Raw genomic sequence first — 56280 nt, forward strand, 5'->3', positions numbered from 1 at the left:
GCCTCACCCCGGCGTTTCGTCGCCGCCCAGACGCTGGCGTTGAGTCCGTACTCGGTGTCGTTCGCCCGGGCGATGGCTTCGTCCACCGTATCGACGGGGTAGATGGCGACTAGCGGGCCGAAGGTCTCGTTGCGCGCGCAGTCCATCGCGTCGGTGACCCCGGTGAGCACGGTCGGCTCGAAGAACAGCGGGCCGAGGTCGGGTCGCGCGTTTCCTCCGGTGAGCACGGTCGCGCCTTTGGATTTCGCGTCGGCGATATCCTTCGTCACGCGTTCGAGCTGGTCGGCGGAGATCAGGCTGCCCATGGTGGTCGAGAAGTCGTACTCGGCACCCATTTTCAGATTCTGCGTCGCGGCGACGAATTTGCTGGTGAATTCCTCGGCGACCACTCGCTCGACATAGATCCGCTCGACGGACAGGCACAGCTGCCCGGCATTGTCGAAGCAGGCCCGCAGCGCGGCCGCGGCCACGGTATCCAAGTCCGCGCCCGCGGTGACGATCATCGGGTTCTTTCCGCCGAGTTCCGCGGAGTATCCGATGAGCCGGCCGGCGCAGCGCTGGGCCAGCGTGCGGCCGGTCGCCGAGGAACCGGTGAACATCAGATAGTCACAGTTGTCGACGATTGCGGTGCCGACGATCGAGCCCGGCCCCGGCACCACTGCGAGCAGATCGCGGGGGAGTCCGGCGCGATAGAGCAATTCGGCGTTGGCCAGCAACGAGAACGGCGTCTGGCTGTCCGGTTTCAGCACCGCCGCATTGCCGGCGAGCAACGCGGGCACCGCGTCGCCGATCGAGAGCAACATCGGATAATTCCACGGCGAGATGAAACCGACAACGCCTTTGGGCTGATGCTGCACCACGGTTTTGATCAGCACCGGGAACAGGCCGGCGACCTGGTACGGCCGGAGCAGGCGTGGTGCGATCCGCGCGTAGTACTGCGTGGCCAGGGCGACGCCGAGGACCTCCGCGTTCGCGGTGGCCCGGGCCTTTCCGGACTCGGCCTGCAGCAGATCCATCAGGAATTCGCGGTTGTCGAACACCAGGGTGCGGTACCGTTCGAAGACCGCCGCCCGCTCTCGAACACTGCGTGCGGACCAGGCCTTTTGCGCGACGCGGGCTTTCGTGAACGCGGCGTCCACATCGGCGGCGGTACCTACGGGAATCTCGCCGAGGAGATCTCCGGTGAACACCTCGGTGATCCGTCGCGTCGGCCGATCGGCCGGGTCGGTGATCGCGGCGAGTTCGCGCAGCCGATCGAAAATCTGAGGTTCTGGAACGGGCATCGCCGCACTCCTGACGTCGAACGAGGTACATCGATAACGTATCCCAAAAGTGTGGCTTATCGGCATAATTCGGAAACCGTCCGGTAATCGCCGAGAAATCAGCGCATAACCGCGCGGGCGGTTTGTCGGCGATTACCGGACAGTTTCCATCGAATGGCCGGAACCTATTCCCGGGCCGTATCTTTGAGGTATTCGAGCGGTCGGAGTCCGTTTATGGTGAAAAGTGAACCGGATAGTGGTAGCTGGGCGGTAATTACCGGCGCTTCGTCGGGAATCGGTGCGGCACTGGCCTATCAACTGGCCGAACGCGGCTATGCCACCGTATTGGTGGCGCGCCGAGTCGATCGGCTGGAGGCGTTGGCGGGCCGGATCCGGAACGACTTCGCCACCGAGGTCGCGGTCATCCCGTGTGACCTGGCCGACCGCGTCCAACGGGAAGGCCTGTGCGCGGATCTGGCGAGCCGCAGCGTGGCGGTGCTGTGCAACAACGCCGGGTTCGCGGTCTGCGGCGAGATAGCGGACACCGATCAGCGCGCGCAGCGGTCGGTCGTGCAGGTCAATGTTGTTGCGGTGCAGGAGCTCACCTTGGCGGTACTACCCGGGATGCTGGCTCGCCGCAGCGGCGCGATCCTGATCACCGGATCCATCTCCGGCGTGCAGCCGGTACCGACCGCCGCCACCTATGCCGCGAGCAAGGCATTCGTGAACAGCTACGCCGAGGCGCTGCACGTCGAGCTGGACGGTACCGGCGTGCACTGCACGCTGTTGTCACCCGGCCCGGTGCGCACCGAGTTCTATCGAGTCGGGGGAGTGTCGGCGGAGCGGGAGAACTCCTACGCCGCGATCTCGACCGACCGGGTAGCCCGGGCCGGTCTGACCGCCCTGTTCGGGGCGCGGCGCACCGTGACACCGGGACGCACGGCGCAACTACAGGCCTGGGGTGGCCGGACCATTCCACGCCGGCTGCTGTTCCCGGCACTGCGGCGCCTGGTGCTGCCGTGGCTGCGCGCGGGACTTGTCGATTCGAATACCAGGAGGAGCGCGAATGTCCAATACCGAAGCGCGGCGACTGTTGCGCGCCGCGGAAGCGATGGCGGGCGGTCCCTTGCACGCGCGACTACGCCTGTGGGACAACAGCACCGCGGGCACCGACGGGCCGGTCGTAGTGGTGCGGGACCCGAAAGCGCTGCGGCGGATGATGTTCCGGCCGAGTGATCTCGGCGTCGCACGGGCCTACATCGCGGGCGATCTGGAGGTCGAAGGCAGTCTCGTCGATTTCATGCGGGAGTACATGCTCGCCGCCGATCGCGCGTTCGACGACCTCCTGGCCGCGCGGATCCGCCCGCTCGCCGCCCGGTTCCTCGCCGTCGCCGACATCGGGCAGTGGTTGCTCCGCAAGGGATTACTGGGCCAGCCGGTGCCGCCGCCCGCGGCCGAGGTGCCCCGGGCTTCCGCGCGCGGTGCCGCCGCCGTCCGGCACCACTACGACCTGAGCGACGATTTCTATCGCTTGATGCTGGGCCCGAGCATGGTGTACTCCTGCGCGGTGTGGAAGAGCCCGGCCCAGCCGATCGATCTCGAGGCGGCCCAGCTCGCCAAGCTGGACCGGATCTGTCAGCGTCTCGAATTGCGGCCGGGCATGCGGCTGCTCGACATCGGCTGCGGTTGGGGGGCGCTGGCCGTGCACGCGGCCGCGCACTACGGCGTCGACGTGGTCGGCGTAACCCTGGCCCGCAATCAGGTGGCCTATGGCCAGGAGTTGGCCGAACGGGCCGGGGTCGCGGATCGAGTCGAGTTCCGCCTCAGTGATTTTCGGGACGTCACCGATGGTCCGTTCGACGCGGTCTCCAGCATCGAGATGACCTTCCACCTGGACGTTCGCGGGCGCGAGCACCATGCCCGCGCGGTCTACGATCTGGTCCGGCCCGGTGGTCGGCTGTTCTGCCACGAGATCACCGCCTCGCCCAGAGGGCGCGTGTTCCAACGCTTCTCCGGCTTCATCCCGGCCTACATCTTCCCGGAAATCGATGTCCCCACCCGCGACGCGGCCATCGGCTGCCTGGAATCCGCGGGCTTCGAGATCGCGAGCATCGAGAACCTCCGCACGCACTTCGCCGCGAGCCACCGGGCGTGGTTACGCAATATCGAGGAGAACTGGGCGGCGATCGTCGCCGCTGTCGGGGAACAGCGGGCCCGCGCCTGGCGGTTGTTCGCCGCCATGTCCGTGGTCAGTTGCGATATCGACAACATCGGGGTGATCCATACCGTCGCGCACCGCCGCGCTTGACCCCCGGTTCCGCTCCCGGTCAGTTCGGTGTCGCCTCCGGTGGTGTCCACTCGGCGACCAGGTCCAGCAGGCCCGGGAATCGGGTTTGCAGGTCGTCGATGCGGACGTGACTGCGGCGCTCGAGGCCGTATTGGCGCTGCCGGATGACACCCGCTTCGCGCAACGCCTTGAAATGGTGGGTCAAGGAGGACTTGGGGCGGTCGATGCCGAACCATCCGCACGTGTGGTCGAACTCCTCGGAGTGCAGCAGAAGTTCGCGCACGATATGCAGGCGCAAGGGGTCGCTGAGCATGCTCAACACCGCTTCCAGGCGCAGATCCGCCACGGCCGGCTCGGGGAGCGGGTCGGGCGCGGTGGCCGGTCGCGGGTGCACCGCGTACTTCCGGCGGGTGGTGGCTGGCATCGGCGCTCCTCCGATCACATCGTAGTACGAGTTTTTTCGTACTACTGCTATGTTCGACTCCAATCGTACTAGTTCGAGTCAACTCGTACTGTCAGTCGTGGAGGTCGTTAGAACATGGCATCACTGCATACGCCGATCCGGAGCACATCGACGGCCGTCGCACCCACATGGTGGGTGTGGCTGGCGGCCTGGCCGGTCACCGCGATCTTCGTGCTGTCCAACGCGGCAACGCCGCTGTATGTCCTGTGGCAGCAGGGGATCGGCTTCTCCAAGGGCGTCATGACTGTCGTGTTCGCGTCCTACATCCTCGGGTTGCTCGGATCGCTGCTGGTCTCGGGTGCGGCCTCGGACCGGTTGGGGCGCAAAGCGGTTCTCTTACCCGCACTGGCATTGGCCGTCCTCGCCTGCGTGGTGTTCGCGAGGGCGACGAGCGTGCCCGCGCTGATGGCCGCACGGCTGTTCACCGGAATCGCCGTGGGCGCCGCGGTGTCCGCCGGTATGGCGGCGGTCACCGACGTGGCCGGGCCCGACCGTAAGCCACTCGGCGCGCTATTGGCTTCGTGCGCAATGGTGTTCGGTGCCGGAACGGGGCCACTACTGGCCGGCGTCCTGTCCGAGATTGCCCCGGCACCGACAGTGACGGTTTTTCTGGTCGAGATCGTCCTGCTGATCAGCGCGATGATAGCGGTGGCTCGTATGCCCATCCCGCGACCGGAGCGGACCGCGGCGGGTCGTTGGGTGCGCATCCCCAGCGTGCCGCACGCACAGCGACGTCAACTGGTCATGGGTGTCGCGGTGTTCGCGCCCGGCATCACCGCCACGTCGTTCGTGCTGTCGCTCGGCCCGGCTCTGCTGTCGAATCTGCTCGGCACGACAAGCCGAATCACGGCCGGCGCCATGGCCTTCGCCATGTTCCTCACGGCCACCGGCGTGCAGTTCGCGGTCCGCTCACTCGATCGACGAGCCACCATGATCATCGCCGCCGCCGCCACCACCTCGGCGATGATCGCCCTCATCCTGGCCGTGCACACAGCCTCGGTCCCCGCATTGCTCGCCGTCGCCCTCCTCGCCGGCATGGGCCAAGGACTCGGCCAACTGGGCGGCCTGTCCCTCCTGAACGTAAACGTCCCCACCCACCGCCTGGCCGAAGCCAACGCCGCCCTCAACGTCGCCGCCTACATTCCCGCGGGCCTCCTGCCCGTCAGCGCGGGCTACCTCAGCGACGCCCTCGGCCTCCCCACCGGAGCAACCCTCTTCGGCATGGTCCTGCTGACATTCGCGATCATCGGCGGCCTAGCGGTCGCCCGGCTCACCCACGAACGCCCACACTGACAGGTAGTCCGATCGTGCCGTACTTCCGGTTCGACTCCGGTCCACCGTCGCGCGGTGTAGTAGCCTACGTGCCAAAGCTCGAGGTTGGAGTGCGGCGGTGGGGTGTCGCGTGTCGAGAGGGGGATGGTGGCTGAATCCACAGGTCTCGGTCATTTCGAGGTAATTCCGGAGGATCTGCAAGGTCTCGGGCGAGCCGCGTATCAGATCGCAGCGGAGATCCGGTCGGCGTCAGCGAGTCTGGACACCGAGGTGCAAGGGCTGATGAGCACCTGGAAGGGTGCCGCAGCGGACTCGTATGTGGCTGGTTGGAACGAGATGCACAGCGGTGCGATTGACGTGTGGGACACATTGTTCGCACTGGCGGAGCGGCTCGGGATCACCGCCGAAAACTTTCGGCAGGTCGATGCCGACTCCTCGGCGGCTTTATCTTCCCTGGACCTGCCATGAGTGCCGCAGGAGAGGGGTTCTCGGTCGATCTGGATCACCTCGACGACGTGACAATCCGGATGCGCCAATTGAAGGCTTACATCATCGACCAGCTGGCCGCGCTGGACGAGAAGGCGAAGGCGGTGCTACCGACCTGGATCGGTGACGCGTCGATCGCCTACCAAGTGGCGCACCAGGAATGGGCCGATGGTGCTACCGACGTGCAAGAAGGACTCGCTGTGCTCGAGAAGGCCGCGCAGACCGCACATGGCAACTACACCGGCGCGATGGCGGCTAATTTGAAACGCCTCGGGATGTAAGAAATCGGCTGCGAAAGCCATCGGGGGTCTCATAGATGAAAATAGAATTCGGCGCTTACTACTCCGTCGGAAACGCCTGTTTCGGTCTGGCTGATGATTTGCATTCGGCTTTTACGACGGAGACCGCCACTCTGAACACCTGCGATGGCATGGCGGGGGTGGATGAAGAGGGGATTGCATGGGCAGCCGATTACGACACCCGTGTCAGCGAATTGCTTTCTCTGGTTGCCGATCTCGGAGAGGGAGTGCAGAAACTGGGCCGGGTGACCGTCCAGTGCGGGTACGAAAGTTATCTGGCCGACTACTACAGCATGGTCAATCCCACCGGTCCGCCAAGCGCGATACCGGCTATGCCTACCGCAGAGCGCAGATCGTACGGTGCTCCCTGTAAAGCCGGGGCGGAGTCGAAGGGTGGCCTGCGCGACAGCGTGGACGATGTCATCGGCTTGGCGAACAAGGTCGGGATCGCGATTCCGGATGGGGACACAGATCAACTCCAGGTCGCCGCGGAGGCGTGGAATCGGCTGCAGAACAATTACACTGCCAACTTCGCCTCGGTGCTGAGCACCGCCGCGACAGTGATGGATGGTTGCGACGCAGCCGACGCTGTGGTGATCGCGGAGAAGCTACGCGGGCTGCAAACTGTCGTAGACGATGTCCTCGCGGCCTGCGGGGAACTGTCGGCGATGTGTACCGAATTCAAGGATGCTCTCTGGGCGCTTCGCCGGCAGATGCTGTGGAGCATTCTCGAAGAACTCGGTTGGAAAATCGCCGAGCGAGTTGTCCTGGCGGCGGCGAGTTCCTTCCTCACCTTCGGTGCCTCCGTCGTTATCGGAGGCGTAGCGATCGCGGACACTGTGCTCGACTACGCCCGCAAGATCGCCGAGAAGGTCAAGGACTGGCGGAGGCTGCGGGCACAGGCTAAAGCTGCTCGCAAGCAGCGTGATCTCGGGACCTCTAAGCAGAAGGTCAGCGATGCCAAAAACCTCGACGATGGGCAGGGACCGAGCAGTGTGCCCAGCGTATCCGGCTTAGACTGGGCGAAGATCACTGACATCTTGCAGGAAGCTAAAAAGAACAAGGGTAACTTCGGCCTCGGCGAGGGAACTATGGAAGAGGCTGAAGCCGCTGGAAAGGCCTGGGTCGGACCGAATGCGAAACTAGCATCGGATGGAAAGACCTGGGTGAGCGAAGACGGCCTCAGACAATACCGGCCACCGAGCTACAAGCCGAACCTAGGCTTGACTCAGGCGAATTTCGAATGGCGAACACTACCGTCGACCACCAAGGAATGGCAGGGCAATGGGCACCTCTACATTACGGACGCACCGTGAAAGCTGAATTGAAGGGGCTGCACAGTCCAGATGCGGACTTGACGAGTGACGTCCTGCCCGACAATGCGCTGTTCGTGCAATTGATGATCGGTCCGCTGGGTGGGCGAGGCGAGGAATCCTTCGACGTGACAGTGTGCACGCCCGCCTGGCGCGACCAGGTAATTTCCAAGGATCCGGATGCCGGGAGATTCCTTCTGGTACTGGATCGAATCGAGTTCGAGTCGATCGAGAAGTTCGTAACGGACTTCTTGGCGCCATTGGAGCGGCCGACCTGGCAAGAACTCGCGGCCGAAATCGGGAAACTTGGAAAGTGGGAATTCCTCGACTACCGCCCGTAGTGATATCGCATGGCGTGACGGGGGTTCGACGATGGACACACGGTTTTTCGAGGTAGCCGGTCAGTAAGGCGGCTGACCCGGGTTCTCGTCCTGTAGCGGAAGGGTAGAGATCAATGCTTGTCCAGCAGGGATGGGACGGCATCTACGCGTCCCTGCCGGACGGGGGGCATCCGGCTCCAGCTCACGCCCAACTGATCGTCAGCGTCGACATAACCATCCAGTTACAGATCGGCGACCATGTGGCAGGTTCGTTGAATGCCCTTTCGCGTACCTGCGACTGTTGGTCCAGTTTGCGATCTTTTCGACCCTCGCGTCTCGACCCACACGGTGAGGAACGTCAAAATGACCAACGGACGGGCTGGATCGAGAGCAACCGGTGATCGTGCAGTGGGGACACGGTAGTGGCTGTCGGCAGCGCGACGGAGCCGCCGCCCACGGCAGGCGGCACGGTGACGATGGTTGAGGCCGGCACCTTCTGCCTGTCCGATCAGCTCGGCGATATCCACTCCGGGCAGGCCCACGGCTTCTTCTACCGGGACGCCCGCATGCTCAACCGCTGGGAACTGCGCCTGGACGGCCACCTGCCCGAACAGCTCGCGGTCCTGCCCGCCGAGGCCTTCCGGACCACCTTCATCGCTCGCATGCCACCCCGGCAGGGCGTCGCCGACTCCACCGTCCTGGTGATGCGCCGCCGGATCATCGGTGAGGGCATGCACGAGAACATCGTGATCCGCAATCTGGGTGACGAGGACACCGCGGTGAAAGTGACGCTGAGCCTCGACTCCGACTTCGCCGACCTGTTCTCGGTCAAAGACGGCCGGTTGAACACCACCGGTTGCGAGATCTCCGTCACCGACGGCGCGCTCCGGCTGTCCGACCGTGAGGACACCGGCCGCGGGCTGCTGGTCACGGCGACCGGTTCCCCGACCATCCATCCCGGCACGCTGAGCTGGCAGGTCGTGGTGCCGAGCCAGGGCAGTTGGCAGAGCACGGTCGAATGCCAGCCGCTGGTCGGGCACCAGGCCGTGCCGGTGAACCTCAACGACGACGACGAGACCAGCCCGTCCGGCAAAATCCGGCAGTGGCGCGCCAATGCCACCAGCCTGACCGCCGACGGCCCCGGCCTGAACACCATTCTGCAGCGCACCGAAAGCGATCTCGGCGCCTTGCGCATGACCGACGCCGAGGACGGCTCGGATTACGTGGCCGCGGGCGCGCCGTGGTTCATGGCCCTGTTCGGTCGCGACAGCTTGATCACCTCGTGGATGGCGCTGCTGCTGGACTCCGATCTGGCCCTGGGCACCTTGCGAAGGCTGACGAAACTGCAAGGGCGTAAACATGATCCGCTCACCGAGGAGGAACCGGGGCGCATCATGCACGAGATGCGCTACGGGCCGAAAGGTGACCAGGTACTCGGCGGCGGCGTCTACTACGGCACCGTCGACGCGACCCCGTTGTTCGTCATGCTGCTGACCGAATGCTGGCGCTGGGGTGTCGAGGAGAGTTCCATCAAGGAGCTCCTTCCCGCCGCGGACGCCGCGCTCACCTGGATCGACCACTTCGGCGACACCGACGGTGACGGTTTCGTCGAGTATCGACGCAAGACCGACCGGGGCCTGGCCAACCAGGGCTGGAAAGACAGTTGGGACGCAATCAGTTTCGCGGACGGGCGGCTGGCGGATCCGCCGATCGCCCTGTGCGAGGTGCAGGGGTACGTCTACGCGGCGCGGCTCGGCCGGGCCGCACTGGCCGAGGCCTTCGGTGACAGCGCCGCCGCTGCCCGCCTCCGCAAGCAGGCCCAGGACTTGCGAGCCCGCTTCGACGAGGCGTTCTGGATGCCCGAATCCGGTTGCTACGCAATCGCATTGGATCGGAACAAGGACCAGGTCGACGCCATCACCAGCAATGTCGCGCACTGCCTGTGGACCGGAATCGTGCCCGACGAGCGAGCCGCGGAGATCATCGAGCGCCTGGCCGCGCCGGACATGAACAGCGGTTTCGGGCTGCGCACCCTGTCCTCGAAAATGGGACGGTACAACCCGATGGGCTATCACACCGGCTCGATCTGGCCGCACGATACCGCGATCGCGGTGGCCGGGCTGCTGCGCTACCAGCACATTCCGGGTGCGGTGGAGTTGGCGCAACAGCTGTCCGCCGGACTCATCGAAGCCATTCTGGCCTTCGGCGGGCGACCGCCGGAATTGTTCTGCGGATTCGCCCGCGACGATATCTGGACGCCGGTGCCATACCCCACGTCGTGTTCGCCGCAGGCCTGGGCGAGCGCGGCACCCTTGCTGATCATGCGCTCGTTCCTGGGACTGGCGCCCGCCGCGCCGCAGCGCGAACTCGCCGTCACGCCGCGGTTGCCCGCGCGTGCGGGGCGAATGCGGTTGGCCGATCTCCGGCTCGGGTCGGCGACGCTCACCCTGCTTGCCGAGGGGTCCGCGGTGAAAGTGGAAGGGCTGCCCGCTGATTGGCAGTTGCAGCAGTATTAGCCGAGGCGGGTTCGGTGCCTATGTGTCGATGCGGAATTCGGCCCAGAGTGGGTAGTGGTCGGAGATGCGGAACGAGGTCTGGGTGCGGGTGAGGCCGGGGTAGCAGTGCGGCAGGAAGTCGAAGTGTCCGGCTTGCTGGGTGTAGGTGAGGTCGGTGAGCAGGCTGTGGTTGTCGGGGGTGGAGAACCAGGCGATCTGGTCGTAGTAGTTGGTGGTGTTGTCGTTGCCGAAGATGGTGCGGTCGACGGTGTCGAGTTGGGTGGGTGCCCACAGGCCGGTGGAGACGAAGGCGTCGAAGAGCGGGTCGCCGAGTCGGTCGAGGTTGAAATCGCCAAGGACGAGCAGGTTGTCGTTCCAGTCGTTGGGGCGGTCGTTCCAGTCGCGCATCCAGTGCGCGAAGGCGGTGATCTCGGGGAGCCGGTCGCGGGGGTTGGCGCCCCAGAGGATGTGGACGGTGGTGAGGATGAATTCGATTCCGGCGCGGGTGAAGCTCGACGCGTAGGGGGTGCGGACGAATTGGCGGCCGGGGTCGCCGGCGGCGGGTGGGAGCACGATTTCGCCGACGAGGCCGGAGGGTTGGACTCGGGTGGTGTCGTAGAGGTAGGCGAGTCGTTCGCCGTTGCCGTCGTTGTCGCCTTCCGAGACGTCGGAGACGATCGCGCGCCAGTCCGGGCCGAGTTGGGTGAGCAGGAAGCGCAGCGCGGTGGTGTTGCGTTGGACTTCCTGCAGGGCGCAGACGTCGAACGCGGCGATGATCGCGGCGATGAATGTGGTTGCGCGCCAGTCGCGTTTGGGGGAGGCGGTGCCGCCGGCGTTCCAGGAGGGGGTGAGGTTGCCGAACTCGCGCAGGTTCCAGGTGCCGATGATCAGGTTGGAGTCGGTGCGGGCGGGCACGACGGTGGCGACCGCGGTGCGGAGCCGGGCGGCTTGCTCGCTGACGTCGTCCGGGATTGCCACACCGTAAGTGCATCACGGAGGCTCGGCGTGCCCATGTCGAATCGAGGAACCTCGTACCTCCGCCCGGGTCCGTAGAACCCGAGGCTTGCTAACGCGCAAATACTGTTACAGACTGTCTCAGTAACTTGTGTGTGTCGTCGCGTCTCGCTAACCGGTGGAACGCGGCTTCCGAATCGGGAGGACATCGGTGTCCCAAGCCTTCGAAATCGGCCCCGAGGAGCTCGAACTCGCCTACGACGTTCGAGGTCACGGCCCTACTCTGATCCTGCTGCACGGCCTCGTGCATCGGCGTCACGCCTGGGATCCGGTGGCCGACAGGCTGGCCCGCCATCGTCGCGTCGTCACCGTGGACCTGCCCGGACATGGTGATTCGCCCGATCTGCCGGACGACGCCGACGTCCTCGAAGCTTCGATAGAACGTCTGAGCCGGTTCGTCCGAGCCATCACCCCCGCCGGTGAGAAGCCGCATCTCGCCGGCAACTCGCTGGGCGGGTACCTCGCGCTCGAGCTGGCCTGCCGTGGCCTGGCCCAGTCGGTGACGGCGCTGTCACCCGCGGGCTTCGCCCTCGGCGCCCTCGATCATCGGCGCTCGGTCGCGATGTTCACCGGCCTGCGCGCCGCCGTTCGCCTGCTGACCGCGGACCGCGTGAGCGCCGCCCTGCTGCGCGCACCCCTGCGGGCGGCTCTGCTCGCGGCGTTCTACGCCCGCGGCTGGAAGGCCGACCCGGTCACGGCGGCCATCGATGTCCGGTCCCTGCTCGACAACGCGGTCATCGATCGGGCAACGAGCGCACCGGCGCCGATGTTCACCGATCCCGCCGGTGTGGATTGCCCGATCACCATCGCGTGGGGGCGCCGCGATCTCATCCTGCCGGCCTACCAGGCGCGCCGGGCGCGGAAGCTGTTCCCGGAAGCCACCATGCTCACCCTGCCCGGGCTCGGCCACGTGCCGATGCCCGACGACCCCGCCCTGATCGGCGCCATTCTGCTCGCCGGCAGCGCCTGATGGGCGCCACACACTTCGGCCGCGTCCTTCGGAGGCTTGAAACTTCATGACTGACAATCACTTCGACGTTCTGATCATCGGCGCCGGCGTCTCGGGCATCGGCACCGCGTGTCATTTGACCCGCGAACTTCCCGATGCCACCTACGCGGTCCTGGAGCGTCGCACCCAACTCGGCGGGACCTGGGATCTGTTCCGCTACCCGGGGATTCGCTCGGACTCCGACATGTACACCTTCGGCTTCCATTTCCGGCCGTGGCGCGGCACCGAGGTGCTGGCCGACGGGCCCAGCATCCGCGCCTACCTGGCGGAGACGGCCGCCGAATACGGTGTGACCGAACGAATCCGGTTCGGTCGCAAGGTGGTCGAGGCGGACTTCAGCAGCGCGACCGACCTGTGGACGGTGCGGACGATCGACGAAAGCACCGGCGAGACCAAGGAATACACGAGCCGATTCCTCGTCGGCTGCACCGGGTACTACGACTACGACAACGGGTACCGCCCGGAATTTCCGGGCGCGGAGTCGTTCTCGGGCGACATCGTGCACCCGCAGCAGTGGCCGGACCAGCTCGACTTCCAGGGCAAACGAGTCGTGGTGATCGGCAGCGGGGCCACCGCGATCACGCTGGTGCCCGCCATGGTCGAGGCCGCGGCCCACGTGACCATGCTGCAACGCTCGCCGACCTACGTCCTGCCGATCCCGGCGCGCGACCCCGTCGCCGTCGTGCTGCAACGCCTGCGGGTACCGGAGCAACTGATCTACCGCACCGGGCGCGCCCGCAATATCGTCTTGCAGCGCGCGGTTTTCCAGCTGTCGCGGTCCCGGCCGGCACTGGCGCGGCGCCTGCTGCTCGGTGTCGTGCGCGCGCAGACGCGCGGCGCGGTCGACATGCGGCATTTCTCGCCGAGCTACGCGCCCTGGGACGAACGCCTGTGCGTGGTGCCCAATGGAGACCTGTTCCGCGCCTTGCGATCCGGGAAGGCCTCGGTGGTCACCGACCACATCGATCGCTTCACTCCGGATGGCATCCGGCTCGCCTCCGGCGAGGAGTTGCCGGCCGACCTGATCGTCACCGCGACGGGCCTGGTCGTCCAGATCGCCGGGGGAGCGCGCCTCAGCGTCGACGGCGAACCGGTCAGCACCCGCGACCGCGTCATCTACAAGGGCGTGATGATGGACGGCGTCCCCAACGCCATGTTCGTCCTCGGCTACACCAACGCGTCCTGGACGCTAAAAGCCGATCTCGCCGCCGAGCATTTCTGCCGGCTACTGCGCTTGATGACCGAGCACGGCCACACGCGCATGGTCGCGCGCGCCGACGACAGCGACCGCGATATCGAATCGGCGTTCGGCACGGCCCTGAAATCCGGCTATGTCGCCCGCGCGGATCAGGTCGTGCCGCGGCAGGGCACCGGCAAACCCTGGACGATCCTGAACAACTATTTCATCGATGCCATGCAACTGCGCTACGGCCGGCTCCGCGACAGCCATCTGCACTTCTCCAGTGTTCGCACGCGGGTCGCACCGTAGACGGCGGTTTTCGCAGGTCATCGGTTTCGATCGGGCCGGGCCGGGAATGGCGTCGGGGAGCCGATTCGAAGGAGGTGCTGGTCGTGCCCGATGGCAAAGCCGCAAGTCCGGAACGGGTGGTGATCGTCGGTAGCGGATTCGCCGGGTTCACGTGTGCCCGGAAGCTGTGCCGAATTCTGGCGAGCGCGGAGCGCGACACCGAGGTCGTGCTCGTCAGTCCCGAGGACTACATGCTGTACACGCCGCTGCTGCCCGATGTGGCGGGCGGTCTGATCGACCCGCGGTTCGTCACCATCTCGCTGGCCGACGCGCTGCCGCGCGTTCGGCTGATGGTGGGCCGGGCCGAATCGATCGACCTGGCGAACAAGACGCTCGAGGTGACGAGCAACCATGGCCCGGAACGCGAATTGTCCTGGGCGCGACTGGTTCTCACCCCGGGTTCGGTAACTCGACTGTTCGATGTGCCCGGGCTCGCCGAACACGCCCGCGGCCTCAAGACCGTCGCCGAGGCCCTCTACCTGCGCGAGCAACTGTTGCGTCAGCTCGAACTCTCCGAGTACGAGGATGACCCGGAGGTGCGGCGCGCCCGGCGCACCGTCGTTGTCGTCGGCGCCTCCTATGCGGGCACCGAGCTGATCGCGCAATTACGAGCCCTCGCCGACGACTACGCCGATCGGCGCGGTCTCGACCGGTCCGAGATCAAGTTCCTGCTGTTGGACACCGCTGAGCGGGTGATGCCCGAGGTCGGCGATCAGCTCAGCGACAAAGTCCTCGAGGTGCTGCGTGAACGCGGGATCGACATCCGGCTCGAGACCTCGCTGAAGGAACTGACCGACCGTCAGGTGGTGCTCACCGACGACTCGGTCGTCCCGGCCTACACCGTCGCCTGGGTGACGGGTGTGACCGGTGCGCCGGTGCTGAGCACCCTGAACCTGCCGATGGAGAAGGGGCGCCTGGTCGTCGACGAGCAACTCCAGGTCGCGAAGCATCCGGAGGTCTTCGCCGGTGGCGACGCGGCAGCCGTCCCCGACCTCACCAAGCCGGGCACCATCACCCCGCCGACCGCCCAGCACGCGACCCGCCAGGGCAAGGTCCTCGCCCGGAACGTCGCGGCCAGCCTCGGGATCGGACGTGCGGTCCCGTACAAGCACCGGGACATGGGCTTGGTCGTGGATTTGGGCCCGGGTTTCGCGGTGGCCAACCCGATGGGGCTGCGGCTGTCCGGCTTTCCCGCCAAGGTGGTGACCCGCGCTTATCACACGTTCGCGGTGCCGCGAGCGGTCAACCGCTGGGCGATCTCGCTGGCCTACGCGACCAACGCGGTCACCCCGCGGCCACTTTCGCTACTCGGGCTCGTCAGTCCCGAGGAAGCCAGCTTCGACCGTAGCGAACGGATTCCGAAGAAAGAATAGTTATGCGGTCAGGCGCCTTGGAGTCGAACTTCGGTGTTCAGCAGATCCGCTTGTTCGGCCAGCTGGGTCGCGTCCGGATCCGTGCCGACGCGCTCCAGCAACTCCTTGCGGCTGACGAGGACCAGACCGCCGGATCCCGGCGTGATCTGCACTCGGCCGCCCTCGAGCACGAGATTCGCCTCGGCGAATTCGGTGCCGAGCAGTTCACGCAGTATTTCGGCAGTGACTTGGCTGCCGAAGGCATGGGTTCGATCATCGGTATCCATGTCGATCGGTTGCCCGCCCGGACGCGAGCGAAACCCCAGTTACCTGCGCTGCTCCAGGCCTGTGACAATGGCGGGATAGCCCTGCGGAGGAGCACTCTTTTTCCCAGCGGCGATCCATCGGCCCGTGGAGGGCAGCGCGGCGAGAATTACGATGGCGACGCACAGCAGGAACGTGGCGAACCGGCCCACATCTTCCAGATTGCGAACGCTCAAATCTTGGCCGAAGGCGAAGACATTCGCGGCCAGCGCGGGAACGGTTGCCATTATCACGAGGACCCGGCCGGCGGTCTTGCGGAGAAACAGCAGCAGGGCGCCGAGTAGGTATAGAAGCGCCAATACGCCTGAAACAACGCCGAGTAGGAAAAAGCCCACTAGGACTATCCCGCTGAGATCGGGAAGATCGTCGGCGTGCGACCGGCCCTGCGGAGTCCTGGCGATATCGACGACCACATAAATCGAAAAGACGGTGATTCCCGCCGCGATCAGACCGGCGATTGCGGCGAAAATCGCGGCGGCGATCGCGGTGACCTTGCTGGGCTCGGAGGCGGCTGGATATGCGGGTTGGGGGTTATACGGGTAGCGAATTGCCTTGCACGTCAGCACTGTACAGGTTCGAAAAGCCCGGGAATTTCTCCCCGCACGAGGTAGGGCGCGGCCTATCGCTCCGCGGAGCAGGCGGGAGAGCCGGTGTCGCCGATCGACAGGCAAACCCAATCGTTGGCTATACGCCAGGTCCCGTCTCGGGGAACGAAGGGGATCGTTTGCGGGATGCGGCGGGAACCCGCGGTCATCGTGGCGGTGGCCATCAGGGTGCCGTGCTCGAGCATCGTCAATTTGTCGATGTGGAGGACAGCCGCGGCGTCGGCGAAGGACCGGGCGACCTCGGTGATCAGCTCGGGATCGGCCTCGTCCTCGCTGATGCGCAAAACCTTCTGGGTTGCAGGGAGATTCGGGTCCAGTGCCTGCTGTAGCCGGGCGTCGAGTTCGGCTACGGTCGGCACCGCGGGTAACGGCGATTCGACGGCTACGGCTGGGTGCGGTGCGTGTTCCGGGTAGAGCTCGGCCACGATGGCGTTCCAGATGTCGCCCGCGCTGATTCGCAGCGGGTCCATGGGCTCGGTGTTGCGGTTGGCCAGAACCACCACGCTGACCTCACGCTCGGGCAGGTACATCATTTTCGTGGTGTAGCCCGACACCGCGCCCGTGTGGCCGAGCCATGAACCGATCTTCTGAAGGCCGAAGCCGTATTCCCCGGCGCGCTCGACGTCGGTGAATTGTGTTCGTAAAGCGTGCGTTCCGGGCTTCAGGAGGTCGCCCCGGGCCAGCAGGGGCGCGTAGCGCAGCAAGTCGGTGACGGTGGAGTACATCGAACCCGCCGCGCCGAACAACGCGGGTGGTGTGCGGGTCGTGACATCGGTCAGCGTTCCGTTGTCGTAGGCGTAGCCGCGACTGTCGGGGGCAGGCAGCGTGGCATCGGTGGGGTAGCCGGTGTCGTGCAGCCCGTGCTGGTCGGCGATCTCGGTGAGGATCTGATGCACCGGCCGCCCGGTGACCTTTTCCAGGACCGATCCCAGCAGGTAGTACCCGCCGTTCGAATAGGCGGGCGTCGTGCGCGGCGGCGTGGCGGACTCGGGGTGATCGAGGATGGCTCGCAGGGTGTCGCCCTCCTGCCACTGCCGTTGCGGTGGCGCCGGCAGCAGCTGGGCGAGGAAGGCGTCGTCCGCCACGTCCGGGCTGATGACTCCGGCGTGCATGCCGAGCAGGTCGCCGATGGTGATATCGGCGCCGTAGGGCAGGCCCGGCACGAACTGCTCCATGGGAGTGTCCAGGGCCAGTCTGCCCTCGTCCGCCAGTCGCAGGATGGCTGTCGCGGTGAACGTCTTTGTGACGCTGGCGATTCGAACGTGATCGTCGACCGAGGCCGGGCGGCCGGAGGCGACGTCGGCGACGCCGTAGGCCTTGGTGAATGTTCCATAGCGCGGATCGCTGATCCCCACGAGTACGCCCGGTATCAGCCCGGCGTCCATCCGGGCGGTGATCATCCTGTCGAGCTCGACCGGCGGGAATGACGGCGCGGGGGCAGCGTCGTGGCGACACCCCGCCAGTAGCGCCGTGAGGGCGATCAGGACCCCGGCGACCGAACTGGAAATACGAATTCGGTTCTCGCACAACATCTATCGATTCCCCTCGATCGAACTGCGCTATGGGCGGGACCGCGTCGGAACAATCAATGGTGCCGGGTGCTGGGAGGTCGGAGTCTAGTGCGGGTCCGAGTGGCGAGACCTGCGCCACGCATCAGCCATCGGAAGGCCGTTGTCGACGGGCCGGGAACGAGTCCGGCCAGCTGCACGCCGTCGAGCAGGTCGTAAAGCGTTTCTCCCTCGTACATCAGGTGTTCGGCGTTGAAGTGATATCGGTCCACGGCGGTGCACTGGATGAACGCGCCATTGCCCGGGATAGCGGGCGCGTCGGCTCCGTAGGGATGCAGCTTCAGCGGCCCGACCAGGTGACCACTTCCGTAGTAGCGCACGACCATCCTGACCTCACCGTCCGGTGTCAGGTCGAGATAGCACTGCCCGGGTATCGGGTCGTAGCGCCAGTCGGGGATGGCATCGAAGAACGCGAAGTTGTAGGCCACGAATTCGTCGAGGCCGACCATGGTCGCGCCGAGCGTGGTCACGTCCTTGTAGCGCAGGTCGCGGGTGTAGAGCTCGTGATTGTGGCTCATGTCCCGGGTTTGCCAGCTCCACCAGTACTTCTTCGCCCAGTCGAGGGTCCAGGCGATATCGAAGCCGTGGCCGGCGTAGAACTCGATCTTCTTCTCGTATTCCTCGAACCACGTCCGCGTCATCGCGGTCAGCGCGACCTCGTCGAGAACCGTGACCGGCTCGGCGCGGTTCGCCAGGACTGCCGGGATCGGTTGTGCCAGGCGGGGTTTGCGCAGTGACGCTTGGAACTGCTCGTCGGTGAACATATCGTTCCCTCCATCCGGAAGCAGCTGCTTCCTGATGGAAGATGGTTCTTGTAAAGTGGTGCCGTGTCAAGGAGTTACGGCGGGCAGACCGCTGCGGGCCGCGCTGCCGAACGGCGGGCGCGTCTGATCGATGTCGGTATGGAACTGGTTGGCACGCAAGGCGTTTCCGCGCTCGGGATGCGCTCGGTCTGCCGTGCTGCCGGGTTGAGTCAGAAATTCTTCTACGAGGGTTTCGCCGATACCGACGCGCTGCTGCACGCGGTGTACCGGGCGGCGCTGTCCCGCTTGGAGAACGCCGTCGCGCCCGCGGTGGCATCCGGTGATCTGCACGCGGTGTTCGAGGCCGCCGCCCGCCTCATGGAGGCCGATCCGCGTATCTGCCGCATCCTGTTGGTCGAGCCGGTGGCGGACGCACGCCTGCGCGGCTATGTGCGAGAGACGATTCCGGCCATCGCGCTGGCCGCGCTCGGCGATCGTTTCGCCGGATCGCCGGACGATCCCGGTGTCCGCATGCGCTTTTCCGCACTCTTCGGCGCCATGATCTCGCTTTTCGTCGAGTGGACGGAAGGCGGTCTCGGCACCGATCGGGACGCCTTCGTCCGCCATGTGACAGCAGTCGCGACACAGCTGTTGTAGGTGAGCTGCGACACAGCGCAGGCCGCTACTTTACCTTCCGGATGGTAAAGTAACTGTGTGGTTACCGACTCGCGGAACAAGATCCTCGACGGCGCACTGGACCTGTTGCGCGCCGACGGTGGCGGCACCGTCACGCTGGATGCCGCCGCCAAACAGGCAGGGCTCACCAAGCCCGGTCTGATGTATCACTTCCCGACCAAGGAGGCGTTGATGCTCGCGGTCGTCGACCACGTCGCGGCCCGCTGGGAACAACGGCTACTCGACCACCTGGGCAAACCTGCACACGAAGCCACCGCGGCACAGCGCATTCGCAGCTATGTCGAGGTCGCCTTGACCGGCTCGTTCGACCGCGCCGATTTCGCGATCTTCGCCGATGCCGTCTACCGCACCGCACTCACCACGGCCTGGATCGCCCGTTTCGAACCCTGGCTCACGCTGCCACCCGAGCTCTCCGGCACCGAACGCGCCCGGCTCACCGCCGCCCGCCTGCTGGCCGACGGCTACTGGACCGCCGCCGCCACCGACGTCTTCCCGGTTCCACACCACGAACACGCGGCCCTGCTCGCCATTGTCGACGACCTCCTGAAAGGCACGGACTCCTGATGCGGAAATGGTTGCTGCTGATCGCGGCCATCGGCCTCGAAGTCACCGGAACACTCGCCTTGCGCGCCGCCCTCGACCACCCGGGCTGGTACGCGCTCGTTGCCGCCGGATACATCGGCGCCTTCGTCGCGCTGAGTCTCGTCCTGCGGGCCGGCCTGTCCCTCGGGGTCGCCTACGGCATCTGGGGTGCCAGCGGCGTCGCCCTGACCGCCGTGCTGGCCACCTTCTTCTTCGACGACCCCCTCACCCTGGTGATGGGCGCGGGTATCGCCCTGATCATCGCCGGTGTCCTGTGTGTCGAACTGGGCTCCCGCAGCACTCCCACCGAGCAGGAAGGCGCGCACTGATGAGCTGGCTGTTCCTGGTCGCGGCGATCCTCGCGGAAGTCGCGGCCACTCTTTCCTTACGGATGGCCGCCCAGGCCGGTGCGAACAAATCCTGGTACCTCGCCGTCGCCGCGGGCTACCTCACGGCCTTCGCCTTCCTCACCCTCGCCCTCGGACAGGGCATGGGAATCAGTGTGGCCTACGGCATCTGGGCCGCGAGCGGCGTCGCGCTCACGGCACTGGCCTCGCGAGTGCTGTTCGCCGAACCGCTCACCAAGGTCATGACCGCGGGCATCGCCTTGATCGTCGCCGGAGTGCTCCTGATCGAACTCAGCACCGCGCATTAGTCGCACGGCGGTACCTTGATCGGCCAGGCAAGAATCGCTACGCCACGAGGAGTGCAGTCCTATGAGCGAGACCGATCGCGAGGCCATCCAGGTTCCGGCGCGCACTTCTGCCGGTGTGTTGCTGATCGTCACGGCGATGCTGTGGTTCTGCCTGGAGGCCATCGCCGCGTCGCGGTTCCGCCCGCCGTACAGCTACGCGCACAACTACATCAGCGATCTCGGGGTCCCCGAGCCCGGCACCTTCGAGGGCCGTGCGATGGACTCGCCCCTGTCGGCGCTCGCGAACTTCATGTTCTTCTCGCAGGGCATCTTGTTCCTGGTGGCCGCCATCCTGCTCACGCGGGCCGTCGCCCCCAGCCCGGCCCGCCGGGCGTTCCTGCTGCTCGCGGTCGGTTACGCGATCGGATTCACCTTGATCGCCACCTTCCACGGCTCCGAGCAGGCCGCCGCCGACGGGACCGGCAAGCTGCACGTCCTCGGGGGCGCCATCGCGGCGCTCAGCGGGAACGCCGCGCTGATCGTCGCGGGCTCGTACCTGCGCAAGCTGCGCAGGTATCGCGCCTACGGCGTGTTCACTGTGATCGCCGGCGTCGTGGGCATCCTGTCGCTGGTGTTGCTCATGATCGATCGCTCGAGCACCTCCATCAACCTGCTGCCGGACGGCACCTGGGAGCGCGGCGGCTGCTACCCGATCCTGATCTGGGAGTTCCTCACGGGCGTGCTGCTGCTCCTGGCCGCGCGGCGGCGCACCGCGGCGTAGCCCCGTCCAGCCCGAACTGCAGCCGCATCGGCGCGGCAACGAGGAGAATCGGGAGCTGTGCCCGATTTCGTTGCCTCGACCGATGACGTCGAATCCGCTGAGCGGGAAGACTATTGGCATTACGTGCTGGGCGAGACGTTCGCGCCGGTGAACCTGCACGACTGGGATCGTTCCCCGCGTCCCAAGGCACAACTGGAGGGAACCGTCCGCGGGCGGATGCTGTTCGCCGAGCTGACCGCCGGCCCGCACAGTCATCGGCGAACCCCGCGTTGCATCCAGCAGTCGGACGCGGCGTTCTTCCAGATCGCGGTCCTCACTCGCGGCGCGGCATCCCTCGAGCAGGACGGCCGGATCGCCGAACTCGCCTCGGGCGATCTGGTCGTCTACGAGAACGCGCGGCCGTTCACCTGGACCTTCAGTCGCCCGTGGTCGGTCTCGGTGCTCTCGGTGCCTTCGGACGCGGTGCCGCTCAGCGATCGAGAGCGTCGCGTGGTGAGCGCGAGAGCGCTGTCGGGACAGCAGGGATTGTCCGGAGTCGTCGCCAGATTCGTGCTGGACCTGATTCGCCATGGCGCGGAGGTGCGGGAATCCCAGTCCGAGGAGATTCTGGCTCGCACCACCGATCTGGCGGTGTGCCTGCTCGGCGAACCCGGCCACGCCGACGCCGCGCAGCGGAGCCTGATGACGCGCATCAAGGACTATATCGAACAGCACCTTCGGGATCCGGCGTTGACGCCGGCCGAAGTAGCTGCGGCAGTGAGCATTTCGACCCGATACCTGCACAAGCTGTTCCAGGCCGAGCACGAGACGGTCGCCCTGTACATCCGCCGCCGTCGTCTGGTGCGGGTCCGCGCGGAACTACTCGATCACCGACTCGCCGAGCTGAGCATCGCGACATTGGCGCACCGCAACGGATTCGGCGACCTCAGCGGCTTCACCCGGGCCTTCCGCGCGACCTACGGAGTCAGTCCCGGCGAGATGCGAGGAAGCCACCCCGAGCATCGCTGACCCACACGATCGACGGATGATGCGCTCTCGTCCGCACCGTGTGCACGGTCGTCCTCGTCAGAGCGGTCCGGGGTCGCCGACGATGTGACCGGCAGTTCCGGGTGCGCCATCTACGTCTCCCGGCCCGAAGTCGTCGCCGACCTCATCCGCGCGGCCGTCGACACGGTCTGACCGCTCCGCGAAAGCGGCGCGTCGAATCCGAGCACGCCGGAACAGGTTTGACCCGGTCGTCTCGGCGTATACGGCATTGGACGGACCGGTTTCCGGGGCGTCCGATGTGGCAGTTGCCCGCCCCGTGTGCCCGGGGCGGGCAACATCACCGCTCAGTGATTTCCGCTCAGCGCGACACTCGCGCCGACCCCGATGATCATCAACCCGCCGGTGCTCCCGACCGCCTCGAGCCGCCGCGGTGAACGCGTGAACCAGGTACGGGCAGTGCCTGCGAGCAAGGCCCAGCTGGTATCGGACAGGACCTGGATGCCCAGGCAGATCGCGCCGAGCAGCAGGAGTTGCCACGGCAGGTTGCCGGCCTCGGGCGCCGCGAACTGGGGCAAGACCGCGCCGAAGAACACGATCGTCTTGGGGTTGGTCGCTCCGACAACGAACCCTTGCCGCACCATGCGACCCGTGCCGGACGCGCCGGGACCCGATTGCAGCGCGCCGACCAGCTGCTTTCGATGCCGAATCGCCATGACGCCCAGATACATCAGGTAGGCGGCCCCGGCGATCTTGACGACGGTGAACAAGATCGCCGACGCGGCCAGGATCGCGCCGAGACCGAACACGACAGCCACCAACGGCACCGCCGATCCCAGCGTGGCGCCGAGCACCGACAGCAACGCCGCGCGGCGGCCATGCGCCAGCGCCCTTCCGATCGCGAACAACACGTTCGGACCGGGAATCACGATGAGAACGAACGCGGCGAGAGTGAAGGCCACGAGATGGGAAGCGGGGACCATCTACGCAGCCTAGGTCGACCGTGCCCGGTGCGGGCTCCGACTGCTAGCGTTGAGCGCGTGTCCCTCGCTGTCCACCTTGCTCCCGGTTGCCGCCCGCGTGGCTGCCGGGCTCCCGCGCGGCGGGTGCACGGGCGGCGGGTGCGATGGGTGATCGGCTCCGAGCCGGGCCAGGTCAATGGGATGCGATGGCTTTGCGCGTCGCGCGTCGAGCGAGGTAACTGAGGGCTTTCCGGGTCGATCACGACCGGGTTCCTCGCTGCGCGGATACGCGTTCTCGTGACCTTCCCCTGTCATCGCATCGGAACGTAGGTTCCGGCTCAGGAGCACGTCGACCATGACCAGCGAGTACTTCATCCCTGCCCAAGAACGGCAGAACCCCAGCGCCGAAGGGTATTTCGGCGACTTCGGCGGCAAGTTCATCCCGGAGGCGCTCGTCGCCACCGTGGAGGACGTGGCCGCGGAATATCGAAAGGCAATCCGCGATCCGGAATTCGTGGCCGAGCTCGAGCAGTTGCTCGTGCACTACGCGGGACGGCCCACCGCCTTGACCGAGGTGCCCCGGTTCGCCGAAAACGCGGGCGGGGCAAGGATTTTCCTCAAGCGGGAGGATCTGAACCACACCGGCTCGCACAAGATCAACAATGTGCTCGGGCAGGCACTGCTCACCAAGCGGATGGGCAAACCGCGGGTCATCGCGGAGACCGGCGCGGGCTCACACGGGGTGGCGACAGCCACCGCCTGCGCGCTGTTCGGGCTCGAATGCGCCGTCTACATGGGCGAAGTCGACATGCGGCGGCAAGCGCTCAATGTGGCCCGGATGACAATGCTGGGAGCGCGGGTCATTCCGGTCACGTCCGGGTCGCGCACCCTCAAGGACGCCATCAACGAGACGTTCCGGGACTGGGTGGCGAACGTGGACAACACGCACTACATCTTCGGGACGGTCGCCGGGCCGCATCCGTTCCCGGCGATGATCCGCGATTTCCAGCGGGTCATCGGCGTCGAAGCTCGCCGCCAGATCCTGGAACGCACCGGGCGACTGCCGGACGCGGCCGTCGCCTGCGTCGGCGGCGGGTCGAACGCGATCGGATTGTTCCACGCGTTCCTGGACGACGAGGAAGTGCGGCTGCTCGGGTGCGAAGCCGCCGGGCACGGGATCGATACCGGGCGGCACGCGGCGTCGCTCTCGGCCGGTGAGCCCGGCATTCTGCACGGGTCCCGGTCCTACGTCCTGCAAGACGACGAAGGGCAGATCACCGAGGCGTGCTCCATCTCGGCCGGACTGGACTATCCGGGGACCGGCCCCGAACACGCGTTCCTGCACGACAGCGGCCGCGGTGAGTACCGCCCGATCACCGATGCGGCCGCGATGCGGGCCTTCCGGCTGCTGTCCGCGACCGAGGGCATCATTCCCGCGATCGAAAGCGCCCATGCCCTGGCCGGAGCGCTCGAGCTCGGCCGGGAGCTCGGCCCCGACGGACTGATACTGGTCAACCTGTCCGGTCGTGGCGACAAGGACATGGACACCGCGATCAGCTACTTCGGCGCGGACGAGGACGCGACCGTTTCGGAGGGAAACAAGTGAGCGGGAACATCGAACTGCTGAACGAAACCCTGGCCGCGACGAAACGCGCGGGCCGTTCCGCGCTCATCGCCTATCTGCCCGCCGGATTCCCCACTGTCGAGACGGGCATCTCGGCCATGCGCGCGGTCCTCGACGCCGGAGCCGATATTCTCGAAGTCGGCCTCCCGCACAGTGATCCGATCCTGGACGGCCCGGTCATCCAGACCGCCGCCGACATCGCCCTGCGCGGCGGCACCCGGATCAAGGATGTGCTGCGCACCGTCGCCGAAGTGCACCGGGCCACCGGAAAACCCGTCCTGGTGATGACCTACTGGAACCCGTTCTCGCGCTACGGGATCCAGCGATTCGCCCGCGAGCTCGCCGAGGCGGGCGCGGCCGGTTGCGTCCTGCCCGACCTGCCGGTCCAGGAATCCGCCCAGTGGCGGGAACAGGCGGCGGCGCACGGTTTGGCTTCCGTTTTCGTGGTCGCGCCCAGCACCGGCACCGAGCGACTCCATGAGATCACCGCCGCCGCTACCGGATTCGTGTACGCCGCCGCGCTGATGGGCGTGACGGGTGCTGGCGGATCGATCGGCGAGGCCGCCGGAATCCTCGTCGAACGCACGCGCGCGACAACCGATCTACCGGTCTGCGTGGGCATCGGGATCTCCAGCGGAGCCCAAGCGGCCGCCGTCGCGGGTTTCGCCGACGGGGTCATCGTCGGCTCGGCGCTGGTGCAGGCCGTCCTCGACGCTCCGGACGAGCCGGGCGCTCGCGCGGCAGTGCAGGCCTTGACGAGCTCGCTCGCGACCGCAGTGCGGAGGTGACCGTCGAGCGGCACAGGCCGGCCGGAATCCGAGGCGATTTCCGCACATCCTGTGCCGCTCGACCCGCGTAATTTCTACAGTCGGTGGGATTGGTTGTCGGTGCGGTCGCGGTCTTGCAGAGCCGCGGGGTTGTCGGGGCTGTACACCTCGGTATGCGGGCCCTTGTTGCGCCGGTTGCCGATCGCGAACGCACAACCAGCCGCGGCGAATACGGCCACGGTAACGATCCCCGCAATCCAGCTCCAGCCGTTGAAGCCGCCCGCGAGGGCGGCGATCGTCGCGGCCGCGGTGACGCAGCCCAGCAGCAGTAGCGAGACCGGAATGATGCCGAGCTGCCAGGCCCAGCTGGCGGGCTGCTTCTCGACATAGTTCGTGGAGTCGTCGTCGGAGACGGTTACTTTCTTTCGGATCATGAGTCCAACCATTCTCGGCCACCTCCTGCCGCTGGTGAGAAAAGCTGAGGTAATGACCCGGCTACCCGGTTCCGGGCGTCCGAACCCCGGTCTTCGAATCACATGGGCAGGTTCTGCTCGTCGAGCACCGTGCGGGCAGTGATCGCGCCGGTGACCAGCAGCCGGGAGACATCGGAAAGCCGCGCGCTACGGCGCCGCCCGAAGGACCGCAGGACCTGGAACGCATCGTCCATATCGAGGTTGTCGGCGTGTGCGAGTACGCCTTTTGCCTGCTCGATGATGATGCGGTTGCTCAGCGCGACCTGAAGTTGCTCGGTCAGCACTTCCCCGCGATGGATGGCCCGCTCCTGCAGGATCCCGATGGTCGCGGTATCGGCGAGCGCCCGCGCGACCCGCAGGTCGTTCTCGGGCATGGGACCCGGTTCACGACTGAACAGGTTCAGCGCACCGATGGTCTCGCGGCGCAGTCGCATCGGTATCGCGTGCACCGCGGCGAAACCATCATCCAGGGCGCGGCCGGCGAACAGCGGCCAGCGTTCCACCTCGGTGCCGAGGTCGGCGACCGAAACCGGCTCACCGGTATGCACGCAATCCCAGCACGGGTCTTCGCTGGTCTGGAGCTGATAGAGCTCGAGCATCCGGGTCTGTTCGGTCGAGGTGGCCAGCACCTGCAGATTTCCACGCTGATCGGACAGGACGATGCCGGCGGCGGCGGCGTCGAGGAGCCGTACACAGTGGGAAACGAGCTCGTGCAGCACATCGACCATGTCGTAGTCGTCGACCAGGGTGTCTGCCAGCTGGACAAAGGCATCCAGCAGTCGGTCTTCTCGTTCTCCGGTCGAGAGCGGCGCGTTGGACATGGCGTTTGTCTCCTTCCTTGCGCATCGGGCGGTCGTTCGGGTGGTCAGTGCCTCACGATTGATCGAGGTCAGCGGGGAGCAGACGGCGGGCGACGAGATCGTCGGCGACGTCATCGACCAGACGTCCCGCGGCGAAGGCGTGGCCGCGTAGTCGCGCGAGTGCGTGCTCGGGTGCGACGCCGAGTTCCGCGATGAGCATGCCGGTCGCCTGGTGCACCTGGGCGCGATTGGTCGGCACGTCGGTCCATCGGGACACGTCCCACGCGTTCATCTGCATCTCCACCAACGCGAGGGTCACGATATCCACGACCTGCAAGGCGATCGCGACATCGACGGTGGACAGCCAACCGGCCCGCTCGCTGTACATATCCATCGCGCCGAGGCTGCCGGCGCCGGCGAGCAAGGGAAACGCGAAGATCGCACCGACCGGTTCACCGATCATCTCGGCGGCGAACACCGGCCAGGTGCGGCGAGTCGCGGTTTGCAGGTCCGCGACCAGCACGGGGCGATGCGTGGTGAAGGTCTCGAAACACGGTCCTTCGCCGAGACTGAACTGCACCGCTTCGATCCTCGCAACCACTTCGTCACTGGCATACAGTGTTTCGCGATTGTTGGTATCAATGATCAGCGAGATCGAGGCGCCGTCGATGGGCAGCAACTCCACACACATCCTGCCTAGTCGGGCCATCGCGTCCATGCCATCGCGGCTGTGGCCCAACGCGGACAACAAGGCCGCGCGAGCTCGGCTTATCGAATCGTTTCTACTCATCTGCCAGCGCCGCCCGAGGCGGAGACTGGCCGGCGCGTACTGCCGTTTCAGAGATGTACATCGGTTCCCCCGCGATCTCTCCGCTTGGACGAGAAGGGCGGTCACGCGCCGGCGCTGTGACGGTGACGAACTCCGAGACGGCGCGTACTGCCCGACGCGGTGATACCCCCGGCGGACGACTTGAATCCGGTGCTGTCCGCGACAGTGCCTGTTACCCTTGGTTCAACTATTGCTGTCCTTGACCCTGGCAGTCGACCGCGACTTCGCGCCGACCAAAGGTGTCACCATGGGCAGCACATCGAGTTTTCCGCTCCTTGTCGAGCAACGAAACACCAGCGCCTCCCCGATTTCTGTGCGGGAGTTGCCCTCGCCACCTCCGGTCCGCCGGACTCGGCCCGGCCCCAACCGATCGCCGCGCAAGTATCGCAACGGCGACAGCTACGACGGCATCGAACCGATGCTCGACCAGCTGGCAGCCCTCGAATCACGAGATCCGCGCCGGCCCGTGTTGCGCGAGCACATCATCGGGCTGTGCCTGCCCCTGGCCGAGCACATCGCCAGGAAGTTCGCCGGTCGCGGGGAAACCTTCGACGACCTCCTGCAGGTTGCCCGCCTCGGGCTGCTGCACTCGATCGACCGCTTCGACCCCAACTACGGGACCAACTTCCTCGCCTTCGCGGTGCCGACCATCATGGGGGAGGTGCGCCGCCACTTCCGCGACCACACCTGGGCGGTGCGAGTGCCGCGGCGCACCAAGGACCTGCAGCAGTTGCTCGGCCCGGCGACCGAGGCCTTGACACATCGACTCGGCCGCGCGCCCCGAGCCCGGGAAATCGCCGCGGAACTCGAGGTGGATCTGGTCGAGATCACCAACGCGCTGATCGCCCGCAACGCCTATCAGGCGTCGCCGATCGAAGCGGGCACCAGCAGCGAAAGTGACTGGGCGCCGCAATCATTGATCGATCTTCTCGGTGCCGAAGATACGCGCTTCGGCTTGGTAGAGGATTTTCTGGCGGTAAAGCCCCTGATTGCCGCCTTGCCCGATCGGGACCGCCTCGTGCTGAACCTGCGGTTCTTCGAATTCCGGACCCAATCGGAGATCGCCGAACAAATCGGTATTTCCCAGATGCAGGTCTCACGCATCCTGTCCAGAACTCTGAATACGTTGCGCGAGCAAGTTTCCTGCGACTGATCGTTGCTCGAAGAATTCGAAACTCGTTGTGGCGCAACGTTTCGAACCCTCGAGCGGGGTAGTCGAACAGTGGTGCAGCGTTGCGCCGACCTGATATCGAGATCGAAGGAAAAGGTTTCATGAGCACACGCAACACCACCATCACCTTGATTGCGCAGCTACGCACGATCCGCGATTTGACCAATACCGAAATCCGGATCGCCGAAACGCGCATAGCGCAGGCCCGCACCGAAGCGGTGCGCCGAGAGCTGGCCGAGAACGCCGAGAACGCGCGCGGCCGAGTCGAGGCCATCGGGACCGCAATTCGCGAACTGGGCGGCGTTCCGGGATGGATCGGGCCCTTCTTCGGGCGGGCAGCCGCCGCGGTCAAGGCGGTCGGCGAGCAAGCCCAGTCCTTCGACGAAGCCTTGCTCGGCGACCTCGCCCTGGAAAACCAGATTCTCGACCGCGCCCGCTACATCAAGGCCCTCGCGACCACGGTGCAGAACGCCGATGTCGTGGCGGTCGCCGAGCGGTTGATCACCGCGCACACGGCAACCGTGGAGTGGTTGACCACCGTCCTGGCCGAGGACGCACTCGGCGGGCCGGCGGCGCTGCGCCGCACCCCATTCCAGGCGGCGACCGGGACCGCGGTGAAGCTGGCCAATATCCCCGTGACCTGGTCCACGCGCGGCATCGACCGGGCGCTGGACACCGTCCGTTCCGCCCCGCCCGCGCTCGGCGCGCTGCTCGCCCGGGGCGCCCACGCCGGCGACGTGGCCGCGAAAACCCTCTCGGCCTCGCGCGACTCCGCACTCGAGACCGCGGAGCGAGTCACCCGCCGCGAAGGCGCCGACTCCACCGCCGAGGCGTTGCATTCGCGGCGCACCGCGACCGGAGTTCTCGACCCGGGTGAGCTGCCCATCGGCGGCTACGAGGACCTGAACGTCACCCAGGCGGTCGCGGCGATCAAGGAACTCACCGAATCCGCGGACGTCCGCGCCGTTCTCGCTTATGAGGAAGCGCACAAGAGCCGGCCCGGTGTCGTGTCGGCCGCGCAGACCCGAGTGGCGGCGATCGCCCGAGAAATCATCGGCCTGAACTGACCGTCCCCGACTGCGAAAGAGATGACATCACAATGACTTACAACCAGCAACCCACCGCCCGCCCGGGCGCGCGATCGCTCACCCGCGTGCAGATCGCGGCGCTGATCGTCGGTGCGGTCTTCTTACTGGTCGGCGTGCTGGGGTTCATCCCCGGCATCACGACCGGATTCGACACCCTGACCGTCGCGGGGCACCACACCGACGCGAAACTGCTGGGCCTGTTCCAGGTTTCGGTACTGCACAACCTGGTGCATCTGCTCTTCGGCGCGGCCGGCATCGCCGCGTCCCGCCGGGCCGATGCCTCGCGGCTCTTCCTGATCGGCGGCGGCGCGGTCTATCTGATCCTCTGGCTGTACGGGTTGGTCATCGACCAGAGCAGCGGCGCGAACTTCATCCCCGTCAACACCGCCGACAACTGGCTGCACTTCGGACTCGGCGTTGGCATGGTCGCACTCGGTGTGATTCTGTCGCGCGTCGCGACGAACCGAGGCTCCGAGTCCGCGGTGGCCGGACCGTCGCACCGCATCGACCCCCGCTGACCCGAGCGGGCAACCCCACGCCGCGGCGGAGCAACGGCCGCCGCGGCGTCGGCACCCTCTTTCGACCCGAATATCAAGGGGAAGCACCGTACTGATGACCAGAACCGCTCAACCGCGTCCCACCCTTCCCGAAAGCATGGGCGAGCTCGATCGCCGCGCGATCGACACCGCGCGTGTCCTGGCGATGGACGCGGTGCAGCAGGCCGGCAACGGCCACCCGGGCACCGCGATGAGCATGGCTCCCACCGCCTACCTGCTGTTCCAGAAGTGGCTGCGCCACGATCCGGGCGATCCGAACTGGGTCGGCCGCGACCGCTTCGTGCTGTCGATGGGACATTCGAGTCTCACTCTTTACATCCAGCTCTTCCTCTCCGGCTACGGGCTGGAGCTCGCCGACCTGAAAGCGTTGCGCACCTGGGGCTCTCGCACTCCGGGGCACCCCGAGGTCAACCACACCCCGGGCGTCGAAACGACCACCGGCCCCCTGGGGCAGGGCGTCGGCAATGCCGTCGGCATGGCGATGGCGGCCCGCCGCGAGCGCGGACTGCTGGATCCCGGCGCCGCCGTGGGAGCGAGCGTGTTCGACCACACGATCTGGGCGTTCGCTTCCGACGGTGACCTCGAGGAGGGGGTCAGCGGTGAGGCGTCATCGCTGGCCGGAACCCAGCAGCTGGGGAATCTGGTCCTGATCTACGACGCCAACCAGATCTCGATCGAGGACGACACCGACATCGCCTTCACCGAGGACGTCGGCCGGCGGTACGAGGCCTACGGCTGGCACGTGCAGCACGTCGAGGACGGGGAGGATCTCGTCGCGGTCGACCGCGCGCTGGCCGCCGCGCGAGCCGAGACCGCCGTTCCGTCACTGATCGTGCTGCGAACGATCATCGGCTGGCCCGCGCCGAACAAGCAGAACACCGGCGCGGCCCACGGATCGGCACTCGGCGAGGACGAAGTCCGAGCGACCAAGTCGCTCCTCGGATTCGACCCGGACAAGACCTTCGACATCGCCCCGGACGTCCTCGCCCACGCCCGAACGATAACCAAGCGGGGCAACAAGATTCACGAGTTGTGGCAGCAGCATTTCGACGCCTGGCGGGCCGGAAGCCCGGATGGCGCCGAGCTGCTGGAGCGGATGTCGACTCGCACGCTGCCGAAAGGCTGGGCCGAGCACCTGCCGAGCTGGGGCGCCGACCCGAAGGGTATGGCCACCCGCAAGGCCTCCGGCGAGGTCCTCGCCGGTCTCTACCCGGTTCTGCCGGAACTGTGGGGCGGGTCGGCCGACCTGGCCGAGAGCAACAACACCGCGGTCGAGGGAGCGCCCTCGTTCCTGCCCGCGGACCGCCAGACCAAGAGGTGGTCGGGCGGCCCGTACGGGCGCACGCTGCATTTCGGCGTCCGCGAGCACGCCATGGGCGCGATCATGAACGGCATCGCGCAGCACGGCGGCACTCGCGTGTACGGCGGCACGTTTCTCACCTTCTCCGACTACATGCGCGGGGCGGTGCGACTGGCCGCGCTCATGCAGCTACCGGTCACCTACGTGTGGACCCACGATTCCATCGGCCTGGGCGAGGACGGTCCCACCCACCAGCCGATCGAGCATCACGCCGCGCTGCGGGCCATTCCCGGTCTGGACTTCGTCCGCCCGGCCGACGCCAACGAGACCGCCGTCGCGTGGCGCACCATCCTCGAACACAGCGACCGCCCGGCCGGACTCGCGCTGTCCCGGCAGCACCTGCCGATCTTCGACCGCTCGGAGTTCGGATCCGCCGAGGGGACCGCCCGGGGCGGTTACGTGCTGGCCGAAGCCACCGGCGGCGCCCCCGAGGTCATCCTGATCGGCACCGGCTCCGAGGTGCAGATCGCCGTCGCCGCCCGAGAAGTGTTGCAGGCCGACGGAATTCCGACCCGGGTCGTGTCCCTGCCGTGCTGGGAATGGTTCGCCGACCAGGATCGCGCCTACCGCGAGCGGGTACTGCCGCCCACGGTGCGTGCCCGGGTGAGCGTCGAAGCCGGAATCTCCATGGGCTGGCGCGAATTCGTCGGCGATGCCGGCCGGATCGTCGGGCTGGATCACTTCGGCGCGAGCGCTGCCTACACCGTGCTCTACGAGCAATTCGGGCTCACCGCCGCCGCGGTCGTCGACGCGGCCCGCGACAGCCTGGCCGCGGCCGGGGCGCCGCCGCTCGCTCCCGACCGGCCCGGACAGCGTCGGCGCCCTGCACGCACCGACCGGCGACCGCTGACACTCGATCTCGAAAGGTATTGCTATGACACAGAATGAGAAGCTGGCCGAACTGTCGGCCGCCGGGGTCGCCGTCTGGCTCGACGACCTCTCACGCGACCGCATCCGCAGTGGGAATCTGCAGCCCCTGATCGACGAGCACTCCGTCGTCGGCGTCACCACGAATCCGACCATCTTCGCCGCGGCGATCAGCGGCTCGGACGCCTACGACGACCAGGTGCACGCGATGGCCATCCGCGCGATCAGCGTGGGGGAGGCGCTGCGGACGATCACCGCCGCCGACGTCCGTGACGCCTGCGACCTGCTCGCCCCGGTGGCACAGCGCACCGGCCGCGACGGCCGGGTCTCGCTGGAAGTGTCGCCCGGGGTGGCGCGCGACACCGACGCCACCGCCGCCGAGGCGGCGCATCTGTGGTGGCTGGTCGACCGGCCCAACCTGTTCATCAAGATCCCGGCGACGCGCGAAGGCCTGGCAGCGATCACCACTCCATCGCCCGCGGCATCAGCGTCAACGTCACCCTCATCTTCAGCCCGCAGCGGTACCGGGCAGTCATCGACGCCTATCTGTCCGGACTCGAACAGCGCGTGCGCGACGGCGGAGCCCTGGCCGGGATCGAGTCGGTGGCCTCGTTCTTCATCTCCCGCGTGGACACCGAAATCGACAAGCGCCTCGAAGCGGCCGGCGCGGACCCCGCCCTCCAGGGCAAGGCCGCGGTGGCGAATGCCCAACTGGCATACCAGGTGTACGAGGAGGTCTTCTCCTCCAGCCGGTGGCGCGAGCTGGAAGCGCACGGCGCACAGACACAACGCCCGCTGTGGGCCTCGACCGGTGTGAAGAACCAGAACTACCCCGACACGCTCTACATCGGCGAGCTCATCGCACCGGACACGGTCAACACCATGCCCGAGAAGACCCTGAAGGCCTATGCCGAGCACGGCAACCCGGGCAAACCCATCCAGCGGAGCTACGACGAGGCGGCCCACATCATGAAGGCGGTGGCCGCCGCCGGGGTCGACCTGGACGATGTCTTCGAAGTCCTCGAGGAGGAGGGCATCCAGAAGTTCGTCGACTCGTGGGACGAGCTCACCGACTCGGTTCGCTCGGAGCTGGCGGACAAGAAATGAGCTGACTGGTCGGGATGGTCTTGCGGTCGCGTCAACCGGGGTGGTGGCGGGTCATCCACGCCGTCGCGTCGGTGCGGAAGTCGGGATGATCGAGCAGTTCGGTCTGGGCGTGGGCTTCGATGTCTCGGATGACGACATCGAGGTCGGCCTTCGATGATGAGGCGAGGGTTCGCTTGAGGGACCGGATCGCGCGGGTGGGAACTTCGGCGATGGTGGTCGCTAGTTCGAGTGCCGCGATGAGCGGGTCCGGGGCGATCGCGCAGATCATGCCGAGGCGAGATGCGGTGTCGGCGTTGATGGTTCGCCCGGTGGCGAGGAGTTCGAGGGCGTGTTCGCGGCCGATGGCTCGGGGCAGGGTGTAGGAGAGGCCGAAATCGGGCCCGAGTGCCATTCGGACGAACGTCGCGGCGAATTTCGCTCGGGGCCCGGCGATTCTGAGGTCGCATGCCATTGCCAATCCCCAGCCCGCGCCGATGGCCGGCCCGTCGACGGCCGCGACTGTCAGTTGAGGCATCCGTGCCAGGGGGAGTAGTGCCGCCGCGGCTTGCGCCATGATCTGTGATCCAGAGTGATCGGTGAGACCCCCGGCGCTGGAAAGGTCCGCACCGGAACAGAATCCGCGCCCGGCGCCCGTCACGATGACAACCGAGAGCTGTTCGTTCGACGCGAGTTCGGTGAACGCGGCGCCCATCTGCTCGGCCATCCCGGCGTCTATCGCGTTGAGTGATTCGGGGCGATCGAGAGTGACGGTAGCGATGGCCCGGGTGGGGTACTGGACGCGGATCGAGGGCATGAAGTCAGCGTAACTAAAGTTACGTTAGTAACGCAATGTATATTACGTGTGTATTGTTTGTGTGATGAGTGAGGTGTCGGCGGGCCGCGCACAGCGGCGCACGCAGCAGCAGCGCCGGGACGAAACGAGAGCCGCGTTGCTGGATGCGACGATCGAGTGCCTGGTCGAATCCGGCTATGCCCGATTGACTTTGGCTCAGGTCACCGAACGTGCCGGCTTGTCGGTCGGCGCACATCTGCATCATTTCAAGACGCGCACGGTACTGGTCGCCGCGGCGATCGAACGTCTTGCCGATCTACGCGTCGACGATGTCCGCACGCGCACGGGCGGGGAGATCGAGCTGACGGCGTTGCTCGATGTGGTGTGGGAGTTGCATTCGGGCCCGCTGTATCACGCGGCCTTGGATTTGTGGGTCGCCGCGCGGACCGATCCGGAGTTGTGCGAGCTGCTTGTCGGTGTCGAACAGCGGATCGATCACGAGCTGGCACAGGTGGTCCGCCGGCTTCCCGCGCGATACTCCGATCGTGCCGATGTGGCTGACCTGGTGAAGATGGCGTTCGCGACGATTCGTGGTCTCGCGATGCGGGATTGCCTGCAGCCGGGTCGCGATCGCGATCGGGAATGGAAGGCCTGCCGCGAATACGTGCTGGCGGCTTTCGCTCTGCCGAACGGGTACTCGCTTACGCCGAAGTGAGTGCGCAATGGGTCTTCACCACAGCAGAAAGATCGCCTCCAGGCCCACGATGTAGCCGATGACCGCCGCGGCCGCACCACCGAGCACCACCACGAGCCAGGACTTGCCGCGGCGCCGAAGGACTATCACCACGAGGGTGGTGAGCACGAGAACCCCGATCAGCAACGCTATGGCAGGTGTGTGATCGGCGTACATGACGTACTCACGGCGGTGCTTGGACTCCATGGTGGGCGAATCGGCTCATCGGTAGTTGATGTTTCATCGAACAGGCTGCCAGAGATCATAATCACTGGCTGTGCCCAGCCGAGGTACGTCGCCGGCGGCGGTTGCGGTGCGAACGGGGAATGGAGCCATGCCCAACCAACGCGTCCGGCGAGTGGGATCGCCCGATCAGTCTCACCTGGTAATACGCTCTCCTGTGTGACCTCATCGCATCCGCGCTTGATCTCGCCGAACGGTGAAATTTTCTACCCGGTCACGGAGCCGTTGACGAAAGCTCGGGCCGCCGAACTGGTCGCGGCCGGCGCGCTGATCGCCATCGACCCGTGCGGTGACGGATGCACAGACGTCACCTGGTTAACGGACCGCGAACGTAAAAGCGCGCTCGCCCGGGGCATGACCCTGTCGCGTCGTGCGCTCGGTCGGTTCCAGCAATGGCAATCACCGACCGGCACTGTCGTAGTCCTTGTCGACGGCGGGGATCTTCGCCGCTGAACGTCCACCTGGCTCACGATTTTCGCAACGCTTGGGCATCGCCCGCCAGGAACAACGCGTTGGCGGACTCGCCGGGCGCCGCCCGAAAGCGCCTACTCGAGTGCGCGACAATGCCGCTGTGTGCGCTGACAGCAGCGGTCACGCCGCGGCACCAGGCGGGTCGGCAAGATCGTACTGACGCGAGTCAGTGGAAAGCTTTGCGCCACAGCAGAATCGCAGCGCCGAGGGCGATCAGGATCAGGTAGCCGAGAAGCCGCGCCCAGTCCGGGAGGTCGAGATAGTTCAGTGCGAACCAACTCCGCGAGCCCCCGGCGAAGTTGTTGATCAGCCCGCCGACGCCCTGAATGAGCAGCAGCAACCCCAGTGTTTCGAGCATCAACTCTCCCCTTATCGATACAATCGTATTGATTTGATGGTGCCAGAGTAGCCTTGCTGTTGACTGGAGTCAAACCAATACGATCGACATGGAGAGGTGGGGCGGTGAGCGGTAGGGGCGCGGTAGTGCGCGGTGTGGGTGTTGCGCACGACGAGCGACGGCAGTCAATCCTGGAGGCGGTGTTCACGATCGTGGATACCGAAGGCGTCGAAGGGATGAGCATCCGGAACGTCGCCCAGCAGGCCGGCGTGTCCCTCGGCCGAGTCCAGCACTACTTTCCCACCAAGGACGATCTGCTCGCGGCAGCGTTCACCAGCATCGCCGAGGTCGGCGGCAGCCGAGTGCGAGCGCAAGTCGCGGCAGCGGGCACCGACGACCCGATCTCGGTGCTGCGCGCGATACTTGCCGAGACAATTCCGCGAACAGCCGAAGACCGCCGCCTGTTCCGAATCATGCAGGCGTTCGAGACACACGCGCTGCCGCGCCCGAGTCTGGCCGTCGAGGTGACCCAGGGCTACGACGGGCTGATCGACCTGATCGCACTTCTTCTGGGCCGCGGGGTCGCAACCGATCTCGACGTTGCCGTGGCTGCGCGCGAACTCCTCGCGCTGTCCACGGGCCTGGCCGGACTGACCCTGACCGGCAACATCGCAGCGGATCAAGCCGAACACATAGTTTTCACTAGGCTGGATTCATTTGTGAGCGGTTGATGCCCGGGGGCAGGGCTGCCCGGGGTCTCGCGGTGGAGGGACCACGCGTCAGCGAAGACGCTCGGAATCACGCTCGCCTCAGCTGATTTCAGTAGGGCGAGTGAGCGACTATGCCGCTGAGGCGCACCGGCGAACGCGCGGTATTTCCGCATGCCGGAGATCGTGGATCCGACCGAGCGCCGGAAGGCGTTGGCCGAGCTCAATCGGCGCATCACCGACTGCTTCGGGAACGTCCCCATCTGCCACAGAGCGCGCGATCTCGCGGGTCGCGGCGCCGGCCGACGTACGCACCCCGATGAGCCTGCGCACAAGGCGCTACGTCCGCGACCTTGATCGGAACGGGTCTCCGGCAGGGTCGATAACCCCGCTATGCCCCGTCGTCGAGGGCCTGCTGCAGATGCTCGCTCAACAGCGACTGGCGGTAGGAACCGTCGATCAGCCCCACCTCACGCGCCTCATCCTCGGTGATCAGCCGCAACTCACCCTGCGCCGACTCGGCCGCCCCGAACTCACCGAGATCAACGTCCGGCCATCGGAGATCGGTCCCGTGATAGATCTCCGATGGACAGGGAAACAGCTCCCGCAGACTCTCGTCGTGGCCGACGATCTTCCAGACGCCCGCGGCGACTTGCTCGTCGTCGGTGTGGAAACAGTGCCGCCGCAGCACTACTGGCGTTTCGCCGCCGAGCGTCGGGAAGACGGCTGTGCCGCGCAGCAGCCCGAGCGCTGTCCCGAAATGGTTGCGGTCCACGACCGACGCCAGGTGATATCCGCCCGCAGCGGCCGGAATGGCCAGTACGTCACCTGGCCGCACCTTCGGTTTGCGTTGGGGCGCATCGGCTTCGAGGCCGACCACCTCGTCGGCCGCGATATCGGCAAGGCGGATTCCCGAGGTCTCGAGCGCTGCGGCAATACCGGCGACGAGCATGGTCGGGGAGACCGGCTCGCCGGTCCGGGCGGCCGCTTGCTCGGCCAGCAGGAGCAGGAAGGCCGAGGCGTCCACGAACGCCGAGTCGTTGAGCTCGCAGGTCCGGGAGGGTCGTTCGCTTTCGTACCGCCGACTGCCCTGCACCTTCGCCCTCAACTTCAGCGGCACCGGGAAACTGCCCGTCCCGATATTGTCATCGGGGGGTATCGACCAACCCAGGACCTCCAGCAATTCGGCGAGCGAGGGCTGCCCTCCCAACTGCTCGGCGAGGTCGGTGACAAGCCGGGTCAGTGCTTCGTCGGCGTCATCGGGTGCGGCGGTGGGACTTGACGCCTCGTTCATGGGCAACCGTGCCCTTCCTCTGGTTTCTTTCGGCGTGATCGCATAGCGCCCTGAACATTTGAAGCTGAGATCCAACAGAGCTCACCGTGTAGAACTGGGTTCACCTCAAGGGATCAGCATGGTGTCCAACGTATCTGGCCGATGTTTCGCGGCGGGCCCGAAGCGCGAACGTATCCATATGCTGCTGCAGGAAGGTGGGGAGATCGCATGTCTGGTCTTGCCGTGCGCGGTGCAGGGGAGTAGTTGTATGTTGTTGCGGCCCTTGGCTTCTTTGTAGATGGAGCGTGCCGTTCGATCAGCTCGCTGGGGTACCGTACGGGGCTTCTCCTCTAGCATGAACGGGTGAAGTTCAAGATTATGTTCACGTCGGTGCTGTTGCTGGCGGCCCTGTTATGGGGAGTGACATGGTTGTTCGAGCATCCGGAAGTATTGGATTCCTGCGACCAGGTGCCGTGCCCTCCGGACGTGTTCACACAACCCACGCCCACACCGTCGGCGCCGGGCGAGCCGTACACGATCACCTCGAGCGCCTACCAGTGCTGTAAGTGAAGGCAAAGCCCAGCCAGTGCAGAGCTATTCTTTGTCTCGGACGCGGTCAACTGACGCTAGACCGGCGGCCGGAGGGCTTGTCGCTGAGCCGCGAGTGTGTCTGCTCAGGTGAGATAGACAGCCACTCCGGCTGCTGCCAGACACGCCACGGCTAACAACTGCGAGCGTCTGCTCGCGGCCATGAATAACCAACCACGGGCCGCGATCAACAGAAACCATTGCGACAGAAAAATATTCGCCGCCGCACCGCCGGCGACCGTGCGCAACACGAAGCCGGACAGCAGAAAATCCACACGGCCCGCCGAATAGCGTGGATGAATGCCGAGCGTCGAACTCCCTCGTCGGGTCATCTTCCTCAATGGCACATCGAGCGCGGGCAAGACCACGTTGGCCCGGGCTATCCAGGAGGAGAGCGACGTCCCGTTTGTCTACTGGGGGATCGACACGTTGTTCGGTCTGGTTCCGCCGAGTTGGGGTGGTGGACGCGATGGCCCGCTCAGTCGCGACGGATTTTGGTATGACCGGACAGGTCACGACGCGGATGGCCACCCGTCGATGGTCGTCCGCTACGGCCGCATCGGGTATCGGATGCTGCGGTCGGCATGCGCTGCGGCTGCCGAGTTCGCCCGTGGCGGCGATCATTTGGTCATCGACGAAATGCTCCTGGCTTCGGACCTGTTGCCGATGTGGATGGACGCGCTCGCAGGGCTGGACGTTCAGCTGGTAGCCGTCACTTGTCCGTTGGATGTTGCCGAGCAGCGAGAAATGGTTCGTGGCAGAACAATCGGGTTGGCCCGGGGCCATTTCCGCACGGTGCACGATCACGGCTATCGCTACGACACGATCGTCGACACGACCACCGGGACACCCGCTCAACTCGCCCGTGTCGTACTGGGACGACAACCGACTGCCGATCCGGTGACCGATGCGCTCCGACCCGGAGATTAGTGTCGTTGCTGTCTCGCCTAAGGCGCGCTGGCTTTGGTTGATCGCGCCCGCAGTGTGGAGAGGGTAGCCGCCCGTTCGAGCCGGGCCGAGTCCGGAGGGAGTCGGCAGAAGTTGCGGACTCCCTTAAGCCTCTCGAACAGATCCCTAATACGCATCGGAGCGGCGTAAACCCTGGGTCGCTCTAGGCCGGGACGTTCCGCGGCTCCGATCCGACCGAGACAGTCCTCCGCGGTGAGTAGCGAGGCGGCGTTCATAGCCGGTTGAGCGGACTGTGATATTTCGGGCCGGTTGGATAAATCCGGCCACGATCAACGATGATTTCTCAGTTCGATCTGAATTGTGCACGGAGGAAAATACTTGAAGAAGTTCATGGGCAAGGCTGTTGTCGCACTGACGGCGGTGGGCCTTGCGGCCGGATCGGTGATCGGGGCTGGTGCGGCGAGCGCGGTCGAGGCGAACGGCTCAGGCCTGTTCGGCGCGATCGCTTTCAGCGAGCAGCAGTGGTATTACGGGAGCAGCGTCGACGCGGTGAGTGCCGAGGAGGCGATCACCGAGGCTCTCGGCAACTGTGCCTGGGATGGCGCTTCGGATTGCGCTGTCTTGGTGACTTGGGCCGACGGCTGTGGCGCGTTGATCTACATCGACAACGACGACAATTTCTACGGTGTCGGCACCGGTGCGGGACCGGACCGCTCGGCCGCGCTGTTCGCCGCCCACGCGAGTCTGGGCAGCGCCTACCCGCGGGCGCTGCTGGCCAATGTCGGTTCCGCGGACTGGTCGAACACCGGGGTCACCGAGGTGATCTGCACGGCCAACGTGTAATTCGGAGATCTGCCCGGCAGGCGGTTGGTCTGCCGGGCCCCGTCCGGTCATGCCGCGACCTGCGCTCGTCGTGCCGGCTAAACGCATGCAGAAATCAGTCGTCGGTCAACTGCTTGCGAAACTCCCGCCGCCAATGGGGACTCTGACGCAGTCCCACGACCAAGCCCAGGGCTTCCCGGGCCGACAGGTTGAGCGCCTCGGCCAGGGCGCGAGCGGCCATGGCGCGGTCCTGCCAGACGGACCTGTCCTTCCATTCGGCGAAGATCACCAGGGACTCGGCATGCACTCGGCGCAGCCGCAGATCAAGAGCGGAATCGTCGATAACGCCGGGGTGATCCTCCTCGTTCAGCAGCGACAGCGCGGCAGTGACCTCGTCATAGGTATCGAGTCCGGTCTCTGCGGCCAGCGACGACATCTGCGTGGCGAGCACGCGGCGCAGGCGCTCGGGCGTCGCGGCCTCGACGAGGGAGACAAACCGCTCAGGCACAGGTGTCTTGAAGTTGTCCTGCGGGTACCCGAAGTTGTTGTCCGGGAGCAGGGGAAGGATCCGTGCGCTGTCGAGTTCCCCCTCCAGGCCGGGCGGTGGCAGCGGGATGCCACAGCCCTGAGCGACCGTCTCACACACCGCCAGCAGCAGTTCCTGCGACTGCTCGGGCGTGGGTTCCGCAACGGGCGTCGGCAGACCGGGGAAGACTTCGAACGGGTCGCTTGCGCAGTGAGGGGCGGGCTGTCGGGTGTCGTATTTCGTCACCAGTTCGCCGTTGTCGAAAAGCGACACCGAGGTCGTGCCGTTGTCCCAATAGGCGACGGACACCGCGCGGGTGCCACCGGAAACACGGCGCAGCACTTCGTCGCGTGTGCCCTCGAAGCGATGACGACCTTCCTCGATGCCGAACGCCCAACCGCCGTGGGTTCCCACGCGGACCACCGGCAGCAGCACGCGAGGGTTCTGCGGCTGGTCTGGCATTGTGGCGGCCTGCTCCCGCCACCGTGGGCGCCGGGTCTGGGGTAGCGCGCCGAATCGGCGGAGGAATTCGGTCTCGTCCAAGTCCTGGGCGAAGGTCAGGCAGAAATTGTCATAACCGCTGGGCCAGGTCTTGTTCGGTGTGGTGTCCGAAGTCGTCCGAGACGGCTCGATGATTGGGTCGGTGAGTGCGAGGTCGAACAGGGACCGAGGCTCGGTTGGCGCCTCGGGTGCGTGCTCCCACAGCAGCATTCCGTCGTCGACGACAGGGACATACGATAGCCCCACTGTGATGACGGTTCCGCCCTCGAGGGAGTCGGCTATCTGTCCCAGGAAAGCTGCGAGGCTGCCCCAGTTCCCGAAGCTCACGGTATCGGCTTCGCGCTGCCGGCCCACCGCGCCGAACGATTCGCCTCGGCGGCAGTCCACGAATAGCCCGTCCGCACTGATATTGCGGGCGAAGGGTACGAAATCGTGGTGCCAGAAACCCTCCATCAGTGGGTCATCTTCGTACCGGGACCACGATTCCTGTCGGCTTAGGCCCGCGGAGAGGATCTGGGCGAGGGTGTAGGGCTCGAAACCGGGGAAGCTGAAACCGCCCTCCTCGGGGGAGACGAAACCCCGCTCCCCGGGCGAGACTCCGTCGTGGTGGCGCAGGTACGCGACCAGATCCGCGGGGAACTCCACCCCCAGCTCGGTAGCTGCGGCGCTGATGGCCTCTTGCGATGCGGGTGGGCGCAAAGACGAGAAGGTGCGCGGCGCGTGCGCGGCGAGCCATGAATCGATCCGTCGCAGGGATTCTTCGATAACGCTAACGAGCATCGTCCGATCATCACATCTACCTCTGACACCAGTGCTTGCTCGGAGGCCACGGCCGGTCGTGCTCACCTGCCGCTGGTACTAGCCCGCCGATCCAGAACGCATTGCCTAACAACCTGGCGCCTTCCTTGATCGATGCGCTGAGGCCAATTACGGTGAGCGCCAGCACCGCCCAGATGCACCACTAAGACGGGAGGCAATCAATGGGTTTCGCGCAGCGTTTCGACCACGTCGGCATCACCGTTGCCGATCTCGACACCGTCACGGCGTTTTTCGTCGGCCTTGGCCTGGAGGCCGATCAGAAGATGGCCGTCGAAGGCGAATTCCTGGACACCGTCATCGGCATGACGGGGGCCGCCACCGAGATCGTCATGCTGCGCCTGCCCGGCAGCGGCACAACCCTGGAGTTGTCGAGTTTCACACGCCCAGAGCATCTTCCGGGTTCGTCCGACGCACCGCCCAACGAACTGGGGCTGCGCAACGTCGCGTTCGAAGTGACGGACCTGCAGTCCGCGGTCGACAGCGCGGCAGCCGACGGCTACGGCCTGGTGGGCGGAATCGGCGAGTACGAAGGCGTGTGGCGGATGGCCTATATCCGCGGACCCGAGGGAATCATCGTTTCACTGGCGGAGCGCATCCAGGGCTGAGAAGACATCATGAGCACGACGGTGACCGACGAACAGATCCGGACACTGGCCGCGACTGCCAAGCCCTATAGCGTGGCCTTGCTGCACTGGGGCCCGGAGCGGGCGATGGACGGCGTCGAACTCGAGCATCAGCGACGCATGGTGTCGTCGTGCGCCGAAGGCGTGATCGCGGTCCTCTGCCCGGTTGCCTCCGACACCGTGGCCGGTGGGGCAATCATGACCGTGTCGGCCGAGCAGGCGGCGGAGATCATGGCCGCGGACCCCTGCGTGCAGGCCGGGATGCTGCGCTGCGAGGTGCATCCGTGCCACGGCTTCCCAGGGGATACCCTGCCGGCCTGAGTGATTCAGGCGGATGACCGCAGCCGCTGGTGCCGCGGTCGCGTGGTCCTGAGAGCTGCGGCGTCGGCACTGCGCGCTCATGCCGATTTCGGTGCAATCCGTGTCGGAGCTTCCGGCCTCATGGAGCAATCAACACGGCAGGCGCTAAGTTGGCTCAAGTGCCAGCTAGCACCCGACCCAGGGCGGTGCGGCGACGCATCGCGATGTCGGAGGACCTCGGTGCGATACTGACCAGCGGACCTAGCCACCGGTTCCCGGTCTGCCGTGCCTGTGCTGATCGAGTGGGCTTCCTTGCATGACTACCCTCCACTCTCGCTTTCGATCACTCACGCATTTTTCAGCGGATTCGCTCAAAATTAGGCGCGAGCCAGGATCGGCTGACTATCAGGGCAGCGATCGTAGCGAGGTCAGCTACTCGGCCAATTGGACAAACTGCTCATCGTTTCTGGTGACGAAATGGCCCTGACCAGGCCGGAGGTAACGGGGCTCGAAATCGCCGAGGGGAATTGGCTCGTGCCGGCTACAGCTGAGAACCAGCGCAGACGTGCCAAGTGCACGCAACCGTAAGAGTATGGAGTCCGAGGTCATCGCCATGGCCGCACCGGTGGTGCGTCTGGCCACGATTAGATGAAAGCCGAGAGCCGGTGCGAGCGGCAGGTAGTCGAGTAACGGTTCCAACGGGTTGCTGGCGGCAGCGACGAGGTCGTGGTCGTCGACTATGACGAAGAGTTCGGGACCGGTACGCCAGGATCGCGTTCGCAATTGCTGAGGTGAGACGTCATGCGGAGGTGAACGTTTGCCGATATACTCGGCGAGGTCGACCATATTTTGCTTTATCTGAGACATAGTTGAGCCATACCCGGCAAGAAATCCTTGGGGAACTTCGCCCAGCAGGCTGTGGCGGCAATCTGCCACGATGAATCGAACATTGTCGGTCGTATTTGCTGCGGCAACGCTGTTGATGATGTTTCGCAACAGTGTCGTTTTGCCTGATTCGGCATCGCCCACGATCATCAGATGCGGACTCTTGGCAAAGTCCAGATATATCGGCTCCAGCTCGGATTCTGTAATGCCAACTGGGATTCGTAAATTACTATAGGTTCGATCGACTAGCGAGGGCCAGTCGTTGGCCATCGACAAGAGCTGGCTCCGTTGAAGCCGGGTTGGCAGCACTCGTACAGGGGGCGCCTCTCGGCCGCTGTTGGTCTGGACGACGAACGCAACGGCGTCGGCTATTGCTCGGTGCATACCGTCGGAATCGCTCTTGCCGTCGATGCGGGGCAGCCCGATGAGCATATGCTGGCCTGCCGGAGTCATGCCTCGGCCGGGACTTTCCTGTGGGACGCGCGCGGCTACTTCGCGATCGAAGACAGACTCCATCGGATCGCCGAGCCTCAATTCTAATCTCGTGCTGATCTGATCAGCTAGTGCGACAGGTATGTTGCTCCAACGTGAGAATGTAACAATGACATGTACGCCGTAGGACAATCCGCGGGCCGCGAGGTCGACAATCGAGGATCGTAGGAAATCATCGAAGTCTGAACCGATCACGCCGAATCCGTCGACCACCAGAAATGCATCGCCGAAAGGGTCTGCGTGTGCTGCGGTGGCGGCGGCGCCATCGGGATTCTGCTGACGCAGACGCCGGAACTCGGCGATCGACTCAATGCCGAACTCGGCGAAGTGGATCTCCCGCTTTCGTATGAGGTCTGTAAGTTTCGCAACTGTGCGCCGCGCGGTGTCTATAGATTGGCGTCCGCACACCGACCCGACATGCGGTAAATTTGCCAGAGCATTTAATGCGCCGCCCCCGAAGTCAAGGCAATAGAACTGCACCTGCTCCGAAGTGTTCACGAGCGACATTGCCATGATCAGCGTGCACAGAGCAGTCGACTTTCCTGATTGCGGACCACCGGCAATGGCGACATTTCCCCCAGGGCCAGACAGGTCGACCCACAAGGCGCCCCGGCGCTGATAGTAGGGTAAATCGACCACCCCGATCGGCGCCGTCAATGCGCCCGCTGCGGGCTGAAATCCACCCGGAACCCTGGGAATAAGCTGATCCAGCGTTGGAGCCTCGGCCAACGGAGGCAACCAGATCTCGTGCGCCGGACGTCCATGACCGCGGATTTGGGCGATCATCTGCTGGAGGGTAGAGACGCTGAAATCGGGCGGGTCACCCGAGTCGCTTTGGCCACTTGGCCCGGAAACGTACGATGCCTGGAATCGCACAACTTCCCCGCTGCCTGACCTCAGGTAGCCCTCACCAGGCCTGATGGGCAGGTCATAGGTTTCCGTAAGGCCGAGAACTTCGCGGAATTCGTTGGTAGAGAAGGGTTTAAGGCAGATTCGGTAAGAAAGATTGCCGATTATATCTCTGAGTGTGTTCTCTTCTAGCCGGTGTGCGGATAGCAGCAGATGAATGCCCAGTGAACGGCCGAGTCGGCTGATCGACTCGAAGAGACCGATCAGGTGAGGTTGCTGATTCAGCAGTTCGGAGAACTCATCGACAACGACAAACAAGGCTGGGAGAGGAATGAATGAGGCACCGGCTGCCCGCATCTTCTCATACTGCGAGATGTTGGCGACAGGTCCGGCCGCGCGCAGGAGTTCCTGGCGCCGCTGTAGTTCACCTGCCAGCGCGTCGCGCATGCGGTCGACGAGCACAGCCTCGACCTCCAAGTTGGTGATGACGGCCGCAATGTGCTGGGCTCCTTCGAACTCAAGGAATGTCGCACCGCCCTTGAAGTCGATCAGGACTAGATTGAGCTGCTCGGGCGAGTGAGTTGCCAGCAACCCCAGTATCAGAGTGCGCAAAAACTCTGATTTGCCGGAACCAGTTGTGCCGATACACAAACCGTGTGGGCCAGCGCCATTCTCGGCAGCTTCCTTGAGGTCCAACTCGACAGACCGACCATCGGCACTGACGCCAAAAGGTATACGTAGCCGGTCACGCCCCTCATGTCGTCGCCAAGCTGCTGCCGGCTCGAAGGCCGCTATGTCAGCGATGCCAAGCAAGTCGCTCCATGGCACGGCAACCGGCGGACCCGTTCGGTCCCCAGCGCCGACAGCGTGATTCACGGCGAAGGGGAACCGGATTGCAGTGTCAGTCCCACGCTGATTCGGCTGGGGCAACCCTTTGATCTGTAACTGGGCGCGCAGCTTGGGATAGATATCGGCAAAGGTCAGTAGCCGGGGTCCGCCTGAGATGCCGTTACGGACCAAGTCATGTAGCGCTCCGGTAAATGACGTGCATGATGTTTCCTGTAGATCGAGCGCCGGAACATGTGCAGTGTTATTACGTGTAGTCGCTGTCAGCGTGTAGACCCCCTGCACATGGGTCAGATCTGAAAGTGCAAGACCATCGGCGCTGGTCAAGGCCTCGATTGCTTGGCCAGCGAAACAGCAGTCCAGAATCGCAATCCGGATTGTCCCAGGACTCGTCCGGAACGCTTCAGCGAGTACATCCCACGGTATACCGGTGATCTTCGGCCTGTTGGGACGAGTGGTAGTCACTGTCAGGCAGAGCTCCCCGCGTGAGCTGAGGACGCCGTGCCCGACGTAGTACAACAGAAACACCCCTGTGCATGCCTCGGCAAGGTCGCTGATCTGGCCCGCCAAATCCGGAACGGACAACGGATCGGCGATTGTAGTTATCTGCTCGGGATCCCAACCGCACAGACGCGGATCTGATAGCAGCTTCTCCATGGCGCGCAAACTGTTTCGGGCTGCTGGAATCGCCGGGAAGTCGGAGTGCTCGTAAGCAGAGACGCCGATCAAAATTGCGCGCGACCCGGGTGGGATCCCCTGTTCAGCCTTCATCACCGGACCCGGAGGCCTCGCCGAGCAGGAGCTGCCGCAACAGAGGCTCGACATCCTCGATAGTTTGGATGTCCAACGTCACTGAGCGCCGACCAGATTTGACCGTGACCTTCGCTGAAGTCTGACGGGTCTTCAACCATGTGATCAAGGATGAAGCCAAGACCGAGCCCGCGCCTCCCGTGGCCAGAGCTACTGTCAAAGCGTCTGCGACCGTGCCCAGCTCGTTCTCTTGGATCGGCTGCGAGACGGGTCGGATCCGGCCGCGTAGTTGGTCCTCCGCGTTGAGCCATTCGTTCAAAGCCACCAAGTGATCCCGGTCGCGACCATCAACTGCAACCAATACGTCCAAATCCCAGCTCCTTCTCGTTAGGAGGTACTGGCCGACCCCCCGAACCCCATCGCTCGCTGTCCGAGCCTTGCCTACAATCATGCACTCCGAATTAGAGATACACCCCAGCGCGACGAAACGGCAACGGAATGAGGCGATTTCGACGCGGGGGAGATGCAATCAGCCGGCCACGGCCAGGTCTAGACCCGGGAGGGATGGCGACGTGCGATCGATCATGGCGCGCTCTCCGTCGCGGCATCGATGGCGGATCGCAGCGTGGCATCCGGCTTCCCCAGTAGCGGCAAAGGATCATGCAGGAATCAATCGTCGGTCAACTGCTTGCGAAACACTTGCCCAAACGGGGGCACTGACATAGCCCCACGGCCAGGCTCAAGGTTTCCCGGGCCGGTAGGTTGAGCGTGTCGGCCAGGGCGCGCTACGGCCGCAGCCCGTGGGTCGGGGGAACGCCCACATCTGCCGCTGCGCGCTGAGCGAAGCGGCCACGCCGCAGCTGTCGGCCGGGGTGAGCAAGACGGCCTCATTGATGTCGCCGCCGCAGAAATAACGAGTTCTCGTGATGCGAAGAAACCGGCTTTACCCGAAGTATTCAACTCATGAGCAGCACAGAGATTCGCCCTTCCCACCCGACCGTTCTCGTCACCGGCGCGACCGGCGCCGTCGGCCGCCACCTCGTCTCTACCCTCCTCGCCCGCGGCGCCGCAGTCCGCGCGCTGACCCGCAAACCCGAGGACGCGAACCTGCCCGAGGCGGCCGAAGTCGTCGGGGGAGATCTCGCCGACGCCGCGACGCTCGGCCCGCAGGTGTTCCAGGGCGTCGATCGCGCCTTCATCTTCCCGGCACGCGGCATCGAGGTCTTCCTCGACGCGGCCCTCGCCGCCGGCGTGCACCGCTTCACGGTCCTGTCCTCGCTGGCCGCGGCGATGGAATTTCCCCGTGACCGTGGCTCGGCAAGCCAACTCCATCACAGTGCCATCGAAACGGCCGTCACTGATCGCACCGACGCGTGGACGATCCTGCGCCCCGGCACTTTCGCCGGGAACCTGCTCGAATGGCGGTGGCAGATCAGCTCGGGCGCACCCATCCGGGCGCCGTACCTGGCATCCGCGCAAGCGCCGATCCACGAATACGACGTCGCCGAGGCCGCCGCCGAGATCCTGCTGTCCGACGACCACATCGGGCAGATCATTCCGATCACCGGCCCGCAAGCGCTCACCCGCACCGAGCAGGTCGCCACGCTCGCCGCCGCACTCGCCCGGCAGATCCCGCTGACCGAAATCACCGCCGACGAATTCCGTTCCGAGACCGCGCAATTCATCCCCCAGCCGATCATGGAGATGCTGCTCGACTACTGGAGCGACACCCTCACCGCACCCGACCGGGTACGTCCCGTCACCACCGTGACCGGCAAGCCCGGACGCGCCCTGGCCGAGTGGGCCACCGACCACCGCGCCGACTTCGGCGCCTGAGCACTGGTGGTCAGCGGCTACTTCGTCGGCGAATTCTCTCGAGCATCGACCTGCGAACGATCCTGGTGGTGACACACCCACCATCGACACGCACTGCCTCGTTGGATCGCGGACGGCCAGAGTAGGTGTCATGACAAATACCGATTACATGAATGCCGTGGTCATCCCGCGTTTCGGTGGCGCCGAAGTGCTGCGCGCCGACCGGCTCAGCGTGCCGCAACCCGGACCGGGGCAGGTCGCGATCGATGTCGCTTATGCCGGTGCGAACTTCGCCGAAGTCCTCTATCGGCAGGGTGTCGCGCCAGTAGCGCTGCCGTTCGTGCCGGGAATCGAAGTGGCGGGCCGGATTCAGGCGCTCGGCGCCGGTGTCACCGATCTGACGGTCGGGCAGGCGGTGGCCGCATTGTCGATCGTCGAGGGCGGCGGCTACGCCGAGGTGACCGTGACCAGCGCCGAGTTGGTGGCTCCGCTCGACCCCTACGACCTCGATCTGGCGACCGCCGCGGCGCTACCGTCCAACAGCACCACCGCGTTCCTGGTCCTGGACCGGGTCGCCCGTATCGAACCGGGGCAGCGGGTGCTGGTGCACGCGGCGGCCGGCGGTGTCGGCAGCCAACTCGGCCAGGTCGCGCGACTGCTGGGCGCGGGCCGGGTCGTGGGCACCGTGGGCAGCGCCGCCAAGATCGAGACCGCGAAGTCCTTCGGTTATGACGAGGTCGTGCTGCGCGAGGATCTGCGGGGGATCGGCGAGTTCGACATCGTGGTCGACATGGTCGGTGGACCGGCGCGCCAAGCCAGCCTGGACCTGCTGGCGCCCATGGGCCGGCTGATCGTGATGGGCAATGCCTCCGGCGCGCCCGACGTCGGAATCGCCGCGAACGAGCTGTGGTTCAGCAACAAGACGGTCTCCGGGTTCAACCTCGCCGCCTTCTCCTCCGCCTACCCCCGCGAGGCCGGAGCGGCGCTGCGCCGGGCGGTGCACGCCGCGGCCCACGGTGAGCTCACCGTGCCGGTCGAAAAGTTGCCGCTCGCGCAGGCGGCCACCGCTCATCGGCGCATCGAGTCCGGTTCGACCACCGGCAAATTGGTGCTGGCGGTCGGGCGCGGGTGATGCTGCGGCGAGGCCAGCGAGCGGTGCGCCCGCGATACCCCCATAGCAGCGACTTGCGGGGACTCGCCGCCGTACACCCGGGCACCGTGGTCTGGATGCTGCGCTGACCGTGCGCCCAGCCGCATCCGCCGATTGGCGGCTAGTGCTGCCGCGAAAGATTTGCCGCTGCACCCAACCAGTGCTCGAGCGCCTCTGTCAGGCTGCGGTCGGTGCAGGGCGCATCCGTCGGGTCGACCCAGGCGACGTAGCCGTCGGGCCGGACGAATACCGCGTCACACGAAGGGATTTCACCGTAGACCGGCAGGTTCCAGCTCGTAGTGAAGGCGGGGTCGAGCCGGGCCTCGAGGTAGTCCACGCGATCGGCCCACGCGGCCGGGACTCCGGTCAGCCTGTCGGAGCCGAGGTTGATCAGCAGCGGCCGCGCCGGGCGCAGTAGGTCGAACACCTGCGTAGTGTGCTGGTCGGTGGCCACTGTCAGGTTCGGCATCCGCCGCCCGATCAGCGGGTGACCTCCGCCGAGTGGGTAGCGCAGGTTCAGTCCACTGAGGATCCCGCTCAGGTGCAGGCAGGTCTCGGGCACGGCGAGCATGTCGGTCACCACCGCGCGCAGGGCATCGTTCTGTGCGCCGGGCTTGATCAGTGCTGTTTGAGCTTTGGTCAGTTGCAGCACGGTGGCCGCGATCGGATGCCGTTCCTGGTGATAGGTATCGAGCAGGGTCTCGGGTGCGCCGCTGTTGAGCACGGCGGCCAGTTTCCAGCCGAGGTTGAGCGCGTCCTGGATACCGAGGTTCAGGCCTTGTCCGCCGATCGGGGAGTGGGTGTGCCCAGCATCGCCGGCCAGGAAGACTCGCCCGTGCCGGTAGTCGGTGATTTGGCGGAAGCCGTCGGAGAAGCGCGACATCCACCGTGCTCCGCTCAGTCCGTAGTCGGTGCCCAGTCCGTCGAGCATGACTTCGCGGAGTTCGCCGAGGGTGACCGGGGCGGTGCGGTCGACGGGCGGGGTGGCGCGCATCATGCTGAGGCGGAACCAGCCGGGTTCGGCGCGGGAGATCTGGTAGGTGCCGATTTTCTCGTTGCGGCCGAAGACGCCGCGCCCGTCGGGTGGGGAATCGAGGGCCACGTCGCCGACCACCCACCACGAGACCGGCTCGTCGCCGGGGAACGGGGCATCGCAGAGCCGTCGAACCGCGCTGTGCCCGCCGTCGGCGCCGACGAGGTATTCCGCGTGGATGGTGTGCGGCCCGGATGGTCCGTCCACTCGCACCTCGACGCCGTGCTCGTCTTGGTGCAGGTCGACCACGCTGGTGGACCATGCGAATCGGGCACCCAGTTCGACGGCGTGGTTGGTGAGGATCCGTTCGGTCTGATGCTGAGGCAGGATCAGCGCCGAGGGCCAGTCGGGATCGAGATCTTGTGGGGCCATGGGGATTCCGGAGAACAGCACGCCGGGCATCACCTTGCCGAGGCTGAGGAATTCGGGGGCGAGTCCGCGCTGGGTGAGTATCTCCACGCTGCGGGCGTTGATGCCGGGTGCCCGGGACTCGCCGACGGTGCCGGATTCGCGTCGTTCGACCACGAGGACATCCACGCCGCCCAGGCGCAGTTCGGCGGCCAGCATGAGGCCGGTCGGACCGGCCCCGGCGATGACGACTTGGGCTCTCTCGTTCGAAGGGTTATTGTTCATAGGATCCTATGCAACACTAGATAGGCTCCTATGTAAAGGAAGATATGACGCCTCTCACCACGCCGAGCCTGGCCCAGCTGATCAACCGCGCCGCTCGGGCGCTCGCTCGCGATGCCGATACCGCACTCAAGCCGCTCGGCCTGCGCTACGCCCAGGTGCCGGTGATCGCGCTGCTGAACGAGGGCGTGGGGCTGACGCAGAAGGAGCTGGCCGAGGCCACCGGTATCGAGCAGCCCTCGATGGCTCAGCTGCTCGCCCGCATGGATCGTGACGAGCTCATCCGTCGCACCCCCAACCCGCGTGATGCGCGCAGTCAGACGATCGAGCTGGCTCCCGCGGCCGAGGCGCGGATGAGCGATGCGCACGACCGCCTGGCGGATCTCGATGCGCGGGCTGTCGCGGGATTCACTGCCGCGGAGGTATCGACGTTGAAGCTGCTGCTGACTCGGCTCGGAGACAATCTGGACAGGAGACGAGATGGGTCCGAGGTTGTCGATCCGCCGAGCTAGTGGTGGTCGATCGAATGTTTCTGTGCTTTGGATGGGGGCCACGCCCGGCCGTAGGAAACTGACCACTCGGCCGGCCCTCGGGGCGATAACGTACCTTCTGCCGCGACCCGCGCCGAACCGGCCAGCATCCGAGTTCGGGTACGAAGGTATCCGCTCATGCCGCACACCGCGCTGACCGGACCGGCCAGCGCGGTAGCTCTGAAGATCAACGGGTAGAGCGCAGTACGGCCGCCAGCGGTGCGCGCTCATGCCGATGTGCGCGCATTCGGATGGCGCCAAAGGTCTTCGGCGCGTTGATCTTTCACAAGCCGGTGCCGCCCGGTTCGAGCTGCGCGGGCCCCGGCACTACCGGGCGGCGAGGGCAGCAAGCGTCCCGGTCGGGCTGTGCTCAGTTCGGCAGTTCGCCGATACCGAAGCCGCAGGGGAATGCTCGAGCGGTGAAGATCGCCGGTGTCCTCCAAACGCCTTGCTGCGCTGATTGATCCGATTCCGGCAAGTAGCATGTTGCCGCGCGCTCACCGTCTCGGCGCATTTCGGAAACGCGGGTTCCCGAGGCCGAACCACTGCGGAATCGCCTCCTGCACAAAGGAACTGATGCACTCGATGGTCGGTCCGGACAAAATCTCCCCGGCGAAGTAGATACCATCGCGTCCCTGCATGGCCTCCACACGGTCGAGCCACCCCTCGCCCATCGCCGCGGCGCTCGGATACGCGGGCCATTCGGCAATGGTCTCCGCGATCAGCTCCGGGTCCTCGAACAGGAAGAGGCTTTCCTTCGCCAGCTCCCAGGCGCGCGCGTCGGACACCGATCTGTCCGAATTGCTGAAGCACACCCAGTACGGCCCCGGGTGCTGCTTATTGGCCGCGGTGATCCGATGCAGGGCCTGCTCCGGATCGGTGTCGGTGTAGCTCCCGTACGGGTCGATCACCCAGAACCCCAGCGGTTCGGGGTCATCGACTCCATGAGGGAACGCAATCAACTCGCTGCCAACCCGGATGAGATAACTGCGTGTCCAGGCGCGCGGACAGTTCCGCTCGTCGAAGAGCTCCCGTATCTCCCCGCCCGGGAACATCTCCCGAATCTGTGTGGGCCGCGTCGTGACCACCACCTGGGAATACAGCGCGGCGCACGCCACTCCGGCGCGTCGATAACCGACGCGAACACCTTCCGCGCCGAGCGGCTCGATCCGCGTCACCGGAGCGTCGACCATCACCTCTATTCGATTGTCCTCGACGATGCGCCGGAGGAGATCGATAAAACCCCGCCGGAAGCTGAGAGTGACCGGCCCGGTCGAATTCATCTGTGCCACAAGCGAGTCAGGCAGGCGTTTCAGCAAGGCCTCTCGCTGCCCCGGATATGCCGACAGCATCATTTTCGCCAGCTGCGAGACATGCCCGGAGATATGCGCATTGATATTGATGACGCTCTCGGCCGGCTGCCGCGGCCGCCGCATGTTCGCGTATAGGGTCAACCCCTGCAGCACTTCCCCCACCAGCGGTGCGTGCCGAGCCCGATATGTCTCCCACGTCTCCCCGGCCCGGCGGTCGAACGCCAGCCCGCTCATTCCCGGCCCGCGCCGATCCCGCACCGCCCCTTCGATAATCGTCCACGCCTCGGCGATCTGATCCGCCACCTGCTCCGGCGTCGAGGCCGCGAACAGCGGCACGAAATGTGGCGGCACCCCCATCCGGGGCTTCCCCGACCGCGATCGCCCCACGAAATACAAAGCCTCGGTTTGCATCTCGACCGGATGCCGCTCCAGCAATCCGTGAATCGCCGTCCCCGCGAACCCCTCCCCGAAGTCCTGCTGAATCACCAGGTGCGCCTGGAAGTCGTACACCTCACCCGCGACTGTCGCGGTCTCGCAGTAACCCCCGATCCGCGGCCGCGCCTCGAAAACATCGACCCGCTCGAACCCCAACTCCCGCAACTTCGCCGCCACGAGAATCCCAGTCTGTCCAGCGCCCACCACGCACACGGGTGCCCGAAGATCCATGACGCCTCCTCCAGCTCCCACCCAGTATCCGTGCCACCTCCCTCGCCGGGGTCCGAAAGACATTTCTCCACGTGGATACCCGATTTCGCCGGAAAACTACGCTCGCGCCATGTCTTCTACGACCCTTCCTGACCTAGCCGAGCACGGTGCCAACGGAGGCCGCGACCCGCATGTGCGTCGTGGTGTCTGTCCCGGATCCGGCCCCGCCGCTTCGTCTTCGCGTAGCCGCAGGTCGCCGGGATCGTGTTTTGGGCCAGAGCTCGTGTGCGAAATCTACGGGACGAATTAGACATATCGGCCCGTTGTGGGACAGCTCGGGCATGGCACGGTGCGGGTAGGCGCGGGTCTTCACGCGCCGGCAGAAAGACGATTCCCAGATCGACGCGCTCACCGCCGCGGGTGCGGTGGCAAGACGCTCCTGCTATCAGCCGATGACCAGGCAGAACGGGTGACCGGCCGGATCCAGCAGTACCCGCCACCGGTCGCCGCCCGGCTGATAGTCCGGCCTGGTCGCGCCGAACCCCAGCGCCAGCTTCTCCGCTGCGTCGAGGTCCTCGACCCGCAGGTCGAGGTGCAACTGTTGCGGCACATCCGTACCGGGCCACCGCGGGGCCCGGTACCCCTCGACCCGTTGGAAGCCCAGGTCGCAACCCGAACCATCGGTCAGGGTGACGAACTCGTCAGCGTCGTAGCCGAGCTGCATGCCTGTCAGTTCCTGGTAGAACCGGGCCAGAGCCCGAGGATCGGCGCAGTCCAGAGTCACGCCTCGCAGTGTGGCGATCGGCATCGTCCACTCCTCAGTTATTCATGTTCGCGGGCCGCGCGGCGTCCGCCGCTGGTAGTTATCCAACCGCACTGTCGTGGCCCCGCTCCACTCCTTTTCAGGCGGTGCACAGGGCCAGGTCCTCGTCCGTGAATACCTGCGTTGCCACGAACTACACTCCGGCGCGCCGACCGGCCCATCGGCAGCCTGCAAAACAGCAACCCCCACACCGCACGAGAACCCGAAATCTCGCCTACAGCGCTCTACGCCGAATCTGCCCGAATTCTGCCGATGTTACGGCTACCCCTGATCGCACAGACGCTGGTCTTGCCTGCTGCTCGAACCCCCGCGACATCCGCTCATGCCGCGGAGCGCGCTGAGGGAAGCGGCCAATCCGAGGCGGCCGGCAGGCCAGAGCTGTTGCGGTTCAGGACGTCCACCTGCCGATTTCAGGGCACGCTCAGATCGGGCCCCGTCGGGCGTATTGCCGTGCAACGCTTTGCACCCGTTCTGAGCGGCTGCGAGGTCGACGCTGATGGTGCCGGTAGCGGCGGCCGGGTCCCGGATTACGTCGAGGGTCGTGCCGTCGACGCTGCCTGTGAACACAGCGGTGCAGCCCTGGGCCAGCCGCATACGGTGCAGTCCTCAGCTGTCGGCCACACCGGCGTGGTCGATGAGGATTTGGACTCCGTCGAAAATGCGGTCCAGGCCGAAGGTCAGGGAGTCGATCGGCGTGGTGGCGCCGGTGAGGGTTTTGGCCAGTGCGGGAAAGCGTTGAGCGTGGCGGTCGACGAGTTCGACGGTGAGCTGCTGCCATTCGCTCGCGTGGTCGGCGTCGAAGTCGGCGTGCTGCTGGGCGAGGTTGCGCACGTGTCCGGCGATGAGCAGGAAGATCTGGTGGCGTTCGGCGGCCTTCAGTCCGGTCGATTCCAGCGCCGCCAGAGCAGCGTCCATCCATTGGAGTTGATTCGGGCCCAGGAGTTGACGGCGCATGGCGGTGGCGGCGAGCAGCCACGGATGGGCTCGGTAGATCGCCAGCAATTGGCGTGACCAGGCCAGCAGTCGGGCGCGCCAGCCTGTCTCGGTGCCGGGCAACTCGGGCTCCACGGCGAGGACGGCTTCGACCATCAATTCGACGAGCTCGGTCTTGCCGGGGATATGGCGGTAGAGAGCCATCCCGGAGACGCCGAATTCGGCGGCGACCTTGTTCATCGACACGGCTTCGAGCCCGTCGGCATCGGCGCGAGCGACCGCCGCCGCGGTGATACTGACGATCGACAGGCCGGACTTGGGGCCGCGCGGGGGCTCCACG

Annotated in this window: 56 protein-coding genes and 2 pseudogenes (2 of these 58 cut by a window edge); 35 read left to right on the forward strand and 23 right to left on the reverse strand. The window is 65.7% G+C overall.

What is annotated here, in order from left to right:
* Positions 1 to 1283: the 5' portion of a succinic semialdehyde dehydrogenase gene (locus AB0H76_RS34850; RefSeq protein ID WP_357331336.1), read on the reverse strand. Its footprint begins 298 nt before the window's first position; 1283 of the gene's 1581 nt are visible here — the first part of the coding sequence; its start codon is at positions 1281 to 1283; its stop codon lies beyond the left edge, outside the window.
* Positions 1284 to 1496: 213 nt separating this feature from the next.
* On the opposite strand from AB0H76_RS34850, the gene AB0H76_RS34855 reads away from it, so the two are divergent.
* Together AB0H76_RS34855 and AB0H76_RS34860 are read left to right on the forward strand one after the other, a co-directional pair.
* Positions 1497 to 2498: an SDR family oxidoreductase gene (locus AB0H76_RS34855; protein ID WP_357331337.1), complete on the forward strand. Its 1002-nt coding sequence runs from the start codon at positions 1497 to 1499 to the stop codon at positions 2496 to 2498.
* A gap of 76 nt (positions 2499 to 2574) precedes the next feature.
* Positions 2575 to 3570 (forward strand): class I SAM-dependent methyltransferase, encoded by a 996-nt coding sequence (locus AB0H76_RS34860; protein WP_357331473.1) that lies wholly within the window; start codon positions 2575 to 2577, stop codon positions 3568 to 3570.
* 19 nt (positions 3571 to 3589) lie between these two features.
* Here the strand turns inward: AB0H76_RS34860 and AB0H76_RS34865 are convergent, their stop codons facing one another.
* Positions 3590 to 3973 carry an ArsR family transcriptional regulator gene (locus AB0H76_RS34865; RefSeq protein WP_357331338.1) on the reverse strand — a complete coding sequence of 128 codons (384 nt, stop codon included), beginning with the start codon at positions 3971 to 3973 and terminating at the stop codon, positions 3590 to 3592.
* 114 nt (positions 3974 to 4087) lie between these two features.
* Here AB0H76_RS34865 and AB0H76_RS34870 point away from each other — a divergent pair, with 114 nt between their 5' ends.
* From AB0H76_RS34870 to AB0H76_RS34895, 6 genes are all read left to right on the forward strand, one after another.
* Positions 4088 to 5305, forward strand: coding sequence for an MFS transporter (locus AB0H76_RS34870; protein WP_357331339.1), 1218 nt, complete (start codon positions 4088 to 4090; stop codon positions 5303 to 5305).
* A 126-nt stretch (positions 5306 to 5431) separates the two neighbouring features.
* A complete protein-coding gene (locus AB0H76_RS34875) occupies positions 5432 to 5752 on the forward strand; it encodes a WXG100 family type VII secretion target (protein ID WP_357331340.1) in 321 nt (106 codons plus the stop codon).
* On the forward strand, positions 5749 to 6051 hold the full coding sequence (locus AB0H76_RS34880) for a WXG100 family type VII secretion target (RefSeq protein WP_357331341.1): 303 nt from the start codon (positions 5749 to 5751) through the stop codon (positions 6049 to 6051). Before AB0H76_RS34875 ends, AB0H76_RS34880 begins: the two co-directional genes overlap by 4 nt.
* A 35-nt stretch (positions 6052 to 6086) precedes the next feature.
* Positions 6087 to 7385, forward strand: a complete 1299-nt coding sequence (locus AB0H76_RS34885) for a hypothetical protein (RefSeq protein WP_357331342.1) — start codon at positions 6087 to 6089, stop codon at positions 7383 to 7385.
* Positions 7382 to 7723 (forward strand): Imm8 family immunity protein, encoded by a 342-nt coding sequence (locus AB0H76_RS34890; RefSeq protein WP_357331343.1) that lies wholly within the window; start codon positions 7382 to 7384, stop codon positions 7721 to 7723. Before AB0H76_RS34885 ends, AB0H76_RS34890 begins: the two co-directional genes overlap by 4 nt.
* A 401-nt stretch (positions 7724 to 8124) precedes the next feature.
* Positions 8125 to 10218, forward strand: coding sequence for a glycogen debranching N-terminal domain-containing protein (locus AB0H76_RS34895; RefSeq protein ID WP_357331344.1), 2094 nt, complete (start codon positions 8125 to 8127; stop codon positions 10216 to 10218).
* Positions 10219 to 10236: 18 nt separating this feature from the next.
* Here the strand turns inward: AB0H76_RS34895 and AB0H76_RS34900 are convergent, their stop codons facing one another.
* On the reverse strand, positions 10237 to 11175 hold the full coding sequence (locus AB0H76_RS34900; RefSeq protein ID WP_357331345.1) for an endonuclease/exonuclease/phosphatase family protein: 939 nt from the start codon (positions 11173 to 11175) through the stop codon (positions 10237 to 10239).
* A 187-nt stretch (positions 11176 to 11362) separates the two neighbouring features.
* On the opposite strand from AB0H76_RS34900, the gene AB0H76_RS34905 reads away from it, so the two are divergent.
* The 3 genes from AB0H76_RS34905 to AB0H76_RS34915 all read left to right on the forward strand — a co-directional run bounded on the left by AB0H76_RS34905 (position 11363) and on the right by AB0H76_RS34915 (position 15121).
* Positions 11363 to 12181, forward strand: a complete 819-nt coding sequence (locus AB0H76_RS34905; protein ID WP_357331346.1) for an alpha/beta hydrolase — start codon at positions 11363 to 11365, stop codon at positions 12179 to 12181.
* A 46-nt stretch (positions 12182 to 12227) separates the two neighbouring features.
* The gene (locus tag AB0H76_RS34910; RefSeq protein WP_357331347.1) at positions 12228 to 13709 is read left to right on the forward strand and encodes an NAD(P)/FAD-dependent oxidoreductase; all 1482 of its coding nucleotides are present in this window, start codon (positions 12228 to 12230) and stop codon (positions 13707 to 13709) included.
* Positions 13710 to 13792: 83 nt separating this feature from the next.
* Complete coding sequence (locus AB0H76_RS34915) at positions 13793 to 15121, forward strand: FAD-dependent oxidoreductase (protein ID WP_357331348.1); 1329 nt, start codon at positions 13793 to 13795, stop codon at positions 15119 to 15121.
* An 8-nt stretch (positions 15122 to 15129) separates the two neighbouring features.
* Here the strand turns inward: AB0H76_RS34915 and AB0H76_RS34920 are convergent, their stop codons facing one another.
* Genes AB0H76_RS34920 through AB0H76_RS34935 form a run of 4 tightly spaced genes read right to left on the reverse strand, consistent with a single transcriptional unit; the run spans position 15130 to position 18361 of the window.
* On the reverse strand, positions 15130 to 15387 hold the full coding sequence (locus AB0H76_RS34920; RefSeq protein WP_357331349.1) for a hypothetical protein: 258 nt from the start codon (positions 15385 to 15387) through the stop codon (positions 15130 to 15132).
* A gap of 39 nt (positions 15388 to 15426) precedes the next feature.
* Complete coding sequence (locus tag AB0H76_RS34925; protein WP_357331350.1) at positions 15427 to 15990, reverse strand: hypothetical protein; 564 nt, start codon at positions 15988 to 15990, stop codon at positions 15427 to 15429.
* Positions 15991 to 16043: 53 nt separating this feature from the next.
* The gene (locus tag AB0H76_RS34930) at positions 16044 to 17561 is read right to left on the reverse strand and encodes a serine hydrolase domain-containing protein (protein ID WP_357331351.1); all 1518 of its coding nucleotides are present in this window, start codon (positions 17559 to 17561) and stop codon (positions 16044 to 16046) included.
* A 53-nt stretch (positions 17562 to 17614) separates the two neighbouring features.
* A complete protein-coding gene (locus AB0H76_RS34935; RefSeq protein ID WP_357331352.1) occupies positions 17615 to 18361 on the reverse strand; it encodes a nuclear transport factor 2 family protein in 747 nt (248 codons plus the stop codon).
* A 63-nt stretch (positions 18362 to 18424) separates the two neighbouring features.
* On the opposite strand from AB0H76_RS34935, the gene AB0H76_RS34940 reads away from it, so the two are divergent.
* The 6 genes from AB0H76_RS34940 to AB0H76_RS34965 all read left to right on the forward strand — a co-directional run bounded on the left by AB0H76_RS34940 (position 18425) and on the right by AB0H76_RS34965 (position 22041).
* Entirely contained in the window at positions 18425 to 18997 is a 573-nt protein-coding gene (locus tag AB0H76_RS34940) for a TetR family transcriptional regulator (RefSeq protein ID WP_357331353.1), read from the forward strand.
* Between the two features lie 57 nt (positions 18998 to 19054).
* Entirely contained in the window at positions 19055 to 19600 is a 546-nt protein-coding gene (locus AB0H76_RS34945; RefSeq protein ID WP_357331354.1) for a TetR family transcriptional regulator, read from the forward strand.
* Entirely contained in the window at positions 19600 to 19947 is a 348-nt protein-coding gene (locus AB0H76_RS34950) for an SMR family transporter (RefSeq protein WP_357331355.1), read from the forward strand. Before AB0H76_RS34945 ends, AB0H76_RS34950 begins: the two co-directional genes overlap by 1 nt.
* Positions 19947 to 20273 (forward strand): SMR family transporter, encoded by a 327-nt coding sequence (locus AB0H76_RS34955; protein WP_357331356.1) that lies wholly within the window; start codon positions 19947 to 19949, stop codon positions 20271 to 20273. Before AB0H76_RS34950 ends, AB0H76_RS34955 begins: the two co-directional genes overlap by 1 nt.
* Before the next feature lie 61 nt (positions 20274 to 20334).
* The gene (locus AB0H76_RS34960; RefSeq protein ID WP_357331357.1) at positions 20335 to 21033 is read left to right on the forward strand and encodes a DUF998 domain-containing protein; all 699 of its coding nucleotides are present in this window, start codon (positions 20335 to 20337) and stop codon (positions 21031 to 21033) included.
* 57 nt (positions 21034 to 21090) lie between these two features.
* Positions 21091 to 22041, forward strand: a complete 951-nt coding sequence (locus AB0H76_RS34965) for a helix-turn-helix domain-containing protein (RefSeq protein WP_357331358.1) — start codon at positions 21091 to 21093, stop codon at positions 22039 to 22041.
* Between the two features lie 323 nt (positions 22042 to 22364).
* On the opposite strand, the gene AB0H76_RS34970 is transcribed toward AB0H76_RS34965, so the two are convergent.
* Positions 22365 to 23000, reverse strand: a complete 636-nt coding sequence (locus AB0H76_RS34970) for a LysE family translocator (protein WP_357331359.1) — start codon at positions 22998 to 23000, stop codon at positions 22365 to 22367.
* 334 nt (positions 23001 to 23334) lie between these two features.
* Here AB0H76_RS34970 and trpB point away from each other — a divergent pair, with 334 nt between their 5' ends.
* Together trpB and trpA are read left to right on the forward strand one after the other, a co-directional pair.
* Complete coding sequence (trpB, locus tag AB0H76_RS34975; RefSeq protein WP_357331360.1) at positions 23335 to 24585, forward strand: tryptophan synthase subunit beta; 1251 nt, start codon at positions 23335 to 23337, stop codon at positions 24583 to 24585.
* Positions 24586 to 24593: 8 nt separating this feature from the next.
* Entirely contained in the window at positions 24594 to 25391 is a 798-nt protein-coding gene (trpA, locus tag AB0H76_RS34980) for a tryptophan synthase subunit alpha (protein WP_357331475.1), read from the forward strand.
* A 74-nt stretch (positions 25392 to 25465) separates the two neighbouring features.
* Here trpA and AB0H76_RS34985 read toward each other — a convergent pair whose 3' ends face one another.
* The 3 genes from AB0H76_RS34985 to AB0H76_RS34995 form a co-directional block, all read right to left on the reverse strand.
* Entirely contained in the window at positions 25466 to 25804 is a 339-nt protein-coding gene (locus tag AB0H76_RS34985) for a hypothetical protein (RefSeq protein ID WP_357331361.1), read from the reverse strand.
* A 98-nt stretch (positions 25805 to 25902) separates the two neighbouring features.
* Positions 25903 to 26664 (reverse strand): GAF and ANTAR domain-containing protein, encoded by a 762-nt coding sequence (locus tag AB0H76_RS34990; protein ID WP_357331362.1) that lies wholly within the window; start codon positions 26662 to 26664, stop codon positions 25903 to 25905.
* A 52-nt stretch (positions 26665 to 26716) separates the two neighbouring features.
* Positions 26717 to 27538 (reverse strand): GAF and ANTAR domain-containing protein, encoded by an 822-nt coding sequence (locus tag AB0H76_RS34995; protein ID WP_357331363.1) that lies wholly within the window; start codon positions 27536 to 27538, stop codon positions 26717 to 26719.
* A gap of 352 nt (positions 27539 to 27890) precedes the next feature.
* Here AB0H76_RS34995 and AB0H76_RS35000 point away from each other — a divergent pair, with 352 nt between their 5' ends.
* The 5 genes and pseudogenes from AB0H76_RS35000 to tal all read left to right on the forward strand — a co-directional run bounded on the left by AB0H76_RS35000 (position 27891) and on the right by tal (position 33622).
* Entirely contained in the window at positions 27891 to 28625 is a 735-nt protein-coding gene (locus AB0H76_RS35000; RefSeq protein ID WP_357331476.1) for an RNA polymerase sigma factor SigF, read from the forward strand.
* A 119-nt stretch (positions 28626 to 28744) separates the two neighbouring features.
* Positions 28745 to 29710, forward strand: a complete 966-nt coding sequence (locus AB0H76_RS35005; protein WP_357331364.1) for a ferritin-like domain-containing protein — start codon at positions 28745 to 28747, stop codon at positions 29708 to 29710.
* 32 nt (positions 29711 to 29742) lie between these two features.
* On the forward strand, positions 29743 to 30249 hold the full coding sequence (locus tag AB0H76_RS35010) for a DUF4383 domain-containing protein (RefSeq protein WP_357331365.1): 507 nt from the start codon (positions 29743 to 29745) through the stop codon (positions 30247 to 30249).
* 136 nt (positions 30250 to 30385) lie between these two features.
* Entirely contained in the window at positions 30386 to 32536 is a 2151-nt protein-coding gene (gene tkt / locus AB0H76_RS35015) for a transketolase (RefSeq protein ID WP_357331366.1), read from the forward strand.
* A pseudogene (gene tal / locus AB0H76_RS35020) lies at positions 32523 to 33622 on the forward strand (transaldolase). Before tkt ends, tal begins: the two are co-directional and overlap by 14 nt.
* Positions 33623 to 33653: 31 nt before the next feature.
* Here the strand turns inward: tal and AB0H76_RS35025 are convergent.
* Positions 33654 to 34415, reverse strand: coding sequence for an enoyl-CoA hydratase/isomerase family protein (locus tag AB0H76_RS35025; protein WP_357331367.1), 762 nt, complete (start codon positions 34413 to 34415; stop codon positions 33654 to 33656).
* A 64-nt stretch (positions 34416 to 34479) separates the two neighbouring features.
* Here AB0H76_RS35025 and AB0H76_RS35030 point away from each other — a divergent pair, with 64 nt between their 5' ends.
* A complete protein-coding gene (locus AB0H76_RS35030) occupies positions 34480 to 35109 on the forward strand; it encodes a TetR/AcrR family transcriptional regulator (protein ID WP_357331368.1) in 630 nt (209 codons plus the stop codon).
* A gap of 15 nt (positions 35110 to 35124) precedes the next feature.
* On the opposite strand, the gene AB0H76_RS35035 is transcribed toward AB0H76_RS35030, so the two are convergent.
* Entirely contained in the window at positions 35125 to 35334 is a 210-nt protein-coding gene (locus AB0H76_RS35035) for a hypothetical protein (protein ID WP_357331369.1), read from the reverse strand.
* Positions 35335 to 35529: 195 nt separating this feature from the next.
* Here AB0H76_RS35035 and AB0H76_RS35040 point away from each other — a divergent pair, with 195 nt between their 5' ends.
* Positions 35530 to 35823 carry a hypothetical protein gene (locus AB0H76_RS35040; RefSeq protein ID WP_357331370.1) on the forward strand — a complete coding sequence of 98 codons (294 nt, stop codon included), beginning with the start codon at positions 35530 to 35532 and terminating at the stop codon, positions 35821 to 35823.
* Between the two features lie 184 nt (positions 35824 to 36007).
* On the opposite strand, the gene AB0H76_RS35045 is transcribed toward AB0H76_RS35040, so the two are convergent.
* Entirely contained in the window at positions 36008 to 36199 is a 192-nt protein-coding gene (locus tag AB0H76_RS35045; RefSeq protein ID WP_357331371.1) for a hypothetical protein, read from the reverse strand.
* Positions 36200 to 36378: 179 nt separating this feature from the next.
* Between AB0H76_RS35045 and AB0H76_RS35050 the strand changes: the two genes are divergently transcribed.
* Entirely contained in the window at positions 36379 to 36909 is a 531-nt protein-coding gene (locus AB0H76_RS35050; RefSeq protein ID WP_357331372.1) for a TetR family transcriptional regulator C-terminal domain-containing protein, read from the forward strand.
* Between the two features lie 367 nt (positions 36910 to 37276).
* On the opposite strand, the gene AB0H76_RS35055 is transcribed toward AB0H76_RS35050, so the two are convergent.
* A complete protein-coding gene (locus tag AB0H76_RS35055; protein WP_357331373.1) occupies positions 37277 to 38254 on the reverse strand; it encodes a hypothetical protein in 978 nt (325 codons plus the stop codon).
* Positions 38255 to 38521: 267 nt separating this feature from the next.
* On the opposite strand from AB0H76_RS35055, the gene AB0H76_RS35060 reads away from it, so the two are divergent.
* Positions 38522 to 38728: a hypothetical protein gene (locus AB0H76_RS35060; protein ID WP_357331374.1), complete on the forward strand. Its 207-nt coding sequence runs from the start codon at positions 38522 to 38524 to the stop codon at positions 38726 to 38728.
* Between the two features lie 164 nt (positions 38729 to 38892).
* On the opposite strand, the pseudogene AB0H76_RS35065 reads toward AB0H76_RS35060, so the two are convergent.
* Positions 38893 to 39012 (reverse strand): annotated as a pseudogene (locus AB0H76_RS35065) (decaprenyl-phosphate phosphoribosyltransferase); the annotation flags it as partial.
* A gap of 34 nt (positions 39013 to 39046) precedes the next feature.
* On the opposite strand from AB0H76_RS35065, the gene AB0H76_RS35070 reads away from it, so the two are divergent.
* Together AB0H76_RS35070 and AB0H76_RS35075 are read left to right on the forward strand one after the other, a co-directional pair.
* Positions 39047 to 39676 carry a chloramphenicol phosphotransferase gene (locus AB0H76_RS35070; protein ID WP_357331375.1) on the forward strand — a complete coding sequence of 210 codons (630 nt, stop codon included), beginning with the start codon at positions 39047 to 39049 and terminating at the stop codon, positions 39674 to 39676.
* Between the two features lie 357 nt (positions 39677 to 40033).
* Positions 40034 to 40498, forward strand: a complete 465-nt coding sequence (locus AB0H76_RS35075) for a DUF4189 domain-containing protein (protein ID WP_357331376.1) — start codon at positions 40034 to 40036, stop codon at positions 40496 to 40498.
* A 94-nt stretch (positions 40499 to 40592) separates the two neighbouring features.
* On the opposite strand, the gene AB0H76_RS35080 is transcribed toward AB0H76_RS35075, so the two are convergent.
* A complete protein-coding gene (locus tag AB0H76_RS35080; protein WP_357331377.1) occupies positions 40593 to 42284 on the reverse strand; it encodes an SMI1/KNR4 family protein in 1692 nt (563 codons plus the stop codon).
* Positions 42285 to 42484: 200 nt separating this feature from the next.
* Between AB0H76_RS35080 and AB0H76_RS35085 the strand changes: the two genes are divergently transcribed.
* Positions 42485 to 42928: a VOC family protein gene (locus tag AB0H76_RS35085; RefSeq protein WP_357331378.1), complete on the forward strand. Its 444-nt coding sequence runs from the start codon at positions 42485 to 42487 to the stop codon at positions 42926 to 42928.
* Between the two features lie 9 nt (positions 42929 to 42937).
* On the forward strand, positions 42938 to 43267 hold the full coding sequence (locus tag AB0H76_RS35090) for a hypothetical protein (protein WP_357331379.1): 330 nt from the start codon (positions 42938 to 42940) through the stop codon (positions 43265 to 43267).
* 411 nt (positions 43268 to 43678) lie between these two features.
* Here AB0H76_RS35090 and eccCb read toward each other — a convergent pair whose 3' ends face one another.
* Together eccCb and AB0H76_RS35100 are read right to left on the reverse strand one after the other, a co-directional pair.
* The gene (eccCb, locus tag AB0H76_RS35095; RefSeq protein ID WP_357331380.1) at positions 43679 to 46975 is read right to left on the reverse strand and encodes a type VII secretion protein EccCb; all 3297 of its coding nucleotides are present in this window, start codon (positions 46973 to 46975) and stop codon (positions 43679 to 43681) included.
* Between the two features lie 103 nt (positions 46976 to 47078).
* Positions 47079 to 47438, reverse strand: a complete 360-nt coding sequence (locus tag AB0H76_RS35100) for a hypothetical protein (RefSeq protein WP_357331381.1) — start codon at positions 47436 to 47438, stop codon at positions 47079 to 47081.
* A gap of 593 nt (positions 47439 to 48031) precedes the next feature.
* Between AB0H76_RS35100 and AB0H76_RS35105 the strand changes: the two genes are divergently transcribed.
* A complete protein-coding gene (locus AB0H76_RS35105) occupies positions 48032 to 48904 on the forward strand; it encodes an NAD(P)H-binding protein (RefSeq protein ID WP_357331382.1) in 873 nt (290 codons plus the stop codon).
* Positions 48905 to 49034: 130 nt separating this feature from the next.
* The gene (locus AB0H76_RS35110; protein ID WP_357331383.1) at positions 49035 to 50015 is read left to right on the forward strand and encodes a zinc-binding dehydrogenase; all 981 of its coding nucleotides are present in this window, start codon (positions 49035 to 49037) and stop codon (positions 50013 to 50015) included.
* 139 nt (positions 50016 to 50154) lie between these two features.
* Here the strand turns inward: AB0H76_RS35110 and AB0H76_RS35115 are convergent, their stop codons facing one another.
* The gene (locus AB0H76_RS35115) at positions 50155 to 51699 is read right to left on the reverse strand and encodes an FAD-dependent monooxygenase (protein ID WP_357331384.1); all 1545 of its coding nucleotides are present in this window, start codon (positions 51697 to 51699) and stop codon (positions 50155 to 50157) included.
* 44 nt (positions 51700 to 51743) lie between these two features.
* Between AB0H76_RS35115 and AB0H76_RS35120 the strand changes: the two genes are divergently transcribed.
* Positions 51744 to 52208, forward strand: a complete 465-nt coding sequence (locus AB0H76_RS35120; RefSeq protein WP_357331385.1) for a MarR family transcriptional regulator — start codon at positions 51744 to 51746, stop codon at positions 52206 to 52208.
* Positions 52209 to 52723: 515 nt separating this feature from the next.
* On the opposite strand, the gene AB0H76_RS35125 is transcribed toward AB0H76_RS35120, so the two are convergent.
* From AB0H76_RS35125 to AB0H76_RS35135, 3 genes are all read right to left on the reverse strand, one after another.
* Positions 52724 to 54205 carry an NAD(P)-binding protein gene (locus AB0H76_RS35125; protein WP_357331386.1) on the reverse strand — a complete coding sequence of 494 codons (1482 nt, stop codon included), beginning with the start codon at positions 54203 to 54205 and terminating at the stop codon, positions 52724 to 52726.
* Between the two features lie 424 nt (positions 54206 to 54629).
* Entirely contained in the window at positions 54630 to 54992 is a 363-nt protein-coding gene (locus AB0H76_RS35130) for a VOC family protein (protein WP_357331387.1), read from the reverse strand.
* A 621-nt stretch (positions 54993 to 55613) separates the two neighbouring features.
* On the reverse strand, positions 55614 to 56280 hold the 3' portion of the coding sequence (locus AB0H76_RS35135) for a TetR/AcrR family transcriptional regulator (RefSeq protein WP_357331388.1). The gene runs 68 nt beyond the window's last position; only the last 667 of its 735 coding nucleotides appear in the window; its start codon lies off the right edge, out of view; the stop codon is at positions 55614 to 55616.

Origin of the sequence: Nocardia sp. NPDC050712 (assembly GCF_040654295.1) — a bacterium.
In the GTDB taxonomy this organism is placed as follows: domain Bacteria; phylum Actinomycetota; class Actinomycetes; order Mycobacteriales; family Mycobacteriaceae; genus Nocardia.

Excerpts from the sequence above, each read along its gene's own strand:
- AB0H76_RS34855 (WP_357331337.1), top strand. The coding sequence starts at position 1,497 with ATGGTGAAAAGTGAACCGGATAGTGGTAGCTGGGCGGTAATTACCGGC.
- AB0H76_RS34860 (WP_357331473.1), top strand. The coding sequence starts at position 2,575 with ATGCTCGCCGCCGATCGCGCGTTCGACGACCTCCTGGCCGCGCGGATC.
- AB0H76_RS34865 (WP_357331338.1), bottom strand. The coding sequence starts at position 3,973 with ATGCCAGCCACCACCCGCCGGAAGTACGCGGTGCACCCGCGACCGGCC.
- AB0H76_RS34870 (WP_357331339.1), top strand. The coding sequence starts at position 4,088 with ATGGCATCACTGCATACGCCGATCCGGAGCACATCGACGGCCGTCGCA.
- AB0H76_RS34880 (WP_357331341.1), top strand. The coding sequence starts at position 5,749 with ATGAGTGCCGCAGGAGAGGGGTTCTCGGTCGATCTGGATCACCTCGAC.
- AB0H76_RS34885 (WP_357331342.1), top strand. The coding sequence starts at position 6,087 with ATGAAAATAGAATTCGGCGCTTACTACTCCGTCGGAAACGCCTGTTTC.
- AB0H76_RS34910 (WP_357331347.1), top strand. The coding sequence starts at position 12,228 with ATGACTGACAATCACTTCGACGTTCTGATCATCGGCGCCGGCGTCTCG.
- AB0H76_RS34920 (WP_357331349.1), bottom strand. The coding sequence starts at position 15,387 with ATGGATACCGATGATCGAACCCATGCCTTCGGCAGCCAAGTCACTGCC.
- AB0H76_RS34930 (WP_357331351.1), bottom strand. The coding sequence starts at position 17,561 with ATGTTGTGCGAGAACCGAATTCGTATTTCCAGTTCGGTCGCCGGGGTC.
- AB0H76_RS34935 (WP_357331352.1), bottom strand. The coding sequence starts at position 18,361 with ATGTTCACCGACGAGCAGTTCCAAGCGTCACTGCGCAAACCCCGCCTG.
- AB0H76_RS34950 (WP_357331355.1), top strand. The coding sequence starts at position 19,600 with ATGCGGAAATGGTTGCTGCTGATCGCGGCCATCGGCCTCGAAGTCACC.
- AB0H76_RS34955 (WP_357331356.1), top strand. The coding sequence starts at position 19,947 with ATGAGCTGGCTGTTCCTGGTCGCGGCGATCCTCGCGGAAGTCGCGGCC.
- AB0H76_RS34960 (WP_357331357.1), top strand. The coding sequence starts at position 20,335 with ATGAGCGAGACCGATCGCGAGGCCATCCAGGTTCCGGCGCGCACTTCT.
- AB0H76_RS34970 (WP_357331359.1), bottom strand. The coding sequence starts at position 23,000 with ATGGTCCCCGCTTCCCATCTCGTGGCCTTCACTCTCGCCGCGTTCGTT.
- trpB (WP_357331360.1), top strand. The coding sequence starts at position 23,335 with ATGACCAGCGAGTACTTCATCCCTGCCCAAGAACGGCAGAACCCCAGC.
- AB0H76_RS34985 (WP_357331361.1), bottom strand. The coding sequence starts at position 25,804 with ATGATCCGAAAGAAAGTAACCGTCTCCGACGACGACTCCACGAACTAT.
- AB0H76_RS34990 (WP_357331362.1), bottom strand. The coding sequence starts at position 26,664 with ATGTCCAACGCGCCGCTCTCGACCGGAGAACGAGAAGACCGACTGCTG.
- AB0H76_RS35000 (WP_357331476.1), top strand. The coding sequence starts at position 27,891 with ATGCTCGACCAGCTGGCAGCCCTCGAATCACGAGATCCGCGCCGGCCC.
- AB0H76_RS35005 (WP_357331364.1), top strand. The coding sequence starts at position 28,745 with ATGAGCACACGCAACACCACCATCACCTTGATTGCGCAGCTACGCACG.
- AB0H76_RS35010 (WP_357331365.1), top strand. The coding sequence starts at position 29,743 with ATGACTTACAACCAGCAACCCACCGCCCGCCCGGGCGCGCGATCGCTC.
- tkt (WP_357331366.1), top strand. The coding sequence starts at position 30,386 with ATGGGCGAGCTCGATCGCCGCGCGATCGACACCGCGCGTGTCCTGGCG.
- AB0H76_RS35025 (WP_357331367.1), bottom strand. The coding sequence starts at position 34,415 with ATGCCCTCGATCCGCGTCCAGTACCCCACCCGGGCCATCGCTACCGTC.
- AB0H76_RS35030 (WP_357331368.1), top strand. The coding sequence starts at position 34,480 with ATGAGTGAGGTGTCGGCGGGCCGCGCACAGCGGCGCACGCAGCAGCAG.
- AB0H76_RS35035 (WP_357331369.1), bottom strand. The coding sequence starts at position 35,334 with ATGGAGTCCAAGCACCGCCGTGAGTACGTCATGTACGCCGATCACACA.
- AB0H76_RS35045 (WP_357331371.1), bottom strand. The coding sequence starts at position 36,199 with ATGCTCGAAACACTGGGGTTGCTGCTGCTCATTCAGGGCGTCGGCGGG.
- AB0H76_RS35070 (WP_357331375.1), top strand. The coding sequence starts at position 39,047 with ATGCCGAGCGTCGAACTCCCTCGTCGGGTCATCTTCCTCAATGGCACA.
- AB0H76_RS35080 (WP_357331377.1), bottom strand. The coding sequence starts at position 42,284 with ATGCTCGTTAGCGTTATCGAAGAATCCCTGCGACGGATCGATTCATGG.
- AB0H76_RS35085 (WP_357331378.1), top strand. The coding sequence starts at position 42,485 with ATGGGTTTCGCGCAGCGTTTCGACCACGTCGGCATCACCGTTGCCGAT.
- AB0H76_RS35090 (WP_357331379.1), top strand. The coding sequence starts at position 42,938 with ATGAGCACGACGGTGACCGACGAACAGATCCGGACACTGGCCGCGACT.
- eccCb (WP_357331380.1), bottom strand. The coding sequence starts at position 46,975 with ATGGAGAAGCTGCTATCAGATCCGCGTCTGTGCGGTTGGGATCCCGAG.
- AB0H76_RS35105 (WP_357331382.1), top strand. The coding sequence starts at position 48,032 with ATGAGCAGCACAGAGATTCGCCCTTCCCACCCGACCGTTCTCGTCACC.
- AB0H76_RS35110 (WP_357331383.1), top strand. The coding sequence starts at position 49,035 with ATGACAAATACCGATTACATGAATGCCGTGGTCATCCCGCGTTTCGGT.
- AB0H76_RS35115 (WP_357331384.1), bottom strand. The coding sequence starts at position 51,699 with ATGAACAATAACCCTTCGAACGAGAGAGCCCAAGTCGTCATCGCCGGG.
- AB0H76_RS35120 (WP_357331385.1), top strand. The coding sequence starts at position 51,744 with ATGACGCCTCTCACCACGCCGAGCCTGGCCCAGCTGATCAACCGCGCC.
- AB0H76_RS35125 (WP_357331386.1), bottom strand. The coding sequence starts at position 54,205 with ATGGATCTTCGGGCACCCGTGTGCGTGGTGGGCGCTGGACAGACTGGG.
- AB0H76_RS35130 (WP_357331387.1), bottom strand. The coding sequence starts at position 54,992 with ATGCCGATCGCCACACTGCGAGGCGTGACTCTGGACTGCGCCGATCCT.